Below are 56,553 nucleotides of genomic sequence, written 5' to 3' on the forward strand. Positions count from 1 at the left end.
ATGAAGGATATTAAGTAAAACTGTTACCGGAAAAAAGTAAACGGGATAAAGGTTGAATATCATATAAAATTAAGTAAAACTGTTACCACTTTATTCACCTGCAGAATGAAAGATATTAAGTAAAACTGTTACCGGAAAAAAAAGTAAACGGAATAAGGGTTGAATATCATATAAAATTAAGTAAAACTGTTACCGCTTTAATCAGCTTAAGCAGGATGAAAGATATTAAGTAAAACTGTTACCGGAAAAAAAGTCCTGGCCGACCTTCCGAAAACGGAAGGTGATACAACTAGTTTTATTATATTGATGAATAAACAGTTTAGTCAAACTCTATTGACGGTTCTATTTCATCAAATAATTCGACTATTGATTTTCCTTCAACAAACTTATAAGTGAATACGTTATTAAATCCATAAACACTTCCCACTTTCTCCTCGTTTTTAAAAAAAATCCAATATTTTGCATCTTCTCCGCCAGATACAGTATAGTTGTTTCCCTTGTAATTAAACTCTATAAGTAAACTTTTTTTTGCTTCTTCTTTTACTTCTTCTATTGTCATTTTTTCCATATAGCCATTCCTTTTTCCTGGTCGATCTTCCGGAAACGGAATGTGATACACCCTAATGCCTATTCTACTAATATTCAATTCGCTTTTCAAATCTGAACATACCTTCCGGGAACTAGCCGTCCTGTTCGTCTTCTTCAAAATGATTATCGCGCATTCCGAATTCTTCCAGTGCACCATAATAAAGGAGAGAAAAAAGTGTTTTTATTCCGCGAAAATGAAAAATATTAAAAAATGCGGAATAAAAATCAAATATTATTCCGCAAAATATATAATTTCTTGAAATTGCGGAATGGCTGATGGGATAGCGTTAGGGATTGGAGCACCTGCGAAGCAGTACCGCTTGCGGTATGGAGCGCGGTTAGCGCGGAAGTGCGGAAAGCCCGGCGACAGCGAAGCTGACGCAACGCCCAGAAAAAGAAGGAAATAAATGAAAACAGTTTTATATATTCACGGAAAGGGCGGAAACGCTTCTGAGGGTACCCATTATGAATAAATGAGTTTTCGCCGGGAGCAAAGCCGGTAATTGCTTCAACCGGGTCAATGAAAAGTATTTTTCGTGATTCTTAAAATCAGCCGGTAAACTGCATAGCAGATTACGGCACTGATGATTTTATCAACAAGATTTGTTAGAGTTCCGCCGATGTATGCTGCGACATTCAGATTGCGGATAACCACATAAATTCCCTGAACTGCGTTATCAACCTGAGGAATTGAGGTGTTTGCTTTATAAAAAAGTGCGCTTATTGTGTCTCCCAGAATTGAGTTTGAAAGAGATGCAAAGAAGCCCGCCCACATAAAGCTGGAAGAGGAAAGCAGTCTTACATTAGGAGGATTGTTTCTTTCTGCACGGAAAACAAAATATGCAATTACGGCTGTAGAAATGTGGCACGTCATAAAAAGGATTCCTGTGTTTGCAAAAATGTATAAAAGCAGGTTTGAAAAGAAGGCGCAGATAAGCCCAGGCACAAGCCCGCACAAGGCAGTTACTGCAATGGTCATCACGGAATCAAGATAGAGGGGAAATGCAATCAGGCCTGCAAGAACTGAACCCAAATAATTTATTCCGATTGAAGAGACAGTAAAGAGGACGATGAAAATTATTTGGGAAACAGAAGAACAGGATTTTTTATTTGTCATAGATTAGTCCCAGAAGCTTTGCTTTTTCCAGTAAATCGTGCCGGTCTTTTATATCCAGCTTTGAGTAAACCGCCGTCCGCTGATTGATTACAGTTTTCTCTGACTTACCGAGTTTTCTTGCAATGTCGATGATTTCCATATTTTGAGACAGCAGGATGAAAATTTCCCGCTCCTTGGCAGAGAGTTCTTTGTAATTGTCAAAAAGATAGCTCAAATCATTGGTAATGTCGTGGGCACGGCCTTTGTTTGTCAGGAGCGACTGCATTATTTCTGTTGCCGCCTTGTTGTAATAGGAATTGCCTTTTGAAATCGTGGTGATTGCGAGCGCAACTTCATCAATTGTGGCATCTTTTGTAACGTAGCCTTGAACACCGTTAAGCAGGACATTTTGAACATGAAGCACGTCATTAAACATCGTATAAATCATGATGGAAATAGAGGAGTTAATTTTTTTGATTTCAGGAATTATTTCCAGTCCGCTTTTTCCGTCAAGATTCAAATCAAGAATTGCAATCAGAAAGTCAGGATTATTCTTTAATGCTTCAAGGGCAGTTTCGTAATCGCTTGCACAGACAAAATCAAAATCCGGATTTTTGCTTTTCAGCATCTCTTTCATTCCGTCCCGCAGTCCTACATGATCATCTACAAACAGAATCTTTAATTGTGATTGCAATTGTTGTTCCTCCTTCATGAATAAAATCAACCGTACCGCTCAAAAGTTCAACGCGTTCCTTAATGTTTGAAACTCCGTAATGCTGGCGTCCGCCCCTGGAATTTTTCTCTGTTACTTCTTCTTCGCTAAAGCCTTTTCCGTCATCTTTTATGATGAATTTAAAATCGTCGATGCCGTCTACAAAACGGATTTCCACATTGCTGGCATTTGCGTGGCGCGAAATATTGGAAAGGGCCTCCTGCAAAATTCGTATCAGCTCAACCTGAATATTTTCGTTGAGATTCTGAATCTTTGTGGAGCCGACATAAACCTTTGTAGAAATATTATAGTTGGTTTCAAGAGTCGCCGCCATCTTTCTTACGATTTCTTCAAAACTCTGATTCAAATCCAGGTGCGTTGCTCCAATCATATAACGCACTTCGTTAAAAGCCTGCTGGGCGTAAAACTTTGATTTTGAAAGGTCTTCTTTTTCAAGATAGAGCTTTAAGGCGGCAAGATCCTGGGCAACTCCGTCGTGAAGGTTGCGGCTGATTTTAGACTGTTCCTCGTTCATCACCTTGAGCCGCTGAAAATCAATTTTGTTTTTAAAATATTTTTCTGCAATCAAATAGACTGCAATGACAATCAGAATCAGAGAGCAGTATAGAAGGGAATCATAGCCAAAGTTAAGGCGGCTTTCTGTCTGGTGCATGTGATTCTGGAAAGTGACGATTGGTTCAATCATGCTTTTGTTTTCGCCCAGAAGGGTAAGAATTTGAGAAAGTTCGGCCTTAAGTTCGTAATCAAAATAGGTGAAAGGCTTGTAATCATATTCCAGTTTTTGAATCAGATTCTGATGATTAAAAATGCCGCTGTTTTCTTCCAGCTGAATCTTAAGCATCTGGGAATTCAGATTGGCAATCTTTTTATTTGTGTAGGTTTTGCAGCCGATGGAAAATCCAAAGTTCAGAACTGCAATATAAATGAAAATAAACTCAATTTTAAAGAGGGCCTTTATTTTAAATCCAGAGCCTGCCGCTTGCTTTTTATCCATGTCTGTCATTATACAACAAATCGCAATTTTATCTTTGGGAAATTTTCCTAAAAATTTGCCATTTTTATTAGGAAGTTTTCTCAAAGGAATTTTGAGGCCATGCGGTAGAATGAAGGCGTTCCGAAGGGAACGAAAAAAAATCAAAACATTGGAAGGTGAATTATGGGTTTCTTAAACAAAGTGAAAACATCTCAGACAGGAGATATTTATTGTGACTGGTGCGGCGCTTATATCAAAAATGATATGAACGGCGGTTTTATTGAACAGATGGGTTTTGGAATTGTAAAACGCGCAGTCAGCCTTTCGACCAAACATTACTGCTCGGCAAAATGTAAGGCACTTGCAGAAGAAGCTGCAGCTGAAAAAAAAGAAGATTATGAAAACAGAAAAGCAAACGGGCAGCTCACTGCAACAGAACAGATTAAAGAAGACATTGCCGCTCCAATAAAAGATGCATTTTCAGAAATGGGCGGTATGGTGAAAGATACAATGGCCGAACCGATGAATGAAATGAAAAATCAGCTTGCAGATCAGATGAAACATTCGTTTGCCGGAATTTCTAAAGGCTTTGGCATGTTTGGAAAGAAGAAGTAATTTTTTTGAAAATTGAGGTGACAATATGAAGTTTTGTACAAACTGCGGTAAGCAGTTAAATGATGATGCAAAGTTTTGTGATACATGCGGAGCTCCGGTTTCTGGAACACAGACTCCTCCTCCAATTCCTGGAGCAAATGAGAATGTTGCAGATGACACAAAAAGAAAGGAAGTATTTGTAGGAGTTAAAAGAAAATGTCCTGTCTGTGGAGAGGAAGTACCTGCCTTTGCACTGACATGCCCCAAAGGTCATGAATTATCAGGAATAAACGTAAGCAAAACCTCAAAAGATTTTCAGGAAGGACTTATAAAGTACGAGGGAAAAGAAGAGCGTGATTTTGTTGCTTCATTTCCAATTCCAAATGAAAGAGAAGAACTTGGAAACTTTATGCTTATGGTTGCATCAATCTTAAAGCAGGACATGCAGAATGGTGCAGACCAAATGCGTGTAAGTTCTTTTTCAAGTAAGTTTGATGAAATTAAAAGTAAAGTTTATATGATGTTTAAAAAAGATGATCCGATTTTTGAAGAAACTAAAAAGTGGGAAGCATCTATAAATGAATTGTATGACAATTATAAAAAGATCATTGAAGAACGAGCCATTATAAACAGGAAGAAGCAGAAAGAACAGGAAAGAAAGAATAGAAAATGGGAAAGAAAACGAAACAGCTTTTGGTACAACGCAAGTAACCAAACAAAAGCTGCCATTATAAGTGTATTTTTTTTATTTTTTATTTTTCCTGGTCTTTTATGTAGCATGTTTATCCCCAAATATATAAAAACAAAAAATGAAACCAGACGGCTTGAAAATCTTTATACAGAAGTCACAACTCTAATTGAGAATAAGAATTATGAAGCAGCAGAACTTGCTTTACAAAATATGGTATGGAGCTATGATCTTTCAGGTTGGGATAAAGATGAATATAGGAACGCAAGAGGTTTATGGGCTGGGAAGAAAAAGGAATTACAAAATTTAATTGATGAACGGCAAAGCAAAAAGAAATCAAAATAACAGTTTTGTATGATGTTCTAAAGAGGAGACAAACTAATGGGCTTATTCAATAAAAAAAACGAAGGCGGATTGATGGATGTAATCCGCTGTGATGAAAAAGAATACTTAATCTGGAAATGGCGTCCGGCTGGAGAAGATGTAAACACAACTAAAAAAGAAAATGCAATCCGCTATGGTTCAAGCCTTCGGGTAAAGGACGGCGAAGTTGCAGTTTTTGTTTATCCGGGTGAAAATGGAAATCAGGATTTTATAGAAGGACCGTTTGATCAGACAATAAAAACAGGAAACTTTCCGATTCTTTCAAGAATTGTAGGTGCGGCTTTTGGCGGTTCAAGTCCTTTTCAGGCAGAAATTTACTTTATAAATCTTGCAGGCCTGATTCAAACAGGATTTGCCGTTCCTTATTTTGACATTGCTGACCCAAGATTCTTAGATTTTACAGTTCCTGTGGCTGTTCGCGGCGACATACGTTTTAAAATCACAGATTACAAGGAGTTTATTAAACTTCATCGTCTGATACATTTTGACTTGGATGATTTTAAATCTCAGATACAATCAGCTGTAACAAAATATGTAAAAAGTGTAGTAGCAAATATTCCTTCAGAGAAAGGAATCCCGGTAATTCAGCTTGAGCGTAAACTTACAGAAATTAACGATGTAGTTGAAGAATCTCTGAAAAAACGTTTACAGAATGAGTTTGGTGTAACTGTAAGTTCAGTAGATATAGAAGATATCGATATTGATAAAACTTCTGATGGTTACAATCAGCTTAAAGCCGTTACCCAGGATGTAACGACACAGACAATACAGCGGCAGACAAATGCAAACCTTACAAACATGGAAGAAACCTTACGCATTCAGCGTGAGGGTATGGCTCAGGCTCAAAGACTTCAGAATGAAAGCGCAAATCTTTCTGCGTTCCAGCTTGAAAAGCAGGCAGAAGTCGGCGTTGAAGGGGCAAAGGCATTCGGACAAATGGGCGCAAATGGTGCCGGAAATCTTAATCTTGGCGGTGGGCTTGGAATGAATCCTGCGGGCATGATGGCTGGAATGGCAATGGGAAGCGCAATCGGACAGAACATGGCTGGTATGGTTGGCGGAATGATGAATGGAATGAATCAGCAGGTGCCGCCACAGGCTAATAATGTACCGCCGGTTCCTGGAAATGAAAGTTATCATGTAGCAGTTAATGGAACTGCAACTGGTCCTTATACTGTTTCGGTTTTATCAACAATGGCAGCAAACGGTCAGCTGACTTCTGAAAGTCTTGTCTGGAAGCAGGGTATGTCTAACTGGAAAAAGGCTGGCTCTGTTTCCTCGCTTGCAGGTTTATTTACATCAAGCGTTCCGCCAGTTCCCCCGGTTCCGCCAGTTCCACCAGTTCCACCACAGATGTAATCTAATTTTAGGAGAAAGAAAATGAAATGTAATATTTTTTTGACTGTAGCTTCTGTACTTATTGCTGCATTAATCGGATATGGTTTTTATGCAGCAAATTCAACTGAGCATTTGGTCTGGGTTTTATGCAGTGGGGCTGGAATCACTTCTGCACTTACTCTGACAGGAATATTTGGAATTTCAACCAAAGGAAGAACTGGAGGAATAAACATAAAGGCTTTGTCGTCAATCTTTTTTGTTCTTTTTTTAATCTGCAATCTCGTGTTTGCTTTTACGGCTGTAAAACTTGCACCTTATGTGATTATTAATGGAATCCTTCTGATTATTTATACTATAGGAATTTATGGCATAGTAAAAAGTAAACAGTAAAAAATTTGCATTTTTTTTAAGATTTTTACTTAAAAAAACACCTTTTGTGTATTTTTTATATAGAGGTAAAGTATGAAAGATACAGACAATAATCTGGCGGCTGCTGAGTTAGCTGCTAATAAATTAATAAATATTATGCTGAATATGATTCATCCTGTGGAAGACAGGCAGAAGAAAACCGGACAGTTTAAAGCGTTTCTTGCTGAAATCCTCAAAAGAACATTAAACTCTCCTGCGATAAAAAGCATCGGTAAGTTTTCTTTTGAAATTCTCGATGGAGTAAATATTACAGAAGAATTTGGAGGACTTGTTGACCATGAAGGCCACTCTGGAAGAATCAGCAGCGAGGATAAAGTTTATTGTTCTCTACTGAATGGTGAAAAGCTTTTTTTGTTTACAAACAAGTGGTTTGATGATTTGTTATTAATTAACCATGATGAACAGTATGATTTGGCTTATCTTCATGACCTTAAATACTTTGCTTTAGTTTTTGGGAATAGTTTTGAGAAGGCTTTTATTAGAGAAAGCTGCAGTCAGAATCAGGATTATAGGAAAATGATTCTTTCAAATAAAAAAACTGTTTTTTTTACAGGTCAGAACCATGAATATCTAAAATCCGACGACATGAATCAACTAGGATATTATGCAAGATTTAATATCCGTTCAAAAATAAGCCATTCGGACAATCCCTTTCAAATATGGATTTCAGGAAAGCTTATGGAACAAATCAATCTTGAGCCTTTGCAGACATTGAGACTGAATAATATGCCGGAAGAAATATTTGACATGACTCCAGAAGAATTTGAGCAGATGCAAAAAAAGATACCTGACCGGATAAAGGAAATAGAAAAAAAGCACTGGAAAGATTAAGAAATGCTCGTCGGGGAAATTTACGCGATTATATCGAATCTTAAGATTAGTAAAAGTATGCAGGGCTTAGAGAAGCGCGGACTGTGGAGAATTTCAGCCTGTGTAAATTGGTATAAGCCCTGCTTTTTTGTATTGGAAATATAAGAGGTGACATCATGTCTAAAGAAGAATTTTCTGAATGGGTAGCCAGAAGAGGTGGTCATATTACGGAAACAGGAAAATGTTGCTTCTGTGGAAAAGAATACACAGACTATGGTAAATCAACCTGGGGCGTTTGGACCGCTGAAGAAGAACACGAAGCATTTGGTGAAAATAAACGCTGCTGTGCGGAATGTAATGAAAAGATTGTCAATGAAGCGCGAAGAGAAAAAGCGGATGCCGTAAAGCAAGGAAAAATCGAAAATTTTTCGCAAGATTTTTTTGAAGTCATTTATGAACGGCGGAGAAAGGGGTTAGTAGAAGGTGGAGAATCTATAATACGAGTCTATGACAATGGTCTATACCGAAAAATACTTCTTCCCAGAGAGAAATATAAAGGGAAAAAATATAAAGGGGAGCGGAAAGATATAGTCTACGGTAAGGAACTTTCTGTAGTACCTAAACTCCTTGAGTTCTATAGGGAAAATCAGGAAGAGATAGATTCCCTTTCAGACCGATTAAAAGATCCCTATGACGATCGTATATACAGTGAGGAAAGCATACGGTTTGGCAAAAAGCTTATTACCGGAAATAGTATTTTTGGTGCTCCGCCTGATGAATATTATGATGAAATTCTCGAAGTTAAACGGACTCCGGAAAAGGATGCAGTCGTACAACAGATAAAAAAACTCTGGAAGCTTGCTCAAAAAATTGAAAACGGGATTTTAGAAGACGAATTTCCTCTGTATAAAAAAGAAAAGGACGATCGTAGAAAAAGAGTTGCAAGAAACCTGGAACTTAATAGGAAAAAATAAAGGGTATGACTAATAAGTTTATTTTATGTCATTTTCGGCTTTAGCTGACGGATGGGATTTGAAGTATGACTAATAAGTTTATTTTATGTCATTTTCGGGCTCGACCCGAAAATCTATTTATTTATAATATAAGCATTTATAGATTGCCGTATCAAGTACGGCAATGACATTTCAAACTTATTAGTCATTCCCTCTGAACGCGGACTTTTATAAGGAGGATAATTTGGCTATATTAACACAGCTAAGTCTTGCTGAAGAGTTTATGAAAACTATTTTTCCAGGAAATATGAATTATAAATTGTTCAAGTCAGAAGCTGATCAAATAATCAAGGTTTGGGAAGGTTTTGGAAAAGCTCTTAAAAAGAACAAGCCGTTAAAATACAATCCAACTTTGTCACCTGAAGCAAAGAGATATCTTAAAAGATATTCAAAATCTGTTGCTTTTAGTTTAATGGATCTAAGAAAAAAAGCTCAAACACATACAATTATTCCGGTCAAAACAGAAGCAGAAAAGATAGAACTTGAAAGGTATAAGCTGCGAACTGAAGGTTTTATACTTTATTTTGAGAATACTGAAGACGAGCAGACAAAAGCTTTTATTAAACTTGTAAAAGATACTAAGAATATGATTTTAGGGGAAGAAGAGAACTCTTAAAAGAGCAGACTCTCAATCCGTTTAGCAAAAGATCAAATGCGGAAACTCCAAGTCCGAAACTATTCTTCCCAGCTCCAACTTGCGAACTTTATTGTACACTATCAAAATGGGACGCGGTTTATTTGAGCTTGCAATTTCAGTTCCTCTTATTCTGGATTATTCGGAATCAATGCCAGATGGTCCTTTCTTACTTTTCTTCGCGGGCGTCTGTGTAAGCTCCGACTCTTTCAACATCTTCAGGATTTATTTGTACAAAATCATTTGCACAGGTTTCAGCAATATCAATATCTGCAATATAATTAAAAAGTTTTGCAAAGTTGTTTTGTTTTTTAGGCTCGGCATGAATGTCGTTTTCAAAATCTTCCAGGTTGTCGGTAAAGGTTTCCATGCCTTTTTCAATTTTTGGAGGGAGTTCTTTCTCAGCTTTTTCTACTTTTTTATCAAATAATTCGGTAAATCTCTTATACAAAGTTTTCTTTTTTTTCTCACAATTTACCAAAGCAGATACAAACATAATCAAAACTACAAAACTGAGAAGTTGCTTTTTCATTTCTACCTCCAGAATTTAGGGTGAGGGGGAAAGCCTTCCCCCTGCGTCGCACTCCGTTGCGCCGCACCCCCTTCGCCTAAGGGGCGAGCCCCTTAAAAACCCCAGCCTCCGCTTAATCGCGGTTAACCTGCCTTAGCGCAAGATAGTCTGGGGAAAATATTAACTATGAGTTTTCTTCTTGGTGAGTTTTTGATTTATTGGTTATTCCACCTAACGGAATAATTCCTAAAACAGCTCCAGGGAAGATAATTCCAAGCCCAAGTCCTTTGAAAAAGGCTAAAAATGAACCTGCATCTACAGCAATAAAGATTCCTGTCGCAATGGCACCAGCAACATCAAGGGCTCCGCCTACAATAAGCCTTTTTTTCAGTTTGTTTTTCATTTCGTTTTTTGCTTCTTCATACAGAGAACTGAGTTTTTCTGCAAAAGGCGAGTTAGAACTTTTTAATACTTTAATCTCATTTTCAATTCTTTGAGTGTATGCTTTTTTGTAATCATTATCAGCAAGTAAACCTGGGTGACAGGTCTTATAATCTTCAACAAAAAGGATTGCACTGCGGTTAAAACTATCATCATCACTTTCATCAAACTGAAAATTTTTGATTGCAGAAATTGCAGCATCATGCCGTGCCTTTCTTTCTGCTGCACGAGCTTCTTCTTCTGCTCTTTTTGCATCATTTGCACTCTTATTAGCAGCACTTCTTGCAGCTGCTGCACCTGCAATTCCGCCGGCTATACCACCAAGGAGACTTCCTCCTTTACTTCCAGAACCTTTTCCTGCGTTAGCTGCTTCACAACAGCCTTTTGAACAGTATTCTAAACCAGATTCATTACCTCCAAGCATTGTTACCCATGCCCATGCTCCGCATTCAGGGAAAAATTTTCCACATTGAGCACAGTAACCTGAGTGACTATAGATATTTTTTTGTGCTTTTCCGCCCATTCTTTTTTCCTCCGCGTAATTCGTCCGCCGACTATAATTAATTTATTTGGCTCATATTACATCGGAAATTTTTTTCTGTATTGGGGGGAAACTCTTAGGAAATGAAAGGAAATATTCCTGAATATTTTGGGAGTTAATACCTTACGCACATAAGGCGAGTTTACTGATACAAATCTTCCAGCTTATAAAGAATCAACTGCTGTTTATGGGACTCGTCAATCTTTTTATACCCAGATTTAGAGAAAAATCCGTATTTGCTGCAAATTAAACCTGTGCTATTTACCTGCTGGATTTCGTTCCAAATGAGATTTTTGTCTAATTTACCTTCACGGAATTTTGCTTCGTAAAAGATATAGGAATTATCGTTTTCAGTGACTACATCAAATTCACCGTTTTTATGATTTACTGGATCGTCATACCGGTACTTTCCGATCTTTTCAAAAGATTCAGGTAATTCTCCTGAGCGATTTTTACGGATTAAAAATTGTCGGCAAATCTGTTCGAAAGCCTGTGGGACATAATGTTCTTCAAAATCGGGTTCAATAAATTTATCATAGAAAGCTTCAGACTTCATCACTGCAAGTCTTGAAAGATTTCTGTAAATGTATTTGAAATAAAATAAAGTCAGCTGGTCTGAAATATAATAGCCGGCTTTTTTCTTGTTATTTTCATCATTAACTGGAGATTCTTTTACAACGATATCCATATTTATTAATTTATCAAGAACATCTGCAAGTGTTGGTGAACTTGAGACTTGTGATTGAGAGAGAATATCTTTAAATCGAACAAATCCTTTTGCCAGAACTTCAAAAACTTCATACGCATTCTGCATTTTGGAAATTTCAGATTTCAGGTGCATCTGAACTTCATTTTCAAAACGGCTGCCGGGACTGGCAATCAAATCAATTATATTCTGTTTAACTGTCTTTGATGAATCTATGCGTCTGTTGTAATAAGGGATTCCGCCAAAAACAGAATATAAGCGGACCTTATCTTCATCACTGAAATCTTTATAGAAGAGAGCTGATTCATAATAATCCATAGCTTTAAGATTCATAACTAAATCAAAACGACCAAAAAGCGGATTTTCTTCCGAGAGCAAAGACTTCATGGTTTCTACGTAAGAGCCACATAAAATCAGCTTTAATCTGGAAGTAGACTTATTATTGTCGATAAAAGACTGAATAATGCTGTCTAATCCCTCTACAACTTTACGGATATAAGGATATTCATCAATCACCAGGATTAATTCTTTTTTTGCAGCTTGCTTAGAGAGAAAAGCAAGTGTTGATTCAAATGTATCAAAGGCTAAAGGCGGCAGACCAAAAGTTTCTGAAATGATTTCACAAAGGGATTTGACATTATTCAGCTCAGAGGTTTCTTTACATTCATAATAAATGGAAGTTGTTTTTGTTTCTTTCAGGCAATGCTTAATCAGTTCTGTTTTGCCAACCCGCCGACGACCGTAAATCAGGGCTGCATCATTATTATCTGAATTGAAAAATCTTGAAATTGCTTTGATATTTTCTTTTCTTCCAAAGAAAACTTCCCCTGTTGCCATATGCTTCTCCTTTTTACTCGATTATTTCCGACTCGGTTTTATCCGAGTAAAATAATAATGCTGAAAAAAGAAATCGTCAAGAAGAGGCTAAGCTTCTCCCTTAATTTTCCTTTTCCAAAATTGCCAGATGGTAATAAGCTCGCCGGCAAGGTTCCATCGTTTTTGTTCCTGCATGTTTTCCCAGGCTTTAATGCCGTATTCGTAGAAGTTATCGTCATTTTTTATGGCGGCAGAAACGATTAAGTCTATGTCGCTTTTAGAAAGAAGACCGTCAAAGGCGGCGCACCATTTCTGGTAGACACGGCAGGGGTTTGCGTTGTCAAAGGCGTAGAAGCCGGGCAGGCGGTAAATGGGGCACATTTTTGAAATGCCTAAGTTCGCCGCAAACTTTGTAAAGAGCTGCTGATACCACTTTACTCCGTAGCGGCCGCCAAAAAGCCCGTTATCCTTCTGTTTTTTTTCTATTTTTCTCTGTGTCTGGTATATTTTTTCTGCAAGCTGGCATTGATATTCATCTTCCGGGTCTGCGGAAATCGTGAAAAATTCTATTCGGGCGAGTAAGATACAATTTTTAAGGCTTTCCTCGTATTTCTTCGGGCGGTTCTTTTTCATTGACCCTCCGCTTTACTGCTGGGGAATCTCCAGCCGCACTTCCGTTCCTGTGTCAGGGGAGCTGTTTACGGTAAGAGTGCCGTCCAGAAGTTTCGCACGCATTTCCATACCGCTTATGCCAAAGTGAGATGAAGCGTCAGTCGGTGGTAGCTGGTTTGTAGAATCGAAGCCCTGACCGTCATCAAAAATCATAATGCGAATCACTCCGCTAGATTTCTGTTGCCCGCTTATCCGTCTGATTACAACACTAGTCTCTTCTGCCTTTGCGTGGGCCCGGACATTGTTCAAGGCTTCCTGAATAATGCGCAGAATATGGTGCTTTTGTTCGGTGGTGAAGGTGTCTAAAGAAAGGTCGGGTGCAACAAAAAATTTGCAAGGGATTTCGCTTTGGGCGTAAAACTGCTCGCATAAATCATTGATGACAGTCTTAAAGGGAATGCTTGCAAGAGCGGGAACTGCAAGATTCTGAATTATTGCACGCAGCTCCTTCTGGTTTTTCTTTTCCAGGCTGATGATTTTTTCAAATTCAGAAAGCAGATTTGCGTCCGTGCAGCGGTCTTTGAGTTCCTTTTGGGAAAGCAGCAGGGCTTTTATGTTCTGGCTTACCGTATCGTGCAACTCCTGACTGATTCTGCGGCGTTCTTCTTCCTGTATGCCTATTGTTTCTTCAATAAATTGCCGGTTGTCCTTAAGTTTTTTGCGGGATTTAATGTTGTGAATCAAAATCACCATAAGGATGATAAAGGCTGCAAAGGTAAGAACAACAAGAAAGATAAAAAACGAGGTGTACAAACTGAGGGCGGATGTTAAATCCTGCAAATCAAGCTCGGTCATTTGCGCAATCCCGAATAAATGCCGTAAGCGGCAAAAGTACAGATAAAGCGGTCTAAAAGCGTGATGGGAATGCGGGGCAAAAGATAAGACAGAAATACGCTGAAATTCATTTTTTGAAATATTAAGGAAATGTCGTCGATTGCCGAAAAGCCCGATGCTTTTTTAAAAAGCGGGCGGATAAAGGTGTCCAGTGCGCTTGCAGAAAATGAACTTAGAAAGGTTGAGAAGAAAACGATTATCAGAAGGTAAAGAAGCGTAACGCGGCGGTTAAAATGAAACTCCTTTTTGTTGCGGCTGAAAAGCCAGCTGGCTATTACAATCAGGATTCCGCAGATTCCGTACAAAAAATCATACAGGAAGATTTCGCTGCCGGTCATTGCGCAGCGCAGGATTGTCATAATCGGGTTAAAAAGAGCGGCAACGATAATTCCTGGAATAAGGCCTGCATAAAAAGTAATTGCCACGGTAAAAATTGTGTCTAAAAAGGCCGGGAGTTTGAGGGCTGAGGCCAGCATTGCGCTTGCAATGTTCAATAGAAGGGCAAGGAGACATAAAAGTCCTGTGAATGCAATCTTTTTGGATTTCATAATCTTCCCATTTTTTCAAGAAACTGGAGTTTATTTTCTACTCCTGCCTTATCATATAAAATTGTCAGGTAATTTACGACAGTTTTTTCTGCAATTCCAAGGGCGGCGGCAACTTCGGCATTTGTGTTGTGGATGGTCAGTGTATCGGCAACAAGCTTTTCCTTTTTAGTGAAGGTCTGGGTGATGTCGCGCACTTCCAGAAGCCCGGTTACAAGCTCAGCCTGAATATATGTTCCGCCATTTGCCACCGAGTTGATTGCCGCAAGCAGAATGGCTTCATCCGCTGTTTTTGAAACAAAGCCTTTTGCTCCCACAGCAGGACTTGTTGCGTGTTCAACAAAGCCGCCCGAATCGTGGCTGGAATAGGCAATGCATGGAATCCCCAGAGCTGAAAATTCTTTGATGATGTCAAAACCGGAATTTTCCATCTGAGAATCTGCAGTCTTAAATGAAATATCAACGACCGCAAGAAATTCGTCAGCCTTAAGGCTTCCTTTTTCAAACTGATTCTGGATTTCCTTACAGTCTTTAACGTTACTTGCCTGAAATTCAACCTTATAATCCGAATGATTTTCTATCCAGTTTTTAATTCCGTTCAGTAGGAGTGCGTGATCATCAACAATAATTATGTTTTTTCTCATAAGCATAATTATACTATGAAAAAGAAATGGTTTTGTAGGGGAATTACTCCCAGAAATTTTGGGAGTAGAAAATCATTCTGTTGAAAAATTAAAACTTGTAGCAGATACTCTTGCATTGATAAGTTAGCAAAAGATCAAATGCGGAAACTCCAAGTCCGAAACTATTCTTCCCAGCCCTTACAGACATCACACCAGCCGGTGGCGCCTGATACTTCTTCCAGTTCAGAAGGGGTGAGTTTTACCGAAGTAAATGAGTTTCCGCCTGCTGGATGAACGTATTCAAATCTCTTCATTGAAACATCGAGCCATACTGGGATTTCTTTTGGAACATTGAAAGGGCAGACTCCGCCGGGAACAAAGCCGGTAATTGCTTCAACCTGGTCGCGGGCAATCATGCTGGGCTTTACGTGAAACTGTGCTTTGAACTTTGAGTAGTTTACACGGCCATCACCTGCCATTACCACGATAACAGGTTTTTCATCCACAATAAATGAAAGCGTCTTTGCAATCTCCGCCTCGGAACAGCCAATCTGCTGTGCTGCATGTTCTACGGTGTCGATTGTTTCTTTGTGTTCGGTGAGTCTGTCTGCATATCCCTTAGCTTTGAGGAAGTCTAAAACTTTATCATTTATCATATATCTAAATATCCTTGTTTACTCAACAACGGCTACTGCTTCAATTTCAACAAGTGCGCCTTTTGGTAAAGCTGCAACTTCAAAGCAGCTGCGGGCAGGTTTTGAAACAAAGTACTTTTCGTATACTGCATTAAATGCGGCGAAATCTGAAATGTGTGCGAGAAAGCAGGTTATTTTTACGACTTTAGAAAAGTCTGTGCCTGCGGCTTTTAGGATTTCTCCAAGATTCTTTATGGCCTGTTCAGCCTGAGCTTCAATGCCACTTCCCTCGATTGTGCCTGTTTCAGGATTCAAAGGAATCTGCCCTGAAGTGTATAAAAATCCGTTTGCAAGAATTGCCTGTGAGTAAGGGCCGATTGCTGCCGGTGCTGATTTAGTTTCGATAGTTTTCATAGTAGGCCTCCAGATATTTACCTATAAAACAGATAGGAATATAATACAATTAAGGGGGCTGGCAGTCAATGAATACCGGGCAAATACGATGATAGGGCACTAGATTATAGCTTTCCCATCAAATCCTTAATTGTTGTTTTTTTCAATTCTTTTTCCAAGGCCTTTTGGGCATTATCTAATGGCTGGTCTAAAACTGCATGGATTTTGCTTCCCACGGGACATTTTGGATTAGGATTTACATGAAAATTAAAAACAGAACGCTCGCTCTCCTTTTCTTCGCTTACGGCTTTGTAAACATCCAAAAGTGAAATTTCTTCGGCTTTCTTTGAAAGGGTAGAGCCTCCGACCCCGGCTTTTGTTTCTACCATTCCAGCTGCCTGGAGTTTCCCCAAAATCTTTCTGATAATTACCGGGTTCATGCCAGTACTTCCTGCAATGAAGTCGGAAGTGACTTTGTTATCCTTTTCAAAATAAGCAATGCAGAGAATAGTGTGAATGGCAACCGTAAGGTTTGTGTTTAGTTTCATAATCCTGTCCTTGTTTCAGTATAGCAGAATTGTTGTAAAAAATAAAGAACAAGGAATAAAGGTTTGGGCGTTACCGTCTGCCTGCCGGCAGCCGGTCGGGCTTTTCGCCATTCCGCTGCAATGGTATTTTGTGGAATATTTATAAAACCTGCGATTTTTGAAGCAAGCTCACAGGCTGACTTTATTGCATCCTGTGCGTCATTCTTATTTATAAGATTTTGAATTTCATTTATTTTTGAATCAGAATCAATTTTTAATGTCTTTTTTAATTTTTCGATAAACTCATCTTTTTTAATTCTAAGTTTTGTAACTAAAGTCTGATTTTCTTTTTCAATCAAAGTAAGAAATTGAAGTGTTGGAATAGCGAAAATATTCTTTTTAAAAGAAGTATCTGAAAAAATGCCGGTTTTATTGAATATTTCTTCAAGCCGTTCTTGGACAAGGCTGTTTGTTACACAAAATTTCACCATCTTGTTTTCCATAACAGGATTTAAGACAGCGTGCTTTTCAAATAAAGCGTGAAAGTCCATGTTTTTAACTTCTTTATAATCAAAGCGATAGCATTTTTTTACAAGAGAAGAACTTTTGAAAAATCAACTTGGAGCGTATCTGCAATGTTGTATAACTCATCTGCTGTCAGTTCTATTAGATTTTTGTTATTGTACAAAAACTTTGAAGTGCAGTAAAAATAGAGCTGCTCCCATTCTGCTTTCGTCATTATGCTTACATTTCGCTCTTTTACATAATCAACAAAGAAATGAACTGCATTTTTTGATTTTTTTCCTGACATTCTTTTCTCCATAATTATTAGGGCGTTCCCCGCCGCGGGGCGGCGGGGCGGGCGTTACGCGGCTTGCCTGGCGGCCGGTCTGCTGACGCAGACTGCTTCGCACCGCTCCATGCCCTAACGCATTTTACAGGAATTTATTTAATTATGCCAAATGCAGGTAATAACTGAGCAATAGTAGCAAGATTGCTTGCGGCACCCAAAATATTCTCAACAATTTCTAAAGGTGATGTCCCGTTTTTTGTAATCTCATCAATTTTTGCAGCATCTTTTACATCTTTTTTGGCAGTTTTTATAAATTCATTCCGGGCTTGCTCATCATTTTTGTAAAGAACTGCACAGAATACGGAAATCGGCATTTCAACCTTACGGCTGTTAAGATAGTTATCGGCAGGGTAGCCGGTTATGTCCTCCGCCGCATTAGCCAGATTCTTTTTTATATGCGGATAAGGCACACTCAGCAAAACATTTTTATTATCTTTTTGAAGATAAATCTTTATGCTTCCGTTTGAAATTCTTGTTTTTAGTTCTGCTATAGATTCTTCCACAGATTGAGGCTTTTTTGCTCTGGCATTTGCCGCCAGTCTTAGTGCAGAAAGTTTTGTTTCTGTAATATGAAGTTCGTTTGCAATTTCGTTTTCCCTCATGGAGGAATCTATATAGCCCAAATCTGTAATCAATGAAAAAACAAGAGTATCTATCTCTGATTTTGGAAGCACCCCAAAACCAAGTGACAGGTATTTTTCCAAAAACTGTTGAACAAATATTGAATCTCTTTTTTCGTTGACAGAATATTCCATAGTTTTTTCTCCATCTTTTTTGTCTTTGTTTTCCCCACCGTCGTCACTTTGTGCCGTCGGCGGGGCGGGACTACAGATACTGTAGCCCCTAATTTAGTTTTATTATTTAGTTAAAAACCCTGATACAACAAACGTTTCCTGGATAGTTACATACATAAAGCGGCAGCAAAGCATCTTTCATATTATCCTCTTTAAAGATGATATATTGTCCGTTATTAATACTACTTGGCGTTGATGATAAGTAAGCAGCTTCATATGTATCATCTACTGCCATCGCATCATCTTCAAGACTTTTTCCAGTACATAATTTACAGGCTTCATTTACAGTAGACTTCTGTGTCCAAATATCATAAAGTTCTGCCAAAGACGGTAAATACCATCCGTCTTCAAAATCTGTGTTTTTAACATGACTGCCTTCTTTATCTTTGTAATTAATTGCAAATTCAAATGCCGGATAGTGTGTTAAATCGTCTGTGTCGTCCTCTGTTTTGTCATTTTCTTCAAGAAAAGCTTTAATTTCCGCAAGATTATCACTTCCATCAGTGTCACCAGTAAATGTTTCTGTTTTAGAATCAAAATCACACATTATAGATTCAACTTCATACTGTTCACCCATACCGGCCTTTATAACGATTTTCGATAAACGATTATACAATAGTAAACCATCCTTATTCTGCAAGATTCCAACACCGTACGCTTTAGAAACATCAGCCTTATAAATAATGGCAATTGAGTTTTCTTTCTGCTCGTCGGTAAGTGTAAGGCCCGAGGTATAAGGTGTGGCAGAGCCATCTGCAAATACAATGTCGCCAACTGCTTTTTGTGCATCCGGTTTTTTTGTTCCTGCAAACCATTTTGCAGTAATCTCTAAAGTTCCTGTAATTGGTGTTGTAAAGTCAAATTCAGTATCTCCGACAAACCAGCCTTTGAAAGCGCTTCCTTCTTTTGTCGGGTCAGCTGGTCTTTCAACTTTATTTCCATGGTTGACAGTCTTGGTTTCTGCTGTGCTTCCGTTTTTTGAATCGAAAGTTACAGTATGAGTTACGACATTTGTTGCCCATTTTGCATAAAGGGTAATGTCCTTTGTAATGGCTGTGTCAAAATCAAAGGCTGTATCAGAGAGTGTTGTGCCTTCGTCTTCTGAAGTGTACCAGTTTTCAAAGGTGTAAGTTTCTGTTTCTGTAGCCTGCTTTGTAGGGTCAGCGGGTTTTGTGACCTTTTTTCCGTGGACGATTGTCTGTTCCGCAGGAGACGTGCTTCCGCCTTTTGTGTCAAAAGTCACAGTGTGGGTAACTGCATTGACCGCCCATTTTGCATAAAGAGTAATGTCTTTTGTGATTGGAGTATTAAAGTCAAAGGCTGTATCAGAAAGTGTCGTGCCGTTGTCCGTTGATGTGTACCAGTTTTCAAAAGCGTATGTTTCAGTAGCGACAGCCTGTTTTGTTGGATTAGCCGGCTTTGTGGCCTTCTTTCCGCTTTCAACCTTCTGGCTTTTAACCTCTGTTCCGCCATTTGAATTGAAGCTTACGGTGTAATATACAGGTGGCTGTGATGTGTCATCATCATCATCTGCCTTACATGAAGCAAAGGCAAATCCCAGCCCCATAGCCGCAAGCAAAAGAAGGTACCTCGCTAGTTTTTTCATATATGAATCTCCTTTAAAAATAATAATAGTCTTATTATAAAAACCAGTTTTTTCCTGTAAACAGAGAAAACTCATCGAAATTCAGTGAGTTTTCTCACTTTTTTAGGTGATGAGGGGGTGGGTATGTTGTTTGACCCCCTAATTAAAATTGACAAAAAAGAGACAGTAATAGTACAATGTAGGCGGAGGTAGTAAAAATGACTACAATTTCTGCAAAAATCGAAAATGAAGACAAAAGTCTTTTTGAAAGCATCATAAACTCAATAGGATTGAATGTTACATCTGCAATTACAGCGTTCGTAAAGGCAACAATCCGAGAAAATGGAATTCCTTTTGCATTAAAAGCTGCCGATGACCCCTATATCTATTCAGAAGAAAACATGAAATACCTTCGTCAAGGAATCGCTCAAATAGAATCAGGAAAAGGCCAGGTCCATGAATTAAAGGAGGAGCTTTTATGATAAAAGTTTGGGCTGATGTTGCATGGGATGGTTACTGTCAACTCTTCGAACTCAATCAAAAAAAGTTGATAAAAATGGTGCATGAACTTATAAAAGACATAGAACGCAATGGTCTTGATAAAGGTCGTGGACAGCCAGAGCCGTTAAAATATGAGCTTACCGGTTATTGGAGTCGAAGAATCGATTCAGCAAATCGGCTAGTCTATAAAGTGGAGGGTGATAAATTGTACATAGTTCAGTGTGGTACTCATTATCACCAAGAAAAATAAAAGTGAGTTTTCTCTATGGTATTGACACCGGCAGATGAAGTAAAATAACTTTTATGATTGAGATTATCAGTGTTGACGACCACGAAATGATTAGCCTGGGCCTGGAGCGGGTATTTTCACAGACAAAAGACATACGGGTCTGCCACTTCTGCAAGACAAAAGCAGAACTTGTGCCCTTTATCGAGTCAAAGTCTCCCGAAGAACTAAAAAACATGCTCGCCATGCTGGACATCAAGCTTGAAGAAGGAAGCGGCTTTGAGGTGGCCGATTTTCTGCTTGAAAAGGGCGTTAAGTGCCTTATGTACTCTTCTTTTTCAAATGCGGGCTATATCATAAAAACCATGGAGCACAAAATCACAGGCTTCATCACCAAAAATGCCCAGCAGCCGGAAATCCTAGAGGCGGTTCATGCCGTTTTCTCAGGCGAAACCTACATTCAGAAAAATCTCCTTCCCGACATGATGTTCGTAAGCGGCATTCTTGTCACCCTCACCAAAAAAGAGCGGGAACTGGTAGATTTAATGAGCGAGCACCTTTCCAACGAAGAACTGGCCCAGCGCCTGGCAGTCTCCAAGCGCACCATAGAAAACTACGTCTCCCGCATTTTCGACAAGTTTAATGTAAAGAACCGCTACGAGCTGGAAAGATATTTGTAAGCAAAAATACTCCCCAGGCGGCAAAAACACAGATGAAGCGGTCGGCGATGTTCACGGGAATGCGCACGGCAATCTGCAAAAGGATCTTTGAGTGGAATTTGTTCTGCCACAAGAAGGTGAGGAAGTCGGTCTGGCTGCTGGCTTCGGTGTAGGCTTCGATATTGCTCAAAATGTAGCCGATGATTCCGCCAGATACGCTCATGACCAGCATCATTACAATGCTTAAGATTACAAGTTTTATAAAAGTTACGGCAGGCGTGTCGGTGTTTTTCATAAAATAGATTTTGTAGTAGCCGGCAGTCAGGGCCGCAAGAAAGTGACAGAGCATGAATATGTGCCCCAGTTCCAGCGTGCGGTTCAGGGCAAAATCAATCAGATGATAGAAAAATCCGGCCAGCACTCCCCACCAGGGGCCTACAAGAAAGCTGAGCGCCATAATGAAAATCGTGTCGCAGAAAAGGGGCAGGTGGTTAGCCCAGGCCACAAGGTCGCAGATAATGTAATCCAAAAGGCCGCAGACAATGCTTAAGACAAAGAATAAAAGCCTTTTCCGGCCCGCTGATTCAAAGTGAAGAGTCATACCCTAATTCTAGCATATTTCTTGAAATCCTGTCAGACCGGAGCGCAAAATTGAAATTTTGGCATTTTCCAGCTATAGTAGACAGATGAAACTTTTCGTAGTCCTCCTGTTCTCTCTTCTTTTTATTTTTCAGGCTTTTCCCCACGAGGCGAAAAAACAGTCAGAAAATCTTACGCTTGAAGCCCTTACGCAAAAATGGCTTGAATATGAAGGCTCTGAGCAAGACAAGTCAGAAAAGCTTTTTGAAGAATTCTCTGTCGAAGTTGAAAAGGCAGCTCCCTCCGACACTATCGTTTACTATTTTCCGGAAGCGAAGGTCATCCACGAAAACATTCTTGAGGGAATAAAAGCCGGCGACAGGGAGAAGATTTCCGACAATGTGCGAAGCTGGGAAATCCTTCAGAAAAATCTCGTGCGCTTTCAGCTCGACGAGGTTTATTATTCCTATAGAATCCTGATTCTTGTAATCGTTCTTGCCCTGCTCATGTCGCTCATTTTCCTTGTCCTCTATCTTGTCACTTCCAAAAGCCGCAAGGAAAACCTTGCCTTTACAACCCGGATGATTCAGACTCAGGAAGCAGAGCGGGAGCGCATTTCCAACGAGCTTCACGACACGGTCTGCCAGGATTTGCGGGTCCTGCAGTTTCAGCTAAAAGAAGAAGAATCTATTACCCTCTGCCAGAAAATCGCTTCTGATGTGCGGAACTCCTGCTACGCCCTTACTCCATCCGACTTGAACGAAGGTCTTTACGAGGCCCTCGTCTCCCTCTGCGACATGCTGAAAAAACAGAGCGGGGTCGAAATCATCTTTTTTATTCAGGACGAAGTGAGAAAGAATCCGGACTTTATAAATTTCTCCAAGGACAAGAACCTGAACATTTACAGAATCGTGCAGGAAGTCCTCGGAAACGCCGTAAAGCACTCTGGAGCTGAAAGCGTGAGCCTGCTGGTCAGAACGCTGGACGAAAAACATTTCAAGATTATCGTCTCCGATGACGGTGCGGGCTTTGACCTAAAAAGCGCCCTCAAAAAGAAAAAACATTTCGGCCTAAAAAACATCCAGAGCCGCACAAAAGGAATTGGCGGCAAGGTCGTTTTCAACTCTGCCCCCGGAGACGGCTGCCAGGTTACGGTGACTATTCCTTATTGATTGCAGGAATCGGAGCCGGGGAAGAAGATTTTGCTTGCAAAAGAGAATGGGTATTTTATACGTTGTATCTATGTTCTTACCTGTAATCCAGATATAAATGTCTCGCGTGTTGAATCTCGTGCTGCAAATGGTGGACATTCTGTACCCGAAGATAAAATCCGTTCTCGCTATGGAAAAGCAATTGCTCTTATACCCGAACTTGTGAAAGTTTGCGATGTACTTCATATTTATGACAATTCTACTTTACCGTTCAGAATATTCAAAAAGCGAAAGACTGAGTGTTTTTATTGGCCGAACGATGACTGGAGTAAAGAGAAAATCCAGCAGCTTATAGGAATTGATTTATGTCTGTAAAAATCTAAAAGGCACATACGCCGCCCATCCAAATTTTTTATAGGGGATGACCAATAAGTTCAAAAAGTGTCATTTTCGGGCTTGACACGAAAATCTATTTAATTACAACACAAGAGATTGCCGTGTCGAGCACGGCAATGACTCATACTTATTGGACAGCCCCTTTTTGTCTTTCCTCACCATACTTGTTGTAAAAAATAAATAACATCATTTGACATTTATAAATTACAACGCTATATTATTCTTAGTTGTAAACAATAAATTACAACAGAAAAGCAAAACATATCTTTTAATCAGCCTGATCACCTGCTTTTAAGATAAAAACTTAACGAGGTAATTTTATGGAAAAGACACAGTTCACATCGGTTCAGCTTTCAAAGGGCGTTATGGAAATCTATGATTTTGGTTCAATCAAGCTTCACGCATTCAAGACTAATGACTTGATTTCGGATGAATGTTTTCTGGTGGAAAAAGCTGGCAGCTGCTTCATGATTGAATCCCCATGCTTTTTTGACAACATCAGGGAGCTGGAAAAATACATTTCCGACACAGGCTTGAAATATGAGGGTGCAGTCATTGCCTATCACGGAGCGGGAGCTTCTTTTATGAAAGGAAGCAAAGTCTATTCGACAAAGAATGCTGATGACTACAATCACAATGGTGGCGGGGCAGGGCTTGTTTCAAACTTCGCGGGAGCATTTGGGGAAGCTTTCGATAAATCAATCTATACGACTACGGATTTTATTGAAGGTGACAGCCTGACTCTTTGCGGTGTGGAAATGAAAATCACCCGCACTCAGGAAGCCTTTGACATCTTCATTCCTGAAATCAATGTGGTTTATACTCACATGCTGGGACACGATGTTCATTCAATTGTTGCAGGAAAAGCACACGCCGACGCACTTATTTCCGTACTGGAATCTTATATCCAGAAAAAGGTCGGACTCGTTTTGACAAGCCATTATGTTGTGGAAAATCTGGACGATGTGAAAACCAAGATTGAATATCTTAAGAGTCTTAAAAACATCGCAATCAAAAATGTTGATGCTGCTGGCTTTAAGGCGGCAGTGCAGTCAGCATATCCAAAATATTCAGGCTTGAACTATCTTGATATGTCGGCCGGAATGTTCTTTCCTGGAAAATAATTTAAAAGGAGCTACGAATGACAGTTACAGAAATTGCAGAATATCTTGATAAAGTAGGCTTACAGTATCTGGCAACAAATGGAGCTTTCTGCGAATCCTTATATTGACCTTTGTGGCTCCCGTCTTATGGAGAATGAAATTGATACAGTCTGGATTCGCATGAGTGCAAGGGTTGTCTTTGAAGAAAATCTTACGGTTAAGAAAATGATTATGGAAAAATCTTCCATAGTTCGCTAGTTGTACAAAAATGATGCAAATCAACCTCTGTTCAAGGTTTTCTATCTTTCTGAGATTTCCGGTAGTCTGAACAATCTTGGTCATGTTAAGGGACTTGAAGAGAATAAAGATTTTTCTAAGCCGGTTGTTTTTAATTTTTAAAGGAAAATGAATTCGGGCGTTCCCGCCGGGATGTTTTCGCTTACGCTCAATACAGCCCATCGGTCGGCTGTTCCGCGCTTCGCCTGTTCGGCTCATCCTCCTCGCTTCGCTGTGGTGGACTGCTTCGCAGGCGCTCCATAGCCTAACGCGAGCAAAGCGAGCGTAACGTCAATAATTTCCTATTAGCTAAACGGAGGGCTTGCCCCGACGTATATCCTGACGCATGGTCAAAATCAAGGAGGTTCTTATGAAGGACATCAAATCAATCTTACAAAATGCAGACTCAGTTCTCATCGGTGCCGGGGCAGGGCTTTCAACGTCCAGCGGTTTTACTTACAGCGGGCCTCGCTTTCAAAAATATTTTGCTGATTTTGAAAGGAAGTACGGTTTTCATGATATGTATTCCGGTGGCTTTACGGCTTTTGAAAGTCTTGAAGAAAACTGGGCCTACTGGAGCCGGCAGATTTATCTGAATCGTTTTGTAAAAGCTCCTTTGCCTGTCTATGAAAAACTTTTTGAGCTTGTGAAGGAAAAAAACTATTTTGTCCTTACGACCAATGTTGACCACTGCTTTCAGAAGGCCGGTTTTGATAAATCAAGGCTCTTCTACACTCAGGGTGATTACGGACTCTGGCAGTGTTCTGAAGCATGTCACAAGAAAACTTACGACAATCAAGCTACGGTTGAAAATATGCTTTTGGCCCAGGGCTTTGTAATTCAAAGTGATGGCAGTCTTGAACTACCGGAAAATGGCTTTGAAGGAATCAAAATGACTGTTCCGTCAGAACTGGTTCCCCGCTGTCCTGCTTGCGGAAAGCCCATGACAATGAACCTGCGCTGTGACGATACTTTTGTGGAAGATGATGGCTGGCACTCTGCGGCATTACGCTATGAGGATTTTCTGAATAAGAACAAAGACGGTCGTATTGTTTTTCTGGAGCTTGGTGTTGGCGGTAATACTCCTGGAATCATCAAATATCCTTTCTGGAAGATGACTTATGCTAATCCAAAAGCAAAATACATCTGCATAAACAAGGGTGAAGCAGTAGTTCCGAAAGAAATTGAAAATCAGAGTATTTGCGTGAATAATGATATTTATGAGGTTTTAAAAAGCTTATGACACAGGCAGAACGCAGATTATATTTGATAACAGAACTCCTAAAAGAAGATAAGGGAAGTGCAGGCTTTAATCTGGGTCTTGTGCCAGGAAATGAAGGCGGCTTTGTGATTCCTGATGATGAAAAAAGTCAGCGAGATATACTGAGGGCTTTGATGAATATTCGTGGTCCATATTCCATTAGCGAAGACTTTTTGAGAATACAGGATGAGTACCTGCAGCAGGTTAATAAAGAGCGGGGGATTACGGATATTGAAGACTTGGAATGTGTAAAAGAGATTGTCGGGGCAAGCCCGACAATGACACAAGTTGCAAGTCCGTCAACGACAAAGGATGTCATTCCCGTGCTTGACACGGGAATCTCAAAGAAACTTTATCTCTGGCAGGGTGACATCACTACGCTAAAAGTTGATGCAATTGTTAATGCTGCAAACTCTGCCCTGCTAGGCTGCTTTGCGCCGCTTCACATCTGTATAGACAACTGTATCCACACCTATGCAGGTATTCAGCTGCGGCTTGCCTGTAACGAGCTGATGCAAAAACAGGGACACGAAGAAGAAAACGGACTTTGTAAAATCACCCCGGCCTTTAATCTTCCAAGCCGTTATGTTTTGCACACTGTCGGCCCCATTATTTACACAAGTGCAGGGCCTCGCGAAAAGTTTCTGCTTGCAAACTGCTACAAAAACTGCCTTGAAACTGCGGCACAAAATCAGCTTGAATCGGTTGCCTTCTGCTGTATTTCTACCGGAGTCTTCAGATTCCCTCAGGACCTTGCTGCTCAGATTGCAGTTGCGACGGTAGAAAAGTGGCTTTCAGAAAATCCAGATTCCAGCGTGAAGAAGATTGTCTTTAATGTCTTTGGAAATAAGGATCTGGAGATTTATCAGGGGCTTTTACTTTAGGGCGGGATGTCGTTTACAATTCATGATAATAAGGACAGATATTTTCAAAATGTCCGTCCTTCATTCTAAATCCTTTTGGAATTGTGCCCAGCTGTACAAAGCCCAGTCGCTCATACAAATGGCGGGCGTGAATATTGCTTTCTTTTTCTGCAACACAAGATAAGGTTTGTCCTGCAAAAAAAGCCTTGCCGCTTTCTGGAGTCAGCAGATCTTCCTGCGGAAACGCAATTCCATCTTCTACAACTTCGTTCCAGATTTGAATCATTGCTGTAAGATCTTTTTCTTCGTATTTTCTGACTGTCATATAAACCCTTTTATTTAAATATAACAAAAAACTGACTCAGAGAAAATAACAAAAAAACACAGTTGAACGTTATAAAAATAATGAACTGGCTTGAACACGAGCGGAAATTTTCAGAGCAATGTAACGCGAAACTTATCAAATGGTAGAAAAGCGAAGAAATCAGTTATGATGCTCTCCGTGATGATTACATTTTGCTTCAATGTTTGGTTTGAGCTCATCTTTTGCAAAAAAAATATGGCGGGATGGCATGATGTCCGTTCCCGCCGTTATCAATCACTTCTTAAGAAAGAATTTTTCCACTTGCCTTGAGCCATTCAATTTCATCATGCATAGTTTCGCGATAACTTCTTGTTGTGTAGCCCAGTTCCTTACGAGCCTTGCTTGAATCAAAATTGTTGTTGCGGGCAAGATTGTATACGGCAAAAGTTGTCATAAGAGGGCGTTTTCCTTTTTTCTTAGCCTGCTTTTCCATGATTTTTGCAATGAAGTTTGCAAGTTTTACGGGGATAAAGGTCTTCATTCTTTTGCAGCCGGACTCTTCGCTTAAAAGGCGGGCAAAATCGCGGAAAGAAACTTCATCATTTCCAAGAATGTAACACTGGCTCTTCTGACCTTTATCTGCTGCAAGAATTGCACCGTGAGCAAGATCGCGAACATCGCAAAGATTAAAGGAACCGTCAATTCCTGCAGGCATTTCGCCATTGATTATTTGAATCAGAACCTTTGTTGTTTCACCAACTGCAAAATCTTCCGGGCCAAGAATTCCACTGGGATGAATTACACAGGCATTAAGGCCTTCTTCTGCTGCATCAAGAACCGCCTGAGTTGCAAGTGCCTTTGACTGACTGTAACAGCCCAAAACTTTGTCAGCATCAAAATGATTTACTTCGCCAATTTTATTTCCCTTTGGAAGTTCAGGAATTGCCCCTGTACTTGAGCAGTAAACAAGCTTCTTACATTCAGTATGTTTTTTGCAAAGCTCAATTATGTTTTTTGTTCCCCCAACATTTACATCCATAACCTTCTGATTGTAATCAGGATTTACGGTAACAATACTTGCAATATGCATTGCAATACTTTCGTAACCTTCAGGAATAGTGAAGAATTTTTCGAGGGAAGCTATATCAGTAAGGTCTCCACGTATAATTTCAGCTTCGCCTGGTACGAATTTTTCAGCCGGGTCGTTAGGAATAACAAAGGCTCTGACCATTTCTCCCCGTTCAATAAGCTGACGGCAGATTGTTCCGCCTAAAAAGCCTGTGGCTCCAGTTACCAGATAAATTGTTTTGTTCATTGTCTTTTCCATATTTTCTCCTTTGACAGGCCGCTTGTGGCCTGTGTTTTTAGTTAGGTTTTCATAGTTTATGACTTGAATATAAGCCTCCCATATTTTCAAAATGTTTACTAAATGTTGCTGAAATATTAAAAATTTGAATTTTGAAAGAAATTCTCGTTCATTTTTGTGAAATTTCGGGGTGGGGCGTGTTATAATTTTTTTTATGATTAAGATTCTGGTTGTCGAAGATGATGCGGGGTTAAATATGACCGTTTGTGCTTTTTTAAGGAAAAACGGGTATGATGTCATCGGCTGCATGCATGCAAATGATGCCTATAACGCAATGTACAACACTCTCTTTGATTTAATAATTTCGGATGTGATGATGCCTCAGATTGATGGCTTCGAATTTGCCGAAACTGTAAGAAAAATCAATCAGACAATTCCAATTATTTTTATGACTGCACGAGATGATTTTACTTCAAAGCAGAAAGGCTTTGCTGCCGGCATAGATGATTATCTTGTTAAGCCTGTTGATTTAGATGAACTTCTCCTCCGTATTTCAGCCATTTTAAGAAGGGCAAAAATATCTCAAAGCAAAAAAGTGACAGTCGGCTCGTTGACGCTGGATGCAGATGCAGTTTCAGCTATTTCTGATGGAAAAGAAATCCAGCTTACAACCCGAGAGTTTAATCTGATTTATAAACTTCTTTCTTACCCAAACAAAACCTTTACCAGAGTTCAGCTTATGGATGAATTTTGGGATGCAGATTCCAATGCAACTCCCCGTGCAATAGATGTTTATATTACAAAAATCCGCGAAAAGCTTTCTGAAGCCGGCTGCTCTGGTTTTGAAATTGCCACAGTACATGGACTTGGTTATAAGGCGGTTGTAAGATGATAGAAGAATCTGAAAGAAAAAGCCGTTTCCCAATAGGTCTTTATTGGATAGTTCTTGGAATGCTACTTGGAACGGCCGGTATAAATATTGCCATCATCCTTTTGGGACTTAAATACAACTGGCAGGCTATCATTTTTGTTCATTTAGTCATCTTCTATTGGCTTCTTGTTTCTGCTCTGATTGTTCTATATATAAAGCATAAAATTCACAAAACCTACGAGATTCCCCTTCAGAAAATTTCAGAAGCTACAGAAAAAGTTTCAAAGGGAGATTTTTCAGTTTCGGTTCCAACAGTAAATCCTCCCGAAAAATATGATTATCTTGATTATATGATTTTAGATTTAAACAAGATGATTGAAGATTTAAATGGCATTGAAACCCTTCGTACAGATTTTATTTCTAACGTTTCGCATGAACTAAAAACTCCTCTCGCAGTAATGCAAAATTATGCAAGACTTCTTCAAACTCCTGATTTGACGGAAGAAAACCGCCAGGAATACGCCAGGGCAATTTTTCATAATTCCCGGCAGCTTACATTACTTATAACAAATATCCTAAAATTGAATAAACTTGAAAATCAACAGATTTATCCAAAAGTTCCTCCTTATGATTTAGGAGAAGAGCTTCGGGAATGCCTTCTCACTTTTGAAGATTCCTGGACCGCAAAAAATCTGGAGCTGGAAGTTGAAATTGAAGATGGAATAATGACCACTACCGACAGTCAGCTTTTAAGCCTCATCTGGAATAATTTTATTTCAAACGCAATTAAGTTTACTCCCGAAAATGGAAAAATAATCGTACGTCTTCGCAAAATCGGGGAAGTGATACAGGTGAGCGTTCAGGATTCTGGCTGCGGTATGGATGAAAAAACACTCAGCCACATTTTTGAAAAATTCTACCAGGGCGACACGAGTCACGCTACAAAAGGAAACGGACTTGGGCTTGCCTTAGCAGCAAGAGTTGCAGATATTTGCAGGGGAAAAATCCGCGTAGAAAGCAGTCCTGATAAAGGTTCTGTTTTTTACTTTGAATTTTAGATGAAGGTCGTTTCCACCTGCCTTAGTTTTCCTTACTTTCGTCCTTTTAAAAAATCACTGCAAAAACGAATGATATTACGTCGCTGATTATAGAAGCCCAGAGCATGGTGACGATGTTGTGACTGGTCATTGCCAGAATAATTGAAGAAGGCACAAAGACGATTACATCTTTTATTATTTATCCCATATTCTGTAGTTCATTTCAAAAGCTGTAATGCAGGTGTCTGAATATTTTGTTCCCTTGTATACTTCTTTTATTGTAAGTTTGATGTGTTTTGTTTCTTTTGGAAGTTCAATTTTGGTAAACTCTACAGCATCATTAAAAATCAGCTCTGTTGAAAAACCTGTATCTGTCTGGACTAAAAGTTTTTTAATACGGTTATTCTGTTTAAAAAGATAAGGCTTTAGCGGATCAACATAGCCGTTGAGAATCCTGAAATTTATTCCTTCAATAGCTTCCCAAGCTTCCCAGGTCTGAGGAATTATATCGAATTCAATTGTTTCTCCGATTCCGTCATCTTCCTGGCCTTCTACCCACGGGATATTATTTTTGCACCACTTGGTTTCAGATTCTAGTGGATTGAAAACCTGAAGTGTACCTTCAATTTTGTATTCATAATGTTTATCTTTGAGAGTAGAAGACGCTTTTGGATTTGCAAAATGGGAACCGTTGCTTGTACGCATATTTGGAAGGAATTCCATAGTCTCTACAAGATTGCTTTTATCTGTAAACTGATTTGCAATGGCATCTTTATCAGAGGTTAAGGAATTTCCTGTATATGCAAAAAGAGCATATATGTCTTCACCGTCAATCAAAAGAAATTTTTGAGTGCCATTTTCATCAATTAATTCAAGATGTTTCCACCCCATTTCATCCTGATACATTTTATAGCATTCAAAAATCTTGAATACGTTATATTCCCAGTCACTTTTTTTTAGTAGAGATGCAGCTTTATCACTTAGATAAACTTTTTTTGAAGTGCCGTCATCATTATAAAAGTACCAGCTTCTGTAAAAATCTACAGATTTTGAAATAAGGTTTTCTTCTTCAGTTTGCAATTCTTTAATAGGGAACTGGTGAGCTATGTACTTGATTTCTTCTTCATATTCGTCGTGAGTCGGGTATGAAGAAGGAATATAAGGGTCTAAAATAAAAAGTCTTTTATTGTAAAATTCAGCACCGTAGTTATTGCCCTGCAGGTAGTTGTTGTCTCGTAATAATAGTTCCTCTTTTTTATTTTCGATATTTTCTGATGCGGGGTATGTTACTTCAATAAGAAATTTTTCGCCTTTACGAGAAATAGAAAATATTCGCTGAGTGTTTGAATCTGTGTATGTACCACATATTCTTTCAAATCTGTTCAGGCATTTCTTTTTTATTTCGGGAATAAGTTCTTTTTCATTTTTTGCATCCAAACGGATGTATGTACCATCAAATTCCCTGATAGAAAGAAGCTTTCCATTTTTGATTTTGTAATCAAGTTTTATTTTTGGATAATTGTTTGGGAAGAAGCCGGTTCTTGATTCAATTGAAGTTTTTGTTGTTTTATTTATGAAATTTATTTCAAACTTAGTTTTGTTTAATGTGCTGCCGTCAAAATTGAAGTAGATGACACTACCTTCTTCTTCATTATAAAAATATCCGGAGTTTTTAGATAGAATTGATTTGAAATCTTCTATTTCGTCTGCATATGAAAATACAGAAACTACAGCAAATAAAACTAAAACAGTAAACATTTTTTTGATAAAATATGACTTCATGAAATTATTATATCATTATTTTTACAGATTGTTGAGGAAGATTTTTTATGCAGGTATGAATAATAGAATTCTAGATTGTATCTGCGGACTTTCACCTGTTACCAGGTTTGTTGTATCCGGGAAATAATTTTTTCAAAGGACGATTTTACTTCAACAAGCCTTCAAGATAATTTTTTACTTCTGCTTCACTTGTACGGGTAAAATCTTTTCCGCCCTTATAGTCACAGCCTTTTGCCAAGCCCGCTGCTTCCGCTTGTGCAGAGTGTGCCAAGTTTTTTACCCGACCAGTTTTGGTTTTCAACAAATGTGCAGACGATTTTTGGTGCGCGTCCCCACCAGATTGGATAGCAGAGCACAATAGTGTCATAGTCTGAAATGTCGATTTTATTTGCAATTGCAGGACGGTTTTCAGGATCGTTGCATTCCACTGTAGCCCGAGATTTTTTGTTACGCCAGTTAAGGTCGGCCTTTGTGTATTTTTGAACTGGCTGAATCTCAAAAATGTCGGCTTCCATCGCATGAGCGGCATTCTTTGCCATGCGCTCGGTTGTTCCTGTTGCGCTGAAGTAAACAAATGCTGTTTTAGCAAAGGCTCCCGTCATAAGAAGCCCTCCGACTAAAAGGGTAAGAATAAGTTTTTTCATTTTGTTCCTCCTGTTTATTCTAATATTTCAAATACCGCAGTCACATCACCCTTGCCCAGAATCTTTTTGAGTTCAGCTTGTGTTATTTCGTTTACTTTTCCAAGGCGGGTAAAGTTCCAGCTGTTAGTGTCATAGTAAATTGTAATCTGATTTCCCTGATACAAAATGATGTCGCCGGCAGTGGTTGTAATCTGGGTGTCGTTTCGAGGAAGTGATGTACCAAGCGAACCAACTTTTTCAAAGCTGCCGTAATCGTGCATATCAACTGTAAGCGGACCCTTTTTCAAAAGCTCGTAAAAAGCTGTGGCAGAAGAATTGTCGGCCAGGGTAGCGGTAAGTTTATGGTTGCCACTGTCGCTTGTAATTTGAATTGAAATTTTCATATCAGAAAGTTCTCCTTTATCTGATGATTTTGTCTCCTTACTGTTTCTGTTTGCGCAGGCTGTAGAAGCAAGAAGAAAAACAGAAATTAGAAACGCAAATAATCTTTTCATGTTCAGATACTCCTTTTGTTTATGCTTTTGCGTTAGGGATTGTAGGGGCGGCGAAGCCGTTCGGCAGCAATGGGATTGTCGGGGCTAGCCCGACAATGACAGTGCGGACGAATGGAGCCGAAAGGCGGAATCCCGAAAAGCCCGGCCAATTGCCATGCTGGCAACTGGGAACGCCCAAAATCACTTACTTCAAATACTTTGCAAAAAACTCTGCAAGTTTATTAAAAGGAATGGCATTGTTTTTTCCGCCGTCGTACAAATCTGTGTGGCTTGCGCCTGGAATAATTACCAGCTCCTTGTTGTCGCCTGTGAGCCGCTTAAAGGCATCTTCGCCGAAATAACGAGAGTGAGCTTTTTCGCCATGAAGAACCATAACGGCACTCTGGATTTCTTCGGCATAGGCAAGAAGTTTTGTGTTCAAAAGGGAAGTTGCAGCGGTAACATTCCAGCCTCCGTTAGAATTGAGACTTCTCTCGTGATAGCCGCGTGGAGTTTTGTAGTAGTCGTAATAATCCTTTACAAAATATGGGGCATCTTCCGGCAGAGGATCTACAACTCCGCCACCAAGCTTGTAAGTACCGCCAGCCTGTACTGCCTTAAAATCTTCGATGCGTTGTGTCATAAGAGCCTTGCGGGCCTGGTGTCTTGCTTCTGCATTATTTGCGCTGTCAAAATATCCGTTGGCGGTGACACGACTCATATCGTACATTGTGCTTGCAACAGTTGCCTTAATTCGTGTGTCAATTGCTGCTGTGTTAAGAGCCATTCCACCCCAGCCGCAGATTCCTATGATGCCGATTTTTTCAGGATCAATATTTTCCCGGATTGAAAGAAAATCTACTGCCGCCATAAAATCTTCGGTGTTGATGTCGGGACTGTTCATGTAGCGGGGCTCTCCGCCTGATTCTCCTGTGTAGCTTGGGTCAAAGGCCAGGGCGATGTATCCGCGGGAAGCCATCTGGTTTGCATAAAAACCGGAAGACTGTTCTTTTACGGCTCCAAAAGGTCCTGAGATTGCAAGGGCCGGACTTTTGCATAAACTGTCATTCTCGCGCTTGACGCGGGAATCTTCCGGTGTATACAAGTCTGCTGCAAGTTCAATTCCAAAATGATTACGGAAGGTTACGGTTGTTCGTTTTACTCCCCGGGCCAATTCAAAAGTGTAATGCTCGTTTGTTCTATCAATTTTTGCGAGATTTGAATTCATCTTTTCCTCCTGTCTGAATGGGCGTTCCCCTTCGGGTCGCTATGTCCGCTCTTCGCTAACGCTCACCGTTCTCGGCTGAAACAAGTTCAGCCTGCGGTCGGCAAGGAGCTCCCAGCGCTAACGCATTTTTTTTCTTTAGTAACGTAGTGTCACTTAACTAAAGTGTATGGTATAATCAGTGACTTGTCAACACTAAAATGCGATATTAGTGACAAAAAGTTGCTTATTGTAAAAAATCTTTTACTGTGTTATTCTCCAGGTATGGCAGACTTAAACAGCAAAGCAGTTTTCATCCGCGCAAGAAGCGATGAACACAAAGAAGAAAGACTTTCTCAAATAAAAGAGGCAACGGCAGAACTTTTTGCAAACTGTCCTTATTCTGAAATTACCCTTACCACGATTGCAGAAAAACTGGGCTGGTCTCGCGCCAATCTCTATAAATACGTAACGACCAAAGAAGAAATCTTTCTGGAAATCTCTGCCGAAAAAATGGCGGCTTACTATGGCTCTCTGCTTTCGGCTTTTCCGGAAGGCAACAATTTTACGCCGGACGTGATTACCGAAGTATGGGCCGGAATCGTCAACGCAAATCAGGATTATATGCGTTATGTTTCCTATCTTAATCCGGTGATAGAAACAAATGTAACGGTAGAACGTCTTGCTATTTTTAAAAAGAAATATTATGACCTGGCCTATACCTTCCGCGACAGACTTGCACAGATGTTAGGTACATCTCAGGATACAGCTTACAAAATCCAGCTTGATGTATTATTTTATGCTTCATCAAATGCTGTCTGCTGCTATAAGAATCCTCTTGTCCAGGAAGCTCTTAAGCAGATTAACATCACACCGCCGCCAATGGACTTTTACAAGAACATGAAGGACTTTATTAAAATGCGGCTGGCGTGGAAAGAGTAAGAGCTGAAGAAGGAAACGCGATTATGCCAAAGAAAATTGTAGTAGTGAATGCAGGCCCAGAAAATGGGTAAAATCGCTTAAGAACTGCACGACACTTCTGCTTCACTTGTACGGGTAAAATCTTTTCCGCCCTTATAGTCACAGCCGCTCCAATCCCTGGCCCGAAATTCTGGTATATTATTTTCCATATAATTGTATAAATCTTTAAAGATTATTAAAATATTCTTATAATCTTTGGAGAGAGAACACGACAATGCTGCTTACGGCATTTTTCGGGCTTTATGTTTTTAAATATCAACAAAAAGGAGTTTTTCGTATGAAAAAGTATGGAAAAATTACCGCACTCATTGCTGGTGTGGTACTGGCACTCGGTTTTGCTTCCTGCAAGGCTGATACAGATGATGGCAGCACCTTTTACACTGTCACATTTAATTCAATGGGCGGCACAGAAGTTTCAAGTCAGAGCATTGAAAGCGGAAATAAGGCCACAAAACCTGTCGATCCTACAAAAACGGAAACCGCAACGGAAGGATTTGTTTTTGCTGGCTGGTACACTTCCACAGACAGAGGAACAACTCTTTCAGAAACAGCATTTGATTTTAACACAGCGATTAAAGGAGACATTACGCTTTATGCTAAGTGGACAGTAAATGCAGTTACACACACAGTGACTTTTGACACAAAAGGCGGAAGCACGTCTCCTGCGGAACAGACAATCGTCCACGGAAAAAAGGCCACAAAACCCGCTGACCCTACAAAAGCGGAAACCGAAACGGAAGCATTTGTTTTTGCTGGCTGGTACACTTCCACAGACAGGGGAACAACTCTTTCTGATACCGCTTTTGATTTTGACACAGCGATTGAAGAAGACATTACGCTTTACGCAAAGTGGACAGAAAATGCAGTTACACACACAGTGACTTTTGACACAAAAGGCGGAAGCATGTCTCCTGCGGAACAGACAATCGTCCACGGAAAAAAGGCCACAAAACCCGCTGACCCTACAAAGCAGGCTACAGAAACAGAAACTTATATCTTTGACAACTGGTACACTTCCACAGACGGAGGAGCAACCCTTTCAGAAACAGCATTTGATTTTGACACAGCGATTAGTGATAACATTACGCTTTATGCAAAGTGGACAGTAAATGTAGTTACACACACAGTGACTTTTGACACAAAAGGCGGAAGCACATCTCCTGCGGAACAGACAATCGTCCACGGAAATAAGGCCACAAAACCCGCCGATCCTGCAAAAACGGAAACCGAAACGGAAGCATTTGTTTTTGCTGGCTGGTACACTTCCACAGACGGAGGAACAACTCTTTCTGATACCGCTTTTGATTTTGACACAGCGATTACTGATAACATTAGCCTTTACGCCAAATGGAATGTATACACAATTGAGTATATTGAATTAAAAGATTGTTCTGCAATACGCACAATGTTTGAAACTCTGTGTGAATTTAGTGGTAGTGTTTTTGATTACAAATTCAAAAAAACTATTACCAGCTTTGCAAAGGCAGATGCAAGGCCTGAAGCTGCAGAAAACTATATTGATGCGGCAGGAAATCAAATTCCTTTGTGGTATGATGAAGGAAAAACAACTCTCTATTATTACCTTGAGCCCGGAAAAAAAATGAGCCTCAGGACATCAGATGGTAAAAACTCCCTTTTCAAATATATGGTTGATGCTGTTTCCATAGAAACAGGTGATTTTGACACCAGCAATGTTACTGATATGAGTTCGATGTTCAGCAACTGCCGTGCATTGACATCACTGGATGTGAGCAAGTTTGACACCAGCAAGGTTACTGATATGAGCTATATGTTCAGCAACTGCCGTGCATTGACATCACTGGATGTGAGCAGCTTTGACACCAGCAAGGTTACTGATATGAGCGATATGTTCTTCAATTGCCAGGCATTGATAACAATCATTGCTTCTGAAAAGTTTGTTACAGATAAAGTGACGGAATCTAGCGACATGTTTAAAAACTGCGCCAGTCTTAAGGGCGGTGCAGGAACAGTGTTTGACGAATATCATATTGACAAGAAATATGCCCGCATAGACGGCGGCACGAAAAAACCTGGCTACTTTACTAAAAAGCAATAAGGCAGGAAATTGTAGGGGCAGCCCGTAAGGGCTCTCCGACCAGTTCCTGCCGCTTTTTTTTGTGCTTGTACTATTCTATTACAGATAAGAATCTGTTTTAGCTCGGCTTGCGTCGCTCCGTCAACTTTTCCCAATATCGCGCCTACGATTCATTCACCAGCTTACCGGTCATGTGCTCAATTTCAAGTTCAAGGCACTGAACGCGGGGGAGGGCGTTTGCCAGTTCCTTTTCAAGATAATCCTGGTCATCTGTGAATTTCTGAACCAGCTTTGTACAGATTTTGCGGGTAAGGTCTGGGTCAGTTACCAGACGAATTTTTCCAAAGACGATTACACTGTTGATGTTCAGTGCCCATTCGCCTTCCTTGCGGTAGCCCGAATCGTAAACGCAGAAACTTGCCTTGTCGTAGTTTTTGATGGCATCAATTTTGTGGCCTTCTTTTGCGCCGTGAAAATAAATCTTATTGTCTTCTTCGCTGTAGAAGTGGGAGAGAGGAAGTCCGTAAGGGTAGCCGTCATCACCGAGCAGAGAAAGAACTCCGCGTTTTTCATTTTTCAAAATCTCTTTACATTCAGCGTCTGTAATCTGCTGCTTGAATCTTCTCATTGGTCGGAACATATATTTACTCCTATTTCTTATTTATAAAATACAGCCCTGCAAGGCAGATTGCAACTCCTAAAACCTTGCTCCAGCTGATGCATATAGGGAATAGAAAAATACCAGGAGTTCAGTTTCCAGAATTTACAAACAATTTACACATATTAACTGTAATATTTTAGTTCATAAAGTTATAGTAAAAATATGATAACTGTAATAAGCCAGATTTTAGGATTTATTGGTTCTCTCTGCCTGCTGCTTTTTGGAATGGAGATGCTTTCGAACGGTATTCAAAAGGGAGCTGGAAACAACTTGCAGTCTTTGCTTCATAAGATTTCCGGGAACAGATTTACAGCTGTGTTAACAGGGCTTGCGGTTACAGCAATAATTCAGTCTTCCGGCGCAACTACTGTAATGGTTGTCAGTTTTGTAAATGCCGAGATTATAAGCCTTACACAGGCCATTGGAATTATTTTTGGTGCAAATATCGGAACGACAGTTACGGCCTGGATTGTTTCTTTTTTTGGCTTTTCTTTCAGTATTGAGGCAGCGGCAATTCCTTTATTTGGTTTTGGATTCATTCTTAAATATTTTAAAAAGTTTAAGATACATAATTTTGCTGACTGTTTCATGGGCTTTGCGCTTTTATTCATGGCGCTGGGCCTTCTTAAAAACTCAATGAATTTAAAACCTGATTCCGTAAGCTTTTTACAGAAATTTCAGGATTTGAATTTTGCGGGTCTTCTGCTTGGAGTTTTAATCGGAACTGTTTTTACTGCCCTGATTCATTCTTCTTCTGCTACTACAGCGATAGTACTTACAATGTCTGCAAACGGTTCTCTTCCATGGGAGCTTGGAGCTGCTATGGTGTTAGGAAGCAACATCGGATCTACAGTGGATGCAGTTATGTCATCTTTGGGTGCAAGCGTTAATGCTAAACGTACTGCCGCTGTTCATGTGGCCTTTAATGTTACGGGAACTTTAATAGCCCTGCTTTTCTTCCAGCCATTCTTAAATCTGATTGATTTAATTGTTCCGGGCACTCCAATTCAGAATATTACAATTCATATTGCCATGCTTCATACTGTCTTTAATATTTTGGCTGCACTGCTCTTCCTGCCTTTTGTAAAACAGATTGCTTCTATAACAGAAAAAGTGATTCATGAAAGCCAGAAAGAAAAAGATGCTCATTATAAAATCCCTATCATCCTTCCAAAAAATCATGTCAGTAAGGACTTGTATACTTTTCAGGTTCAGAAAGAAATTACAAAAATGGCCGGCCGTGTAATGGACATGATGGGTTATCTGAATCAGGGGCTTAATCAACAAAGGGATATGGCTATTTTAATTGACGAAATTAATGCTCAGGAAGAATATGTTGATGAAATGAATCATGAAATTTCCTGGTTCCTGCAGAAGTGTTCCCGACTTCCAACTGCAAATCATAGTGACCGGAATAATTATTCCAGTATGATTTCTGTAATTCAGAATCTTGAAGATTTAAGTGATGAATGCTGTTCAATAATGCATTCACTTTGTAAGTTCAAAAAAAATGCAGAGTCAGAATCTTTTAAAAATCATACAGAGGAACTTATTGAATATTTTAATCAGGTATATATTTTTTATGAACAGACCTGTACTTATATAGCGCTTGGTCTTTCTGAAATTGATAAAGTACTTTTATCTGATGTGGAAGATAGAATCGACAGTACAAAGCGGGAACTTAAGAAAGCAAGTCGTAAGCGAATTGAAAACGGCAGTAATGTAAAAGCTGAACTTAATTACATGGATTTAGTCCGCAAAATTGAAAAAGCCGGAGACTGCATTTTTGGAGTAATTCAGGCTATTCAGCCTAATGTTGAAGACTCTGTTCTGGCAGATGGTTCTGAAAAAAATCTTATTAGCGCGCAGAATGTAATTATCAATACAAAAAGCAGAAAGGCTTTTGTATCAGGAAAAGAGGTTCTGCTTGCAGTAAAAGAATATGAACTGCTCGCTCTTCTTATGAAAAATAAAGGACAGGTTCTTACCCGTAAGCAGCTTTTGGAATCTGTATGGAATTATGATAAAGAAATAGAAAGCCGTACTCTGGATGTACATATCGGACTTTTGCGCCAGAAATTAAATAATCAGAAGTTGATTGAGACAGTACGTGGAGTGGGGTATAGAATCTCTTAGACGGTAATTATATTTACTTTCTATTGATATAATATAATCCAGCATGTCAGATTGTGATACATCAGAGAAAAAGAAATTGCGAGAGACGCAGCAATTTCCCCTGATGCCTGACCGCCCCTGCAGTCAGGAGTTTGATAATGCAGTAAATTTTTTTACATGTGTTACTCTTGACACATCAGGGAAAAAGAAATTGCGAGAGACGCAGCAATTTCCCCTGATGCCTGACTGCCCCTGCAGTCAGGAGACCGGATAATCATAAGAATCTTTTTTTATATATGTTTCTCTTGACACATCAGGGAAAAAGAAATTGCGAGAAACGCAGCAATTTCCCCTGATGCCTGACTGCCCCTGCAGTCAGGAGTTTGATAATAAAGTAAATTTTTTTATATGTTACTATTGACACATCAGGGAAAAAGAAATTGCGAGAGACGCAGCAATTTCCCCTGATGCCTGACTGCCCCCGCAGTCAGGTGTTTGAAAATATAGTAAAACTTTTTTATGTGTTACTATTGACAGTAACACATTTCTCTCTTATACTGTTTCTATAAAAAGAAACAATACCTGGCGAAATTTCCGCCTGTGGTTATGGAGGAATAATATGATTGCATTTATCGACAATAAGGATAGTTTCAGTTTTAATATCGTTCAGTCTCTTGAGCGCGTTTCCGGAGATAAAGTTATGGTTTTCCGTTCAGAAGAAGCCAGCGTCGAAGAAATTGCAGCGGCATCTCCAACTCATATTGTTGTAGGACCTGGTCCCGGTACTCCGGCAGAAGCAGGAATTTCTATTGAAGCAATCAGATATTTTGCAGGTAAAGTACCACTGCTTGGAATCTGTCTTGGACATCAGGCAATAGGTGCAGCCTTTGGTGCAGAAATTGTCGGCGCCAAATACATTCGTCATGGAATCGTAGAAGAAATAAAAACTGACGGCCGCGGTATTTTCAGAATAATCGGATTAAAAGGAAACTTTACCCGATATCATTCCCTTGTAATTGACGAAAAAACTTTGCCATCAGATTTTGAAGTTACGGCAAGAGCAAAAGACGGAGACATAATGGGGATTCGCCATAAGTCCTTTGTTCTTGAAGGAATTCAGTTTCATCCGGAAAGTATTGCCAGTGAAAAAGGTGATGCTCTCTTTAAAGCCTTTCTTAATTACAGCAGGGAAAATATTTCTCATGTACTTATTTTGAATCAGCTTATTGATCAGAAAAAGCCTTTGTCCCGTGAACAGACTTCAAGTTTTATTGGTGAACTTACAGACGGAACTATGGACGAAAAAATAGCTTCTTCCATACTTACGGCAATGGCAGCCAGAGGACTTCCGACTGCAGATGAAATGGGTGGTGCTGCACAGGTAATGTTAAAAAAGAAAAAGGTCTTTCCTCTTGAAAATCACGGGCTTGCAGAAATTGTAGGTACTGGTGGAGACGGAAAAGGCAGTTTTAATATTTCATCAATGTCTGCACTTGTTGCTTCAAGCTGCGGTCAGGTTATGGCTAAACACGGTAACCGGGCTGTTTCTTCTAAGTCAGGAGCTGCGGATTTTTTTGAAGCTCTTGGAATCAACATCATGGCAGCACCTGAAAAAACTGCAGAACTTGTAAAGAAAACAGGATTCGGATTTTTAATGGCACCGGTTTATCATTCAGCCATGCGCTTTGCTGCACCTATAAGAAAGGCACTTGGAATAAAAACAATTTTTAACGTGCTCGGTCCTCTTTTAAATCCGGCAAATGCTGAATATGAAGTTCTCGGAGTTTATTCAAAAGAACTGCTGAAAGATTATGCCCGTGCCGCAAAGTCTCTTGGAGCAAAGAGGGTAATGGTCGTAAACTCTGATGACGGTTATGATGAGATTTCTCCATGTGCATTGACCCGTGTCTTCCAGATTGATGAAAATGGAAATGAAAACCAGTACATAATTGATCCTGCAAATTTTGGAATTACTGATGCAGATGAAAACGAACTGTACGGCGGAAACGGAAGCGACAATGCAGCTCTTGCAATGGAAATATTACAGGGAAAAGGCCGCAGGACAATCCGTTATGCTGTAGGCCTTAATGCGGGAGCCGTTCTGTATCTTTGTGGAAAAGCCCGGACCTTAAAAGACGGATACGCAATGGCTCTGGATGCAATTGATTCCGGAAAGACTCTGGCAAAACTTGAAGAGATTCAGAAAGTAAGTCACGAACTGAATGGAGAGGATGTCGCTTAAACGGGGATGGGACATGTCTGATATTCTTTCTAAAATTGTTGAGTTGCGAAGGGAAAACATAAAGCAGAACGGTTTTACTATGGGCGTAGATATTCCTTCAGAAAGACTGCGCCCTGTTCATCCTTTTTTACAGGATAAGGGAGTTATACTTGAGGTAAAGCGGGCTTCACCTTCTAAAGGAGATATTGCACCAGAACTTGATTCCTATAACACAGCTCTGTCTTATGCTGAATCAGGAGCCGGAGCAATAAGCTGTCTGACAGAGAAGAATTTTTTTAAGGGAGACCTCAGCGACTTGATGAAAGTTTGTGCTGCTGTGGATGAATATGAAAGGCAAACCGGTAAAACAGGTCCTGCTGTTTTGCGCAAGGATTTTTTAATCACCGAAGAAGACATTGATGTTGCCTGGAGGGCCGGCGCTGATGCAGTACTTCTTATCTGCAGAATTCTTTCAAAAGAGAAAATTGTTTCCATGGCAAGACGTGCAGCTTCCTGTGGAATGACTTCGCTGGTGGAAGTCCGTCTTGAGGAGGATGTAGAAAAACTTAAGCTGGTATGCGGCAGTGTTGATCCTTCTTATATTGTGTGCGGAGTTAACAGCCGGGATCTTTCTGATTTTACCATAGATTTGCTGAAACCCTGTTTCATGCTGGAAAAGATAAAAAAAGTTTTGGGACAAAATGCCCGGGTAATTTTTGAAAGCGGGATCCGTACTCCCGAAAGTGCTGCTTTTGTTTCTTCCCTTGGCTTTAAGGGACTTCTTCTTGGAGAAGCTGCGGCAAAAAATCCGTCTATACGAAAAGAACTTGTCCAGTCTTTTAAGACGTCTCTTTCTGATGCTGATGCACGTTTCTGGCTTAATTATTCTTCTTCATTCGAAGAAAGGGCAGCAAAGAAACTTCCGCTGGTAAAAATATGCGGACTTACAAATTCTAATGATGCTCAAATGGCAGTAAAAAACGGAGCTGATTTTTTAGGATTCATTTTTTATGATAAAAGTCCCCGGCATGTAAACTCTGACGAAGCAGAAAAACTTCTTGATGAATTAAAAGAAGTAAAAGCTGTTAAAGCAGGCGTTATAGTTAATCCTGATGATAAGGAAGCGCGGGTTGCCATTGATTTGTGCAGAAGGGGTAAACTTGATGTGCTTCAGCTTCATACGTTTGAATGTGCAGAGAAATTTATTTCGGATAAAAATTTAAGAGTGCTTCCTCATTATGCAGCTATAAACATTTCTTCACAGGAAGATGTAAAGAAACTGGACTTTCTTTTTGATATGGGAGAGCCGAGAGTGCTTGCAGATGCTGCTGTAAAGGGAACTGCAGTCGGCGGAACAGGAAACTGTATTGATGAAAATTTAGTTAAGGCTGTTCAGAAAAAGTATCCTTTATGGATTGCAGGCGGTCTTACTCCCGATAATGTCAGGTCTGTCGTTTCTAGTTTCAATCCTGAGCTGATTGACTGTGCAGGGGGAGTTGAAGAAGTTCCCGGTAAAAAAAGTTCAATTAAACTCGAAAGTTTTTTTTCTGAATTGAAATAAAAAATAAGGTGTACATCAAATATTTTTTTTAGAATTTGATGTACACCTTATTTTTTTTATTACTGTCTTTTAATTTCAGTTGTACTTTGGAACTGTTTCGTTTCCGTCATAATCATAGAAGGTTATGTTTTTAATATAGACCTGCGTTCCTTTATCGTTAAGATCCCTTACACCGCCGATCATAAAAAGATAATCGGTTTTTGATTTCATGTGGTTAAGGTCAATGCTGTACTCCTTGAAGTTTGGAGTTACATCTATTTCGTTTTTCTGATTATTGTCAAAGTTCATGTAGAAAGTTCCGTAAGAACTTGCCTTTGCCTCGAAAGTAACTTTTGCGATGTCAGAAAGATTAAGGGTTGCTCCGTTAGGAATGCCGTTGTCGTAGCATCCGAAGGATCCTCCCCACCATCCCACGTTTCCTACAGTAATGCATCCGCCTGTGTAGTCAATGTCAAAAGTCATTTCGTGTGCACCCCATTCATTCTGCCAGATCTGAACTCCGCATCCTGGAAATGTTTTAAACAGAACGCTTTTTTCTCCGCTTCCTGTATTTGAGTATACCGGAGGATTGTTGGCATAAGAAACAGATTCCTGTTTTGAAGATGCACAGCTGCCTAAAAAGAGAGCAGCCATTGCTGTTACTGCAATAATTGTTTTTTTCATGATAAACTCCTGTAAATATTTTATTGTAGATTTATGACTATTCAATTGTAAACCAGTAGAATTTTGCTGTCCGGGCATTTCCCAGAGTTTTAATCTGAAGTTCCCGGATGCCTTCACTCAGTTCAGCTTCAAGTGTTACAGTCTTCCATTTTCCTTTTGTTGAAGGAATTTCTTTCTGTACTATTTCTTTTCCGTCTGCACTTATTATGTAAAGTTCCTCCCTGTCAGTCATGATGCGCAGGCTTACTGTATATTTTTTTGAAGAAGGAATATTAACTTTATAGTTGGCAAATCTTTTATTAGAAAAGTTTCCCAGCTCAAGAGGAATTTTCTTGTACAGTTTTTTATCTCCCCTGTCTGTTGCCGGAGCGATTCCTACAGGTGTGTTGAACCGGATTCCGTCGTCACATTTTTCTCCTACAGTTGTGTTGTAGTTGCTTGATGATGAATATTCATATGCAGGAATTACTTCTCCTGCTGTAAAAGTTTTGCTTCTGCTTACATCTGTCATGTAGAGATAGACTTTTCCTAAATCCGTAAGACTTCCGTCAGAACCTTTTTTTGTAAATACAGAATTGTATGGAATTTTTTCTGCTTCTGCGTGGGACATGAACCAGGCGTAACCTTCTACGATTTCTTCCGTATCCATTGCTTCTACTTTCTGTGTCATTGCAGTAATCTGTTCATTCTTATCCTGATGAGGAATCTGGTTAGGATCCTGATCCCATGCACAGAATTCCGTAAGGAGAACTTTTTTATTGTATCTGTTTCCGTAGGTGCTGCAGAACCACATTACGGCAGAAGGGTAATCCATGTAGCTGTGGAGTACGAGATAATCATATCTCGGTTCTTTGTTTTTATTAAGTTTTTTGTATTCTGAGATGAATTCATCCATCCATGCTTCCGGTGCGCCATATATTTTTCCGTCAGAAAGAGGTTCGAATCCCCAGGTCAGTGCAGGACCTGCAAGTTCTACTTTGTATTCTTCCGCAATCTGTTCAAGTACAGGCCATTTTTCTGCGGCTTCCTTCGGTGTCAGGGCACATCCTCCGTACTGAGCTTTCATCATTGGTTCATTAAACCCCAGAAGGCATTTTACGTTTTTGTTTGCGGCAAGATATTCCTTTGTGCGGGTAACCATTTCATCAAAATCTTCTCCGGCACCCCATATCATAGGCATGAATTCAATCTTATGGTCAGGACCTATTTTATCTTTTCCCGGATTCTGATACCAGTTGTAGGCCCATGTAACATTACTTTCTTCCAGTGTTTTTATTTCGCTCTCCGTAAAACTGTTGTAGCACATTCCCCGCTTTGCAGGTGAAGGCAGGCTGAATGAGAGAAAGGTTCCTGATAATAAAAGTGCAGCCGTTAAAATTTTTTTCATTTTTTCTCCATCGTATTAATTTTAATTTTACAGCTGAAATTATTGCACTGTTTTTTTCTGCAGAGTAGAGGAGAAATTTTCTAAAAGGTGTAAAATATTTGCCGTGTGCAAGCTGTTTAAAATCTAAAAATATTACACTTTTTATATGCATTGATGGCTTTTATGTCTTAAAATATGAATATAAACTAACCTAAGGCGGATTTTTTTATGAAGCTTAACAGAATTTTTGGTGGAATAATTTTATTTACATTAACTTTTGTCTCTGTTGTATTCACCGGTTGTTCCGGTAAAGAAAAAAAGCATTCGGTTGAACTGACTTTCTTTTCCAATCTACCGGACAGGAATTTCGGCCAGGGGCTTGTAGAACAGCTCATAATTGATGAATTTATGGAAGAAAATCCTGATATTATAATTAAGCTTGAGACTCTTGATGAAACTGCATATAAAACTAAATTTCATGTTTATTGTCATGAAAGGCTTCCGGATATTGTAAGTGTTTGGGGGCAGAGGGCTTTTCTTGAAGAGGCAGTCCTTGCAGGAAAATTAGAACCTCTTGATTCTGCTGATTTTAAAAACTTCGGATTTAAGGAAGGGACACTGGACGGTTTTACTTATGAGGGAGAACTGTACGGTCTTCCACGGAATACGGACGTAGCTCTCTTCTATTATAATGAAAGAATGTTCCGTGATTTCGGCTGGAAAGTTCCCCAGTCTTTTGATGAGCTGTTTGATGTTGCGGAAGAAATTCAGAATCACGATTTTGTTCCTGTCGGGATGGATGGAAGTGACGGCTGGCCGCTCATGATTTTCTTTTCTGATATTCTTTATGATATTTCAGGAAAAGATTACAGATATATAGTAGATCATGCCATTGAAACCCATAATTTTTCTGATGAACGGATTCTTAAGGCGTTGAATCTTTTCTGTAAGGCCTGTTCGGGAAATCTTTTTCAGAAAAACTTTACTCAGGATGATTATGGTGCTGCACAGAATTTCTTTCTGTCTGGAAAATCAGCCATGTATTACATGGGAAGCTGGGAAACTTCAATGGCAGTTAATACCACTTACTGGAATGAAATTACACCATATATACGTGTGATAAAATTTCCTTCTATTAATAAGGATTCTCCTGGAAAATCCGGAGTACTTGCCTGGTATGGCGGCGGTTATGCAGTTTCTGCTGATTCCCTTCATAAAAAGGAAGCCGTAAAATTTTTAAAGTTTATGTTTGCTCCGGAACGACTGTCCCGTTTAGGATTAAAAAATGCGGTTGGAATTTCTGCACAGAATGAAAGTGACTTTCTTTACGAAACGGATGTACCTTGTCTCACGGAACTTGTAAGGATTGCCGAATCTGCAGATGATTATTCAGGTTCTCCTCTTAATGACAGAGGTAATCTTGATTTTAAATATTTGTGTGAGGCAAACATTCTGCGTCTTGCTTCAGGACAGATAACGCCCGAAGAGTTTATAAAGCTTCTGGAACGAGAAGGGGCATACTGATTATGAAAGGCAAATCATCAAGAAGAAGTATACGTAAAAAGTATGTCATTTACGGTTTCAGAATTTTTTCTCCATTATTTCTGTTTATCGTTCTTTTTTTATTTTTTCATTCTTTCAGGGCGAAGGTCAGCGACATAAAGGAAAAGTCATATACAAGTTCCAGAAGTGTTGCAGTTAATATTCAGCTTGTTCAGGATGATATAAAAAAACTTTCAACTTTTGTCGGTGTAGACAACGATATAAAAAAAATTCTCTGTTCTTCTGATGTTGAAGAGTTAAATAAAAATTCCAGAATGTGGTTTGATGAAGCTCATTTTAATACCCTTCAGAACCTGATTGCCCTTAACGGCGGTATAAGAAGTTTTGCTATTTATCCTGAAAATGGAGTTCAGCCTTTTTTACGGGGAATGGATGGAAGCGTAAATCATCCGACTATAGCAAAAGTCAGGAATACAAAAGAATATAGTTTTACAATGAACAGGCAGTACTCCATGTACTGGTGTTCTGTTCCTAAAAGTACCCGGGGAACTTTTGAAGTAAACAGGCAGGATAAAATTGTTTTTTACCGGGAACTTTTTGATCTTAAAGACAGAAAGCCTTTGTGTTTTATTGCCATCGGTCTTGATAAATCTACTTTTGAAAATATCTGTCATGGTGCTTTGAATAGTGCAGGAGAAAGTCTTCTGGTATTTAATGCGGACGGTGAGGAGTTGTGTTCCGTAGAAGATGTTGATACGGATATAAAACTTTATATTCAGCGGAATATTCTCGGGCAGTTTTCAGAAGATAAAACGACGATTCAGTCTTTTTATGACGGCAATTACATAACCTGTACTAAGCTTGAATCAGGTAGTTCCATAGTCTGCGATATTGTTTCTCTGACTGCCTACAGAGGATTCTTTCTTCAGCAGATCTGCATATATCTTTTTGCTCTGTTTCTTATCCTTATTGCTTTGTATGTGCTTCTCAGGATTATGTCTAAATATATTACAAAACCGCTTTTTAATCTTTCTTCGGGAATTAAAAAATTTGCCGAGGGAGATTTTACTCAGCATGTAGAAGTTTATGATGATGATGAAATAGGTGATGTAGCCCGTGCGTTTAATAAAATGGTCTCTGATATTGATTCCCTTATTAATGAGAATTATGTAATAAAGATGAAGGAAAAGGAAAATGAACTTGCAAGCCTTCAGTCTCAGATAAATCCTCACTTTCTGTATAATACCCTTAATTCATTGTACTGGCAGGCGATTGACCAGAATAACGAAGCTCTTGCGGATAATATTTTTTCACTTTCAAGATTGTTCCAGCTTGTGTTGAGCCGGGGTAAACAGGAAATACTTGTAGAAAACGAATTTGAACTCATAGAGCATTATCTTGAAGTTCAGAAAATGCGGTTCAATTCAAAACTGCAGTATTCAATACTTCTTGATGAACGTATACGCCATCAGAAATTTTCAAAGCTTCTTCTTCAGCCGTTTGTAGAAAATTCCATCGAGCATGGTTTTTCAAATAAGACTTCTGAATGCAATCTGCTCATAAGCGGAAAGTATGATAACGGAAAAATGATTTTTGAAATAAAAGATTCCGGTGTGGGAATGACTCAGGCCGAAATTAATTCGCTGTTTTCCGGAGAAAAGAAAGTCGGTCATGATCGGGTCGGTGGTTATGCAATAAAAAACATCATAGACAGAATTCATCTTCTTTATGGAGAAGAGGGAGTTGTTGATATCGGAAGTATTCCCGGAGAGGGAACTTGTGTCCGCATAACAGTACCTTTTGATGAGAATGGTACTGAAGGAGAGGAAAATGTCAAAGAAAGTGCTGATAGCTGATGATGAAGAGCTGGTGCGTTCCAGTTTATCAAGGTATATTAAGAATCACTGTTCTTCCGTTGATCAGATTTTTGAAGCGGGGGACGGAGGTACGGCGCTTGAATTAATGATAAAGAATGTGCCGGATATTGTAATTCTTGATGTACAGATGCCGGTATATACAGGTATTGATGTTATGCGCCTTTCTAAAGAATCCGGTCTTGCTCCTGTTTTTATTATTCTCAGCGGTTTTAATGAATTTGAATATGCCCAGCAGGCAATGCATTATGGTGCCCGGGAATATATAATGAAGCCTGTAAGGGCTGCTGAACTTGCTGCCCTTGTAAATACTTTTGCTGATGGAGAAGAATCTCAGAAGCCTGAATCTTCAGAGGACAATCTTTCTGCAATTTCAAGGTCGGCTGCAAAATTTATTGATGATCATTATTCTGAAAATATTTCATTGTCTGTTGTTGCAAATAAACTTGGACTTTCTTCCAGTTATCTTTCCACAAAATTTTCTCAGGATATGGGCATGGGGTTTGTTGACTATGTAAACAAGGTCAGAATTGAAAAAGCCTGTCTTTATCTTAAGCAGGGATATTATAAAGTTTATGAAATTTCAGAAAAAGTCGGTTTTAATGATACAAAATATTTTACAAAGCTTTTTAAAAAAATAACCGGATATACTCCTAAAAAATTCATGCAGGGAGAAGAGTGATTTTATTTAACTGCCGTTTGAATTAAAACGGCAGTTTTTTTTATATAAAAAAATTACACCATTTATAAAATTCTGTTTCTGTTTTTATCTTAAGGCTGCCTTTACACTTTTTCAGGAAAACAAAAAAATGTGGAGGCAGGATTTATGAAAAAATCTCTGATAGTTTTTGCAGCCCTGTTTGCGTTTCTGACGGGGTTTGCATCTGCAAAAGTTACCGTTAGAAAAGATGCCGGCGGATGGCGTATGTTTGACGGCAACAGGGAAGTTGAAATAAAGGGTATTACCTGGAGTAATACTCCGATTGGAATGGATTATAATTACAGTCTGTGGCGCATGGATGATGACTTCATTATGGCCACTCTTAATACTGACATGCCTATGCTTCAGGCAATGGGTGTTAACGTTATCCGAAGCTTTGATGACGTTCCTCCGAAGTGGGTTGAATATATTTACGAAAACTACGGAATATATACTCTTATTAATAACCTCATGGGACGTTACGGAGTTACTGTAAAAGGAAAGTGGGTTTTCCCGACGGATTATCAGGATAAAGATACCCGCGAAACTCTTGTAGAAATGGCCCGCAATACAGCAGAAAAGTATAAGAACGTACGCGGACTTCTTTTTTACATGCTTGGAAATGAAAGCAATTACGGTCTTGAATGGTCAAGTACAGAAATTGAAAATCTTCCTGTAGGTGAGCAGCACCGTGCAAAGGCTGTTTATCTTTACAGCATGTTTGAAGAAGCAATTAAGGCAATGCATGAAGTTGATCCTGATCATCCTGTAGGAATCGTTAACGGTGACGTTCAGTATATCGATCTTATCGCAGAACTTTGTCCGAGTCTTGACATATTCGGAAGTAACGTTTACCGCGGATGGAAATTCTATGAAGGTTTTTATGAAGATGTAGCATCTAAACTTGATAAGCCTGCCGTGTTCACGGAGTGTGGTGCGGATGCATTCAATGCGGTTACCGGTAAGGAAGATCAGTGGGCTCAGCTTCAGTATTTTAAGACACAGTGGGAAGAAGTTTATCAGGAAGGCTACGGTAAGGGCCGTCACCAGAATGTACTCGGTGCTTTTCTTTTTGAATGGATTGACGAATGGTGGAAAATCTATCAGTGGAAAGATCTTACCATTCATAATGATAAGGGAACCTGGGCAAACTCAGGATATTCCCTTGACTTCAAGGAAGGCGTCAACAACATGGACGAGGAATGGTTCGGTCTGTGCGGTCAGAGTACTGTTACAGTTAACGGTGTAAATAAGCGTCTTCCCCGCGCTGCATATTATTTCTTCTGTGATCTGTGGAAACATTCCCTTTATAATTCTACAAATGCAGAAATGGAACGTTTTTTTGCTACTCTCCCTGAAGATATTTATCTTTCAAGAGGAAACAGTGAAACAATCCGTGAAGACATAAAGCAGTCAAAACTTTTCAGTATTTCTTCAATGAATGTTTCGGCTCAGTTTACTACTCCTGTATTCTTAAATTATCTCCTGGATGATATAAAAGACGGACATAACTGGCGTGATGCATTCCGTTATGTAAATAATGAATATAAGTCTGACGGATATAATTCAGATAAAATGGAAAATAAACCTTCTCTTCAGGCAGAGGCAAGCGTAACTCTTGCAATGAATCCTGTAGAAAATGTTAATGGAAGTGCAACCTTCAAGGCTTTTACCGGAGAACCGTTCAGCCGTCTCCGTGATCATTATTCTTCATACTATGATGATGTTCCATACGGTGAAAACATTTATGACTATGAAAAGAATTTTGATTTCTATGCAGCAAATCTTTCTTACGAAAATAAAAACTTCGATTTGAATGGATATTATCATACCGGTCATGCAGGTTATGCTGGAAACGGTGATGTATTTAACATTACTCAGGATGCATTTGATATTGTCGGATATGATACTTACGGTTCAAAAGCTCCTGTTGCTGTTGAATTTACCGGTAAGGGAAAACTTTCTGGTCTCAGTGTAATTGGAGGTCCGGAGATTTACGGAGGCGCCGCACCTCAGATTGTTGCAAATTATTATAAGGGATTCTGGCCTGGCGTTAAAGGTTTAAGCTGGATCAATTACGGTTTCCTTTTCTGTGAGGAATTCGGTCAGAGTGAAAACATGGCACTTGCACCGTTCAATGCTTACGGTTCAGGAAGAAAGGCTTCCGTATACGGAGAATTTTATTTTAATGATATCGCTTCTGTAAAACTCGGTATCCTTCATTCAGGTTCAGAAAAGGTTGGAGCTAAATACACTACGAAGAACGGCAGTGAAAAAGAAATCTCTGACTTTGACACACTGGGTGCTTATGCTCAGATCGGAACAAAAATGATTCCGTATTCCTTTGTTTATGCAAATGCAATTTACCGCGGTCTTGTTGCAGATACAAACGGAGCTCCTGTTAACGGCGGATTCTTTTCCGGAGATTCAGGAAGCGGTAACCGTCTTGAATTACAGGCTGGTGTAGATTTTGGTTATGGTCCTCTTTCAATAAAACCTGTTGTTCGTGTACGTACACCTCTTGAAGCAGCAAACGGAACCCGCAGTATTGTTGATGGCTCTCCTTTCTATGTAGGACAGGGAAACCGTCAGAGTTTTGAAATTGAAACTGTTATTACTTATGATCCTGAAGGCGGAACCTGGTTCCATAACTGGGATAATAATGAAACAGAAAATGCAAAACTTGCTTTCTCTATAAGCGGTCTTTATCAGCTTTATGCTGGAGAAACTGACCTTCTTCCTTACAAGGATAATAACGGCGGAACTGTAGACAGAAATGACGGTACTATTGCAAGCGGTGATTTCTGGAGGGCTTATAATTCACTTCCTCTTCAGCATAACCTGTGGCAGTTCGGAGCAAGAGTTGTTGCAAATCCTTCAAACTCTCTCCGTCTTATTGCAGGTGTAAATGTAGGACATCAGTCTCCGTCTGTTGCATATTATGGCGATCCTGATGACATCACATTTATCGGTGCAAATTTTGCAGCCCGCTATAAGAGATGGATTATGAGGGCAGATGCAACTGTAAACGGATGGGGAAGTGCAGGCTGGATGCGTGACCAGAACTATACATTCCCTCTTCAGTACAGCATTGATATTGCCTGTGGATTTAAGAAACCTTCATTCATTGATTCAAACAACAGAATCGGTGTAAGGGTTCAGGGGGCAAATTTTGGAAAATACAGCCAGGATTCTTATCATGCACTTCCTTATGCATATCGTGATAATCCTGATGGTGCCAGGTATCTTGAGTTTACGACTTACGTCAGCGTTGGTCTGTAAAAACATGTTACGACAAGGAGTATTATATGAAACTTGATATGAAAAAGATTTTTACATTGACTGTATCAGCTGCTTTTGCATTCATACTTTCAGCCTGCAATATGGATGCATTTTCAAATGACGGTTCTTCTGCATCAGCCCGCAGGGAAAAAGGATATAAACCAAAGCCTCGCCCTGCAGTCAGTAATGGTCTTTATAAGCATGCAGAAGGCTATGAAATGGGACCATGGCAGTGCTGGGACAATGATGGTGCTGTAGCCACAACTGAGGACGGAGCTGATGGAGGAATGAGGATTACTCAGGCAATACGTCCCTGCGGCGGTACTTACTGGGGTGTAAACCTTGCAGCCGGAACTAATTCTGGTGCAAATAAAGATCTTGACGGAAAAGGTTATACAAAGATTGTAATGAAAATCCGCGGTACTACACCTGCAAATACTATTTATTTCTTTGGGAATAATGAAACGGAAGGTATAGGTGACTGGGACGGTGTTACTCAGGATGGTAACGGAAAAGTCTGGTATCGTCTTGATCATTATACTTCTGAGTATAATGAAACTACGTGGACTGAAATTACTGTTCCTGTTACATATGGAGAAGTTACATCCACAATGTCTTCCTGCCTTACAATCGGTGGAGACGGCGGATGGGTAGAAGTTAAGGAAATTGACTGGCAGGATGATGAAGGTAACTTCGTCGTACCTGCATATGCCGGAACATGATTTTTTTCTTCGGGAAGATGTATGTCTTCCCGTTAAGGAGGAACTGCTATGAAAAAAATCTGTAAACTTATGCTGCTTTTAGTTTCAGTTTTGTTTTTGGCCTGTAATCCTGACGGTGCTTTTAATGACGGATCTTCTGCAAAGGCAAGGAGAAACAAAGGATACAGGCAGCCTGAAAATGATCCTTTTGGAGGCGAAGAAACAACTGCAAAATTCTGGAAAGGTTATGCTCCTTTTTCCGGCATACAGTGCTGGGGTATGGGAGAAAATGAAAGCTGGGGAAGAAACCCGGAAATTGATCTTGATGCCGGAACTTTCAGGAGTTCCGGAGATGAAGGCGGCTCCTATATGCCTGTATTCGGTGCATACGGTATAGGCGGAACCGGTATTGACGGAGAATATGATGTTTCTTCTGTAAGCAGCTTTGAGTGTGATGTATGGAGCGAAGGTTCTTCCGGTAAGGAACTTGAGATTTCTGTCTATCATTCACCACTTAATCAGAAAAATGTAATTCTTTCTGAAACACCGCAGCATGTTGAGATTAATCTTACTATCCAGAATACTACGCATATTCTGTTTCTTCTCGGGTGGAGCAATACTCCTTCCGGAGACATCATTCATATAGAAAATGTTGCCTTCTATGATGATGAAGGAAAACAGGTTACTTACATTCCTTTTAAGCTGAACGAAAGTGAATGATTATTGATAAGGATGTCTCTAAGCGGGCATCCTTATTTTATTGAGGGGGAGTACAACCCTCAAAACGGCGAAGTCAAGGCTTTAAGCGTTAGCGTGCCTTGACTCGACGTATTGGCTGGTTATAAAAAAGACGTCAAATTAAAAAATAATACTCTTAATAGTTAAAAACTCTGCTTTTTTTTAAGCTGGAGTTTATTATAGTTTAATGTGAGGAGTATTTTTTATGAAACGGTTTAGTTCTGTATTATTTTTTTCATTATTAGTTATTGTTTCATCATGTCAGTTTTTTGCCCCTTCTGAATCAAATGAAATAGAAAATCCTGTTCCCGTTCCAGGGCCTAAACCAGGGCCGGATCCTGAACCTGATCCAGGTCCGAATACAAGTGACAAGAGAGGTGTGTGCTATAACAGTCTTAATGAAGATGAAGTTAGGGTACTTTCAAATTCAAACGTAAAGTGGGTTTACAACTGGGGAACTCATCCTTCAGCTAAAGAAGATGAACTTTTTTCCAGATATGGAATACTTTACATTCCGATGCAGTGGGGAAGAACAACAACTCAGTCCCTTGCCGAGTTAAGGACTTATTATTCAAGTCATCCTGACTGTAAATATCTGCTTGGCTTTAATGAACCTAATCTCGGAGCAGGAGTAGGTGGCTCCGGAATTACCCCTTCGGCTGCAGCAGCTGACTGGGAAAAACTTGAGGAGCTTGCTGAAGAGTTTGATCTGGAACTTGTAGGTCCTGCATTGCAGTATTCTGGAGAACGGCTCAGTGATGGTGTTGTATATGATACTCCAAAAAAATGGATGGATGCTTTTATAAATGCTTACAAAAATACTCATGGCGGCAGAAGTCCCCGTTATGATTATTTCTGCCTTCACTGTTACATGAACTGGCCTCAGGCTCAGTCCGGTTACATAAAGGAATATGTAAAAGAATACGGAAAAAAAGTATGGCTTACAGAATTCTGTGCCTGGGAATATAATAACGGAGGACAGAACGAAAGTGCAGCTGCACAGAAATCTTCCATGATACAGAAAGTGGATTTTCTTGACAGTTATGCCGGTGCCGATAAATATGCATGGTTTATGTCATCCCAGCATACATCTGACATTCCGTTTAATTCTCTTTTTACAAAAGTAGGTTCAGACGGAAGCCTTACTATTGTCGGCGAGGAGTATCTGTATCGCGGAATGGATTCTTCCGTTCTTCTGGCAAAAAACCTTGAGCAGGCTCAGGCTCTTCTTGAAACTTCGGTCGCAGGAAGTGAACCGGGAATGTATCCTTCAGATAAGTATTCTGAATTGGAAAATGCTGTAAGTCAGGCAGAAGCCGTAAAAGACTCCGGCAATAAAACGGCAGTTGATAATGCTTTAAAGAACTTGACTTCTGCCGTAAAAGCGTTTGAAGAATCCAGGGTTCCGTATTTTACTAAATCAACCAGAGAACTTACGGCAGAGGATTTTGCAGGCTCGCTTACAAAAAATCTTTCAGCCTCAGCATTTACGGTTTCAAGTGCCCAGGGTGCAAATACTGCTGCTGCGGCATTTGACGGCAAGCTTGATACCCGCTGGGAATCTGCTCATGAAGACAATCAGTGGCTTAAAATTGATTTTGGTGAAAAAGTAGAGTTTAACTGCATCTGCATAAAATGGGAGGCAGCTTTTTCTACCAGTTTTATCATGGAAGTTTCTGACGACGGCGAAAGCTGGAGAACAGCATTTGAAGAAAAAGACTGTACCGGAAACAGTGAAA

59 protein-coding genes (1 of these 59 cut by a window edge) are annotated in these 56,553 nt (G+C 39.7%); 31 read left to right on the plus strand and 28 right to left on the minus strand.

Annotation, left to right across the window (positions count from 1 at the left end):
* Positions 1–319: 319 nt before the first annotated feature.
* The 4 genes from HNP77_RS10230 to HNP77_RS10245 all read right to left on the minus strand — a co-directional run bounded on the left by HNP77_RS10230 (position 320) and on the right by HNP77_RS10245 (position 3,411).
* Positions 320–568, minus strand: a complete 249-nt coding sequence (locus HNP77_RS10230) for a hypothetical protein (RefSeq protein ID WP_184653084.1) — start codon at positions 566–568, stop codon at positions 320–322.
* A gap of 537 nt (positions 569–1,105) precedes the next feature.
* Positions 1,106–1,705, minus strand: a complete 600-nt coding sequence (locus tag HNP77_RS10235; protein WP_184653085.1) for a hypothetical protein — start codon at positions 1,703–1,705, stop codon at positions 1,106–1,108.
* A complete protein-coding gene (locus tag HNP77_RS10240) occupies positions 1,695–2,378 on the minus strand; it encodes a response regulator transcription factor (RefSeq protein WP_184653086.1) in 684 nt (227 codons plus the stop codon). Before HNP77_RS10240 ends, HNP77_RS10235 begins: the two co-directional genes overlap by 11 nt.
* Complete coding sequence (locus tag HNP77_RS10245) at positions 2,344–3,411, minus strand: sensor histidine kinase (RefSeq protein ID WP_184653087.1); 1,068 nt, start codon at positions 3,409–3,411, stop codon at positions 2,344–2,346. The genes HNP77_RS10240 and HNP77_RS10245 overlap by 35 nt, the downstream gene beginning before the upstream one ends.
* 162 nt (positions 3,412–3,573) lie before the next feature.
* Between HNP77_RS10245 and HNP77_RS10250 the strand changes: the two genes are divergently transcribed.
* From HNP77_RS10250 to HNP77_RS10280, 7 genes are all read left to right on the plus strand, one after another.
* Positions 3,574–4,005 (plus strand): hypothetical protein, encoded by a 432-nt coding sequence (locus HNP77_RS10250; RefSeq protein WP_184653088.1) that lies wholly within the window; start codon positions 3,574–3,576, stop codon positions 4,003–4,005.
* Between the two features lie 25 nt (positions 4,006–4,030).
* The gene (locus HNP77_RS10255; RefSeq protein ID WP_184653089.1) at positions 4,031–5,017 is read left to right on the plus strand and encodes a zinc ribbon domain-containing protein; all 987 of its coding nucleotides are present in this window, start codon (positions 4,031–4,033) and stop codon (positions 5,015–5,017) included.
* A 36-nt stretch (positions 5,018–5,053) separates the two neighbouring features.
* Positions 5,054–6,415, plus strand: coding sequence for an SPFH domain-containing protein (locus HNP77_RS10260; protein WP_184653090.1), 1,362 nt, complete (start codon positions 5,054–5,056; stop codon positions 6,413–6,415).
* 21 nt (positions 6,416–6,436) lie between these two features.
* A complete protein-coding gene (locus HNP77_RS10265) occupies positions 6,437–6,784 on the plus strand; it encodes a hypothetical protein (protein ID WP_184653091.1) in 348 nt (115 codons plus the stop codon).
* A 72-nt stretch (positions 6,785–6,856) separates the two neighbouring features.
* The gene (locus HNP77_RS10270; RefSeq protein WP_184653092.1) at positions 6,857–7,654 is read left to right on the plus strand and encodes a hypothetical protein; all 798 of its coding nucleotides are present in this window, start codon (positions 6,857–6,859) and stop codon (positions 7,652–7,654) included.
* A gap of 155 nt (positions 7,655–7,809) precedes the next feature.
* On the plus strand, positions 7,810–8,607 hold the full coding sequence (locus HNP77_RS10275; protein WP_184653093.1) for a hypothetical protein: 798 nt from the start codon (positions 7,810–7,812) through the stop codon (positions 8,605–8,607).
* A gap of 223 nt (positions 8,608–8,830) precedes the next feature.
* Positions 8,831–9,262 (plus strand): hypothetical protein, encoded by a 432-nt coding sequence (locus tag HNP77_RS10280; protein WP_184653094.1) that lies wholly within the window; start codon positions 8,831–8,833, stop codon positions 9,260–9,262.
* 187 nt (positions 9,263–9,449) lie between these two features.
* Here HNP77_RS10280 and HNP77_RS10285 read toward each other — a convergent pair whose 3' ends face one another.
* The 14 genes from HNP77_RS10285 to HNP77_RS10350 all read right to left on the minus strand — a co-directional run bounded on the left by HNP77_RS10285 (position 9,450) and on the right by HNP77_RS10350 (position 19,777).
* Positions 9,450–9,812: a hypothetical protein gene (locus tag HNP77_RS10285; RefSeq protein ID WP_184653095.1), complete on the minus strand. Its 363-nt coding sequence runs from the start codon at positions 9,810–9,812 to the stop codon at positions 9,450–9,452.
* Positions 9,813–9,975: 163 nt separating this feature from the next.
* Positions 9,976–10,755 carry a hypothetical protein gene (locus HNP77_RS10290; protein ID WP_184653096.1) on the minus strand — a complete coding sequence of 260 codons (780 nt, stop codon included), beginning with the start codon at positions 10,753–10,755 and terminating at the stop codon, positions 9,976–9,978.
* A 160-nt stretch (positions 10,756–10,915) separates the two neighbouring features.
* Entirely contained in the window at positions 10,916–12,316 is a 1,401-nt protein-coding gene (locus tag HNP77_RS10295; protein WP_184653097.1) for an ATP-binding protein, read from the minus strand.
* 87 nt (positions 12,317–12,403) lie between these two features.
* Positions 12,404–12,928 (minus strand): hypothetical protein, encoded by a 525-nt coding sequence (locus tag HNP77_RS10300; RefSeq protein ID WP_184653098.1) that lies wholly within the window; start codon positions 12,926–12,928, stop codon positions 12,404–12,406.
* A gap of 12 nt (positions 12,929–12,940) precedes the next feature.
* The gene (locus HNP77_RS10305; protein ID WP_184653099.1) at positions 12,941–13,762 is read right to left on the minus strand and encodes a sensor histidine kinase; all 822 of its coding nucleotides are present in this window, start codon (positions 13,760–13,762) and stop codon (positions 12,941–12,943) included.
* Entirely contained in the window at positions 13,759–14,349 is a 591-nt protein-coding gene (locus HNP77_RS10310) for a hypothetical protein (RefSeq protein ID WP_184653100.1), read from the minus strand. The genes HNP77_RS10305 and HNP77_RS10310 overlap by 4 nt, the downstream gene beginning before the upstream one ends.
* On the minus strand, positions 14,346–14,990 hold the full coding sequence (locus tag HNP77_RS10315; RefSeq protein ID WP_184653101.1) for a response regulator: 645 nt from the start codon (positions 14,988–14,990) through the stop codon (positions 14,346–14,348). The genes HNP77_RS10310 and HNP77_RS10315 overlap by 4 nt, the downstream gene beginning before the upstream one ends.
* 161 nt (positions 14,991–15,151) lie before the next feature.
* Positions 15,152–15,625, minus strand: coding sequence for a YbaK/EbsC family protein (locus HNP77_RS10320; RefSeq protein ID WP_184653102.1), 474 nt, complete (start codon positions 15,623–15,625; stop codon positions 15,152–15,154).
* Positions 15,626–15,643: 18 nt separating this feature from the next.
* Positions 15,644–16,018 carry a RidA family protein gene (locus HNP77_RS10325; protein ID WP_184653103.1) on the minus strand — a complete coding sequence of 125 codons (375 nt, stop codon included), beginning with the start codon at positions 16,016–16,018 and terminating at the stop codon, positions 15,644–15,646.
* A 104-nt stretch (positions 16,019–16,122) separates the two neighbouring features.
* The gene (locus HNP77_RS10330; RefSeq protein ID WP_184653104.1) at positions 16,123–16,545 is read right to left on the minus strand and encodes an Rrf2 family transcriptional regulator; all 423 of its coding nucleotides are present in this window, start codon (positions 16,543–16,545) and stop codon (positions 16,123–16,125) included.
* On the minus strand, positions 16,542–17,015 hold the full coding sequence (locus tag HNP77_RS10335) for a hypothetical protein (protein WP_184653105.1): 474 nt from the start codon (positions 17,013–17,015) through the stop codon (positions 16,542–16,544). The genes HNP77_RS10330 and HNP77_RS10335 overlap by 4 nt, the downstream gene beginning before the upstream one ends.
* Before the next feature lie 98 nt (positions 17,016–17,113).
* Positions 17,114–17,335, minus strand: a complete 222-nt coding sequence (locus HNP77_RS10340) for a hypothetical protein (RefSeq protein ID WP_184653106.1) — start codon at positions 17,333–17,335, stop codon at positions 17,114–17,116.
* Positions 17,336–17,469: 134 nt separating this feature from the next.
* Positions 17,470–18,132, minus strand: a complete 663-nt coding sequence (locus HNP77_RS10345) for a hypothetical protein (protein ID WP_184653107.1) — start codon at positions 18,130–18,132, stop codon at positions 17,470–17,472.
* A gap of 106 nt (positions 18,133–18,238) precedes the next feature.
* Positions 18,239–19,777, minus strand: coding sequence for an InlB B-repeat-containing protein (locus HNP77_RS10350; RefSeq protein ID WP_184653108.1), 1,539 nt, complete (start codon positions 19,775–19,777; stop codon positions 18,239–18,241).
* Between the two features lie 197 nt (positions 19,778–19,974).
* On the opposite strand from HNP77_RS10350, the gene HNP77_RS10355 reads away from it, so the two are divergent.
* The 3 genes from HNP77_RS10355 to HNP77_RS10365 are packed head-to-tail and all read left to right on the plus strand — an operon-like array spanning position 19,975 to position 21,163.
* Positions 19,975–20,238, plus strand: a complete 264-nt coding sequence (locus HNP77_RS10355; protein WP_184653109.1) for a type II toxin-antitoxin system RelB/DinJ family antitoxin — start codon at positions 19,975–19,977, stop codon at positions 20,236–20,238.
* On the plus strand, positions 20,235–20,507 hold the full coding sequence (locus HNP77_RS10360; protein WP_184653110.1) for a Txe/YoeB family addiction module toxin: 273 nt from the start codon (positions 20,235–20,237) through the stop codon (positions 20,505–20,507). The genes HNP77_RS10355 and HNP77_RS10360 overlap by 4 nt, the downstream gene beginning before the upstream one ends.
* A 53-nt stretch (positions 20,508–20,560) precedes the next feature.
* Entirely contained in the window at positions 20,561–21,163 is a 603-nt protein-coding gene (locus HNP77_RS10365) for a response regulator transcription factor (RefSeq protein ID WP_184653111.1), read from the plus strand.
* Here HNP77_RS10365 and HNP77_RS10370 read toward each other — a convergent pair.
* Positions 21,123–21,743 carry an ECF transporter S component gene (locus HNP77_RS10370; RefSeq protein ID WP_184653112.1) on the minus strand — a complete coding sequence of 207 codons (621 nt, stop codon included), beginning with the start codon at positions 21,741–21,743 and terminating at the stop codon, positions 21,123–21,125. The two genes, HNP77_RS10365 and HNP77_RS10370, sit on opposite strands and share 41 nt — an antisense overlap.
* Positions 21,744–21,828: 85 nt before the next feature.
* On the opposite strand from HNP77_RS10370, the gene HNP77_RS10375 reads away from it, so the two are divergent.
* The 7 genes from HNP77_RS10375 (at position 21,829) to HNP77_RS10400 (ending at position 26,792) form a co-directional block, all read left to right on the plus strand.
* Complete coding sequence (locus tag HNP77_RS10375) at positions 21,829–22,893, plus strand: sensor histidine kinase (RefSeq protein ID WP_184653113.1); 1,065 nt, start codon at positions 21,829–21,831, stop codon at positions 22,891–22,893.
* Between the two features lie 30 nt (positions 22,894–22,923).
* Positions 22,924–23,247: a hypothetical protein gene (locus HNP77_RS10380; RefSeq protein WP_184653114.1), complete on the plus strand. Its 324-nt coding sequence runs from the start codon at positions 22,924–22,926 to the stop codon at positions 23,245–23,247.
* A 341-nt stretch (positions 23,248–23,588) separates the two neighbouring features.
* A complete protein-coding gene (locus HNP77_RS10385) occupies positions 23,589–24,392 on the plus strand; it encodes a hypothetical protein (protein ID WP_184653115.1) in 804 nt (267 codons plus the stop codon).
* A gap of 78 nt (positions 24,393–24,470) precedes the next feature.
* Complete coding sequence (locus HNP77_RS12290; RefSeq protein WP_221266574.1) at positions 24,471–24,629, plus strand: hypothetical protein; 159 nt, start codon at positions 24,471–24,473, stop codon at positions 24,627–24,629.
* On the plus strand, positions 24,630–24,770 hold the full coding sequence (locus HNP77_RS12295; protein ID WP_221266575.1) for a hypothetical protein: 141 nt from the start codon (positions 24,630–24,632) through the stop codon (positions 24,768–24,770).
* Positions 24,771–25,017: 247 nt separating this feature from the next.
* Positions 25,018–25,890, plus strand: a complete 873-nt coding sequence (locus tag HNP77_RS10395; RefSeq protein WP_246428917.1) for an SIR2 family NAD-dependent protein deacylase — start codon at positions 25,018–25,020, stop codon at positions 25,888–25,890.
* Complete coding sequence (locus HNP77_RS10400; protein WP_184653116.1) at positions 25,887–26,792, plus strand: protein-ADP-ribose hydrolase; 906 nt, start codon at positions 25,887–25,889, stop codon at positions 26,790–26,792. Before HNP77_RS10395 ends, HNP77_RS10400 begins: the two co-directional genes overlap by 4 nt.
* A 13-nt stretch (positions 26,793–26,805) precedes the next feature.
* Here HNP77_RS10400 and HNP77_RS10405 read toward each other — a convergent pair whose 3' ends face one another.
* Together HNP77_RS10405 and HNP77_RS10410 are read right to left on the minus strand one after the other, a co-directional pair.
* A complete protein-coding gene (locus tag HNP77_RS10405) occupies positions 26,806–27,096 on the minus strand; it encodes a GNAT family N-acetyltransferase (RefSeq protein ID WP_184653117.1) in 291 nt (96 codons plus the stop codon).
* Between the two features lie 280 nt (positions 27,097–27,376).
* The gene (locus HNP77_RS10410; protein WP_221266577.1) at positions 27,377–28,402 is read right to left on the minus strand and encodes an NAD-dependent epimerase/dehydratase family protein; all 1,026 of its coding nucleotides are present in this window, start codon (positions 28,400–28,402) and stop codon (positions 27,377–27,379) included.
* 193 nt (positions 28,403–28,595) lie between these two features.
* Here HNP77_RS10410 and HNP77_RS10415 point away from each other — a divergent pair, with 193 nt between their 5' ends.
* Positions 28,596–29,273 (plus strand): response regulator transcription factor, encoded by a 678-nt coding sequence (locus tag HNP77_RS10415; RefSeq protein ID WP_184653118.1) that lies wholly within the window; start codon positions 28,596–28,598, stop codon positions 29,271–29,273.
* Complete coding sequence (locus HNP77_RS10420) at positions 29,270–30,310, plus strand: sensor histidine kinase (RefSeq protein WP_184653119.1); 1,041 nt, start codon at positions 29,270–29,272, stop codon at positions 30,308–30,310. Before HNP77_RS10415 ends, HNP77_RS10420 begins: the two co-directional genes overlap by 4 nt.
* A gap of 174 nt (positions 30,311–30,484) precedes the next feature.
* Here HNP77_RS10420 and HNP77_RS10425 read toward each other — a convergent pair whose 3' ends face one another.
* The 4 genes from HNP77_RS10425 to HNP77_RS10440 all read right to left on the minus strand — a co-directional run bounded on the left by HNP77_RS10425 (position 30,485) and on the right by HNP77_RS10440 (position 34,416).
* Complete coding sequence (locus HNP77_RS10425) at positions 30,485–32,071, minus strand: NADase-type glycan-binding domain-containing protein (RefSeq protein ID WP_184653120.1); 1,587 nt, start codon at positions 32,069–32,071, stop codon at positions 30,485–30,487.
* 221 nt (positions 32,072–32,292) lie between these two features.
* On the minus strand, positions 32,293–32,715 hold the full coding sequence (locus HNP77_RS10430) for a flavodoxin (RefSeq protein ID WP_246428918.1): 423 nt from the start codon (positions 32,713–32,715) through the stop codon (positions 32,293–32,295).
* Positions 32,716–32,729: 14 nt separating this feature from the next.
* Complete coding sequence (locus tag HNP77_RS10435) at positions 32,730–33,209, minus strand: cyclophilin-like fold protein (protein WP_246428919.1); 480 nt, start codon at positions 33,207–33,209, stop codon at positions 32,730–32,732.
* Positions 33,210–33,393: 184 nt separating this feature from the next.
* A complete protein-coding gene (locus HNP77_RS10440; RefSeq protein WP_184653121.1) occupies positions 33,394–34,416 on the minus strand; it encodes an alpha/beta hydrolase in 1,023 nt (340 codons plus the stop codon).
* Between the two features lie 261 nt (positions 34,417–34,677).
* Between HNP77_RS10440 and HNP77_RS10445 the strand changes: the two genes are divergently transcribed.
* Together HNP77_RS10445 and HNP77_RS10450 are read left to right on the plus strand one after the other, a co-directional pair.
* Positions 34,678–35,334 carry a TetR/AcrR family transcriptional regulator gene (locus HNP77_RS10445; RefSeq protein ID WP_246428920.1) on the plus strand — a complete coding sequence of 219 codons (657 nt, stop codon included), beginning with the start codon at positions 34,678–34,680 and terminating at the stop codon, positions 35,332–35,334.
* 316 nt (positions 35,335–35,650) lie between these two features.
* On the plus strand, positions 35,651–37,450 hold the full coding sequence (locus tag HNP77_RS10450; RefSeq protein ID WP_184653123.1) for an InlB B-repeat-containing protein: 1,800 nt from the start codon (positions 35,651–35,653) through the stop codon (positions 37,448–37,450).
* A gap of 142 nt (positions 37,451–37,592) precedes the next feature.
* Here HNP77_RS10450 and HNP77_RS10455 read toward each other — a convergent pair whose 3' ends face one another.
* Positions 37,593–38,069: a pyridoxamine 5'-phosphate oxidase family protein gene (locus HNP77_RS10455; RefSeq protein WP_184653124.1), complete on the minus strand. Its 477-nt coding sequence runs from the start codon at positions 38,067–38,069 to the stop codon at positions 37,593–37,595.
* Between the two features lie 183 nt (positions 38,070–38,252).
* Between HNP77_RS10455 and HNP77_RS10460 the strand changes: the two genes are divergently transcribed.
* The 3 genes from HNP77_RS10460 to trpF all read left to right on the plus strand — a co-directional run bounded on the left by HNP77_RS10460 (position 38,253) and on the right by trpF (position 43,987).
* Positions 38,253–40,226 carry a Na/Pi symporter gene (locus HNP77_RS10460; protein ID WP_184653125.1) on the plus strand — a complete coding sequence of 658 codons (1,974 nt, stop codon included), beginning with the start codon at positions 38,253–38,255 and terminating at the stop codon, positions 40,224–40,226.
* A 598-nt stretch (positions 40,227–40,824) separates the two neighbouring features.
* Positions 40,825–42,447, plus strand: coding sequence for a bifunctional anthranilate synthase component II/anthranilate phosphoribosyltransferase (locus tag HNP77_RS10465; RefSeq protein ID WP_184653126.1), 1,623 nt, complete (start codon positions 40,825–40,827; stop codon positions 42,445–42,447).
* Between the two features lie 13 nt (positions 42,448–42,460).
* Positions 42,461–43,987, plus strand: a complete 1,527-nt coding sequence (trpF, locus tag HNP77_RS10470; protein ID WP_184653127.1) for a bifunctional indole-3-glycerol phosphate synthase/phosphoribosylanthranilate isomerase — start codon at positions 42,461–42,463, stop codon at positions 43,985–43,987.
* A 75-nt stretch (positions 43,988–44,062) separates the two neighbouring features.
* Here the strand turns inward: trpF and HNP77_RS10475 are convergent, their stop codons facing one another.
* Both HNP77_RS10475 and HNP77_RS10480 read right to left on the minus strand, forming a co-directional pair.
* A complete protein-coding gene (locus HNP77_RS10475) occupies positions 44,063–44,650 on the minus strand; it encodes a hypothetical protein (RefSeq protein WP_184653128.1) in 588 nt (195 codons plus the stop codon).
* Between the two features lie 37 nt (positions 44,651–44,687).
* Positions 44,688–46,037, minus strand: a complete 1,350-nt coding sequence (locus HNP77_RS10480) for a glycosyl hydrolase (protein WP_184653129.1) — start codon at positions 46,035–46,037, stop codon at positions 44,688–44,690.
* A gap of 207 nt (positions 46,038–46,244) precedes the next feature.
* Between HNP77_RS10480 and HNP77_RS10485 the strand changes: the two genes are divergently transcribed.
* The 7 genes from HNP77_RS10485 to HNP77_RS10515 form a co-directional block, all read left to right on the plus strand.
* Positions 46,245–47,540 (plus strand): ABC transporter substrate-binding protein, encoded by a 1,296-nt coding sequence (locus tag HNP77_RS10485; RefSeq protein ID WP_184653130.1) that lies wholly within the window; start codon positions 46,245–46,247, stop codon positions 47,538–47,540.
* A gap of 2 nt (positions 47,541–47,542) precedes the next feature.
* Positions 47,543–49,375 (plus strand): sensor histidine kinase, encoded by a 1,833-nt coding sequence (locus HNP77_RS10490; RefSeq protein ID WP_184653131.1) that lies wholly within the window; start codon positions 47,543–47,545, stop codon positions 49,373–49,375.
* On the plus strand, positions 49,350–50,075 hold the full coding sequence (locus tag HNP77_RS10495; protein WP_184653132.1) for a response regulator transcription factor: 726 nt from the start codon (positions 49,350–49,352) through the stop codon (positions 50,073–50,075). The genes HNP77_RS10490 and HNP77_RS10495 overlap by 26 nt, the downstream gene beginning before the upstream one ends.
* Before the next feature lie 144 nt (positions 50,076–50,219).
* Positions 50,220–53,375, plus strand: a complete 3,156-nt coding sequence (locus tag HNP77_RS10500; protein ID WP_184653133.1) for a glycoside hydrolase family 2 TIM barrel-domain containing protein — start codon at positions 50,220–50,222, stop codon at positions 53,373–53,375.
* A 26-nt stretch (positions 53,376–53,401) separates the two neighbouring features.
* Positions 53,402–54,097: a hypothetical protein gene (locus tag HNP77_RS10505; RefSeq protein ID WP_184653134.1), complete on the plus strand. Its 696-nt coding sequence runs from the start codon at positions 53,402–53,404 to the stop codon at positions 54,095–54,097.
* 48 nt (positions 54,098–54,145) lie between these two features.
* Entirely contained in the window at positions 54,146–54,796 is a 651-nt protein-coding gene (locus tag HNP77_RS10510) for a hypothetical protein (protein ID WP_184653135.1), read from the plus strand.
* A gap of 223 nt (positions 54,797–55,019) precedes the next feature.
* On the plus strand, positions 55,020–56,553 hold the 5' portion of the coding sequence (locus tag HNP77_RS10515) for a glycosyl hydrolase (protein ID WP_184653136.1). 110 nt of this gene lie beyond the right edge of the window; 1,534 of the gene's 1,644 nt are visible here — the first part of the coding sequence; its start codon is at positions 55,020–55,022; its stop codon lies off the right edge, out of view.

The sequence above is a fragment of the Treponema rectale genome (assembly GCF_014202035.1).
GTDB lineage: Bacteria > Spirochaetota > Spirochaetia > Treponematales > Treponemataceae > Treponema_D > Treponema_D rectale.

Bases quoted from the DNA above. Each gene is read 5' to 3' on its own strand.
- HNP77_RS10395 (WP_246428917.1), top strand. From the start codon at position 25,018: ATGAAGGACATCAAATCAATCTTACAAAATGCAGACTCAGTTCTCATC.
- HNP77_RS10290 (WP_184653096.1), bottom strand. From the start codon at position 10,755: ATGGGCGGAAAAGCACAAAAAAATATCTATAGTCACTCAGGTTACTGT.
- HNP77_RS10255 (WP_184653089.1), top strand. From the start codon at position 4,031: ATGAAGTTTTGTACAAACTGCGGTAAGCAGTTAAATGATGATGCAAAG.
- HNP77_RS10475 (WP_184653128.1), bottom strand. From the start codon at position 44,650: ATGAAAAAAACAATTATTGCAGTAACAGCAATGGCTGCTCTCTTTTTA.
- HNP77_RS10430 (WP_246428918.1), bottom strand. From the start codon at position 32,715: ATGAAAAAACTTATTCTTACCCTTTTAGTCGGAGGGCTTCTTATGACG.
- HNP77_RS10360 (WP_184653110.1), top strand. From the start codon at position 20,235: ATGATAAAAGTTTGGGCTGATGTTGCATGGGATGGTTACTGTCAACTC.
- HNP77_RS10385 (WP_184653115.1), top strand. From the start codon at position 23,589: ATGGAAAAGACACAGTTCACATCGGTTCAGCTTTCAAAGGGCGTTATG.
- HNP77_RS10505 (WP_184653134.1), top strand. From the start codon at position 53,402: ATGAAACTTGATATGAAAAAGATTTTTACATTGACTGTATCAGCTGCT.
- HNP77_RS10400 (WP_184653116.1), top strand. From the start codon at position 25,887: ATGACACAGGCAGAACGCAGATTATATTTGATAACAGAACTCCTAAAA.
- HNP77_RS10485 (WP_184653130.1), top strand. From the start codon at position 46,245: ATGAAGCTTAACAGAATTTTTGGTGGAATAATTTTATTTACATTAACT.
- HNP77_RS10415 (WP_184653118.1), top strand. From the start codon at position 28,596: ATGATTAAGATTCTGGTTGTCGAAGATGATGCGGGGTTAAATATGACC.
- HNP77_RS10365 (WP_184653111.1), top strand. From the start codon at position 20,561: ATGATTGAGATTATCAGTGTTGACGACCACGAAATGATTAGCCTGGGC.
- HNP77_RS10245 (WP_184653087.1), bottom strand. From the start codon at position 3,411: ATGGATAAAAAGCAAGCGGCAGGCTCTGGATTTAAAATAAAGGCCCTC.
- trpF (WP_184653127.1), top strand. From the start codon at position 42,461: ATGTCTGATATTCTTTCTAAAATTGTTGAGTTGCGAAGGGAAAACATA.
- HNP77_RS12290 (WP_221266574.1), top strand. From the start codon at position 24,471: ATGGAGCTTTCTGCGAATCCTTATATTGACCTTTGTGGCTCCCGTCTT.
- HNP77_RS10310 (WP_184653100.1), bottom strand. From the start codon at position 14,349: ATGAAATCCAAAAAGATTGCATTCACAGGACTTTTATGTCTCCTTGCC.
- HNP77_RS10350 (WP_184653108.1), bottom strand. From the start codon at position 19,777: ATGAAAAAACTAGCGAGGTACCTTCTTTTGCTTGCGGCTATGGGGCTG.
- HNP77_RS10420 (WP_184653119.1), top strand. From the start codon at position 29,270: ATGATAGAAGAATCTGAAAGAAAAAGCCGTTTCCCAATAGGTCTTTAT.
- HNP77_RS10265 (WP_184653091.1), top strand. From the start codon at position 6,437: ATGAAATGTAATATTTTTTTGACTGTAGCTTCTGTACTTATTGCTGCA.
- HNP77_RS10270 (WP_184653092.1), top strand. From the start codon at position 6,857: ATGAAAGATACAGACAATAATCTGGCGGCTGCTGAGTTAGCTGCTAAT.
- HNP77_RS10405 (WP_184653117.1), bottom strand. From the start codon at position 27,096: ATGACAGTCAGAAAATACGAAGAAAAAGATCTTACAGCAATGATTCAA.
- HNP77_RS10325 (WP_184653103.1), bottom strand. From the start codon at position 16,018: ATGAAAACTATCGAAACTAAATCAGCACCGGCAGCAATCGGCCCTTAC.
- HNP77_RS10500 (WP_184653133.1), top strand. From the start codon at position 50,220: ATGAAAAAATCTCTGATAGTTTTTGCAGCCCTGTTTGCGTTTCTGACG.
- HNP77_RS10335 (WP_184653105.1), bottom strand. From the start codon at position 17,015: ATGGTGAAATTTTGTGTAACAAACAGCCTTGTCCAAGAACGGCTTGAA.
- HNP77_RS10285 (WP_184653095.1), bottom strand. From the start codon at position 9,812: ATGAAAAAGCAACTTCTCAGTTTTGTAGTTTTGATTATGTTTGTATCT.
- HNP77_RS10250 (WP_184653088.1), top strand. From the start codon at position 3,574: ATGGGTTTCTTAAACAAAGTGAAAACATCTCAGACAGGAGATATTTAT.
- HNP77_RS10375 (WP_184653113.1), top strand. From the start codon at position 21,829: ATGAAACTTTTCGTAGTCCTCCTGTTCTCTCTTCTTTTTATTTTTCAG.
- HNP77_RS10455 (WP_184653124.1), bottom strand. From the start codon at position 38,069: ATGTTCCGACCAATGAGAAGATTCAAGCAGCAGATTACAGACGCTGAA.
- HNP77_RS10440 (WP_184653121.1), bottom strand. From the start codon at position 34,416: ATGAATTCAAATCTCGCAAAAATTGATAGAACAAACGAGCATTACACT.
- HNP77_RS10230 (WP_184653084.1), bottom strand. From the start codon at position 568: ATGGAAAAAATGACAATAGAAGAAGTAAAAGAAGAAGCAAAAAAAAGT.
- HNP77_RS10235 (WP_184653085.1), bottom strand. From the start codon at position 1,705: ATGACAAATAAAAAATCCTGTTCTTCTGTTTCCCAAATAATTTTCATC.
- HNP77_RS10465 (WP_184653126.1), top strand. From the start codon at position 40,825: ATGATTGCATTTATCGACAATAAGGATAGTTTCAGTTTTAATATCGTT.
- HNP77_RS10510 (WP_184653135.1), top strand. From the start codon at position 54,146: ATGAAAAAAATCTGTAAACTTATGCTGCTTTTAGTTTCAGTTTTGTTT.
- HNP77_RS10330 (WP_184653104.1), bottom strand. From the start codon at position 16,545: ATGAAACTAAACACAAACCTTACGGTTGCCATTCACACTATTCTCTGC.
- HNP77_RS10425 (WP_184653120.1), bottom strand. From the start codon at position 32,071: ATGAAGTCATATTTTATCAAAAAAATGTTTACTGTTTTAGTTTTATTT.
- HNP77_RS10345 (WP_184653107.1), bottom strand. From the start codon at position 18,132: ATGGAATATTCTGTCAACGAAAAAAGAGATTCAATATTTGTTCAACAG.
- HNP77_RS10305 (WP_184653099.1), bottom strand. From the start codon at position 13,762: ATGACCGAGCTTGATTTGCAGGATTTAACATCCGCCCTCAGTTTGTAC.
- HNP77_RS10490 (WP_184653131.1), top strand. From the start codon at position 47,543: ATGAAAGGCAAATCATCAAGAAGAAGTATACGTAAAAAGTATGTCATT.
- HNP77_RS10480 (WP_184653129.1), bottom strand. From the start codon at position 46,037: ATGAAAAAAATTTTAACGGCTGCACTTTTATTATCAGGAACCTTTCTC.
- HNP77_RS10260 (WP_184653090.1), top strand. From the start codon at position 5,054: ATGGGCTTATTCAATAAAAAAAACGAAGGCGGATTGATGGATGTAATC.
- HNP77_RS10295 (WP_184653097.1), bottom strand. From the start codon at position 12,316: ATGGCAACAGGGGAAGTTTTCTTTGGAAGAAAAGAAAATATCAAAGCA.
- HNP77_RS10460 (WP_184653125.1), top strand. From the start codon at position 38,253: ATGATAACTGTAATAAGCCAGATTTTAGGATTTATTGGTTCTCTCTGC.
- HNP77_RS10340 (WP_184653106.1), bottom strand. From the start codon at position 17,335: ATGTCAGGAAAAAAATCAAAAAATGCAGTTCATTTCTTTGTTGATTAT.
- HNP77_RS10370 (WP_184653112.1), bottom strand. From the start codon at position 21,743: ATGACTCTTCACTTTGAATCAGCGGGCCGGAAAAGGCTTTTATTCTTT.
- HNP77_RS10450 (WP_184653123.1), top strand. From the start codon at position 35,651: ATGAAAAAGTATGGAAAAATTACCGCACTCATTGCTGGTGTGGTACTG.
- HNP77_RS10445 (WP_246428920.1), top strand. From the start codon at position 34,678: ATGGCAGACTTAAACAGCAAAGCAGTTTTCATCCGCGCAAGAAGCGAT.
- HNP77_RS10275 (WP_184653093.1), top strand. From the start codon at position 7,810: ATGTCTAAAGAAGAATTTTCTGAATGGGTAGCCAGAAGAGGTGGTCAT.
- HNP77_RS10495 (WP_184653132.1), top strand. From the start codon at position 49,350: ATGTCAAAGAAAGTGCTGATAGCTGATGATGAAGAGCTGGTGCGTTCC.
- HNP77_RS10435 (WP_246428919.1), bottom strand. From the start codon at position 33,209: ATGAAAAGATTATTTGCGTTTCTAATTTCTGTTTTTCTTCTTGCTTCT.
- HNP77_RS10300 (WP_184653098.1), bottom strand. From the start codon at position 12,928: ATGAAAAAGAACCGCCCGAAGAAATACGAGGAAAGCCTTAAAAATTGT.
- HNP77_RS10410 (WP_221266577.1), bottom strand. From the start codon at position 28,402: ATGGAAAAGACAATGAACAAAACAATTTATCTGGTAACTGGAGCCACA.
- HNP77_RS10315 (WP_184653101.1), bottom strand. From the start codon at position 14,990: ATGAGAAAAAACATAATTATTGTTGATGATCACGCACTCCTACTGAAC.
- HNP77_RS10320 (WP_184653102.1), bottom strand. From the start codon at position 15,625: ATGATAAATGATAAAGTTTTAGACTTCCTCAAAGCTAAGGGATATGCA.
- HNP77_RS10355 (WP_184653109.1), top strand. From the start codon at position 19,975: ATGACTACAATTTCTGCAAAAATCGAAAATGAAGACAAAAGTCTTTTT.